Source organism: Massilia sp. Soil_C_3 (assembly GCF_057657035.1).
On the sequence record NZ_JBDGJG010000011.1, the window covers coordinates 68634 to 122382 of the forward strand.

At 68.2% G+C, this 53749-nt stretch carries 56 protein-coding genes, 1 tRNA gene and 1 pseudogene (1 of these 58 running past the window's edge); 35 read left to right on the forward strand and 23 right to left on the reverse strand.

Annotated elements, in window-relative coordinates; all coding sequences use genetic code 11:
• Positions 1-388 precede the first annotated feature (388 nt).
• Positions 389-1606 (forward strand): Na+/H+ antiporter NhaA, encoded by a 1218-nt coding sequence (gene nhaA / locus AC3A6F_RS21820; RefSeq protein ID WP_487684865.1) that lies wholly within the window; start codon positions 389-391, stop codon positions 1604-1606.
• Here the strand turns inward: nhaA and AC3A6F_RS21825 are convergent.
• The 4 genes from AC3A6F_RS21825 to AC3A6F_RS21840 are packed head-to-tail and all read right to left on the reverse strand — an operon-like array spanning position 1591 to position 4639.
• A complete protein-coding gene (locus AC3A6F_RS21825; RefSeq protein WP_487684868.1) occupies positions 1591-2145 on the reverse strand; it encodes an arsinothricin resistance N-acetyltransferase ArsN1 family B in 555 nt (184 codons plus the stop codon). The genes nhaA and AC3A6F_RS21825 overlap by 16 nt on opposite strands.
• 11 nt (positions 2146-2156) lie before the next feature.
• Positions 2157-2873 carry an arsenical resistance protein ArsH gene (gene arsH / locus AC3A6F_RS21830; protein ID WP_487684871.1) on the reverse strand — a complete coding sequence of 239 codons (717 nt, stop codon included), beginning with the start codon at positions 2871-2873 and terminating at the stop codon, positions 2157-2159.
• A gap of 18 nt (positions 2874-2891) precedes the next feature.
• Positions 2892-4172, reverse strand: a complete 1281-nt coding sequence (locus AC3A6F_RS21835) for an arsenic transporter (protein WP_487684874.1) — start codon at positions 4170-4172, stop codon at positions 2892-2894.
• Positions 4166-4639: an arsenate reductase ArsC gene (locus tag AC3A6F_RS21840; protein ID WP_487684877.1), complete on the reverse strand. Its 474-nt coding sequence runs from the start codon at positions 4637-4639 to the stop codon at positions 4166-4168. The genes AC3A6F_RS21835 and AC3A6F_RS21840 overlap by 7 nt, the downstream gene beginning before the upstream one ends.
• Positions 4640-4740: 101 nt before the next feature.
• On the opposite strand from AC3A6F_RS21840, the gene AC3A6F_RS21845 reads away from it, so the two are divergent.
• Both AC3A6F_RS21845 and AC3A6F_RS21850 read left to right on the forward strand, forming a co-directional pair.
• Complete coding sequence (locus tag AC3A6F_RS21845; protein WP_487684880.1) at positions 4741-5082, forward strand: ArsR/SmtB family transcription factor; 342 nt, start codon at positions 4741-4743, stop codon at positions 5080-5082.
• Positions 5083-5099: 17 nt separating this feature from the next.
• A pseudogene (locus AC3A6F_RS21850) lies at positions 5100-5508 on the forward strand (anion permease); the annotation flags it as partial.
• Here the strand turns inward: AC3A6F_RS21850 and AC3A6F_RS21855 are convergent.
• On the reverse strand, positions 5499-6080 hold the full coding sequence (locus AC3A6F_RS21855; RefSeq protein ID WP_487684883.1) for an isochorismatase family protein: 582 nt from the start codon (positions 6078-6080) through the stop codon (positions 5499-5501). The pseudogene AC3A6F_RS21850 and the gene AC3A6F_RS21855 overlap by 10 nt on opposite strands.
• Before the next feature lie 112 nt (positions 6081-6192).
• On the opposite strand from AC3A6F_RS21855, the gene AC3A6F_RS21860 reads away from it, so the two are divergent.
• The 4 genes from AC3A6F_RS21860 to AC3A6F_RS21875 are packed head-to-tail and all read left to right on the forward strand — an operon-like array spanning position 6193 to position 9401.
• Complete coding sequence (locus tag AC3A6F_RS21860; RefSeq protein WP_487684886.1) at positions 6193-7143, forward strand: phosphate acetyltransferase; 951 nt, start codon at positions 6193-6195, stop codon at positions 7141-7143.
• A 1-nt stretch (position 7144) separates the two neighbouring features.
• The gene (locus AC3A6F_RS21865) at positions 7145-8335 is read left to right on the forward strand and encodes an acetate/propionate family kinase (RefSeq protein ID WP_487684889.1); all 1191 of its coding nucleotides are present in this window, start codon (positions 7145-7147) and stop codon (positions 8333-8335) included.
• Positions 8332-9099, forward strand: coding sequence for an enoyl-ACP reductase FabI (fabI, locus tag AC3A6F_RS21870; protein WP_487684892.1), 768 nt, complete (start codon positions 8332-8334; stop codon positions 9097-9099). The genes AC3A6F_RS21865 and fabI overlap by 4 nt, the downstream gene beginning before the upstream one ends.
• Before the next feature lie 14 nt (positions 9100-9113).
• Positions 9114-9401, forward strand: coding sequence for an RNA-binding protein (locus tag AC3A6F_RS21875; RefSeq protein WP_487684895.1), 288 nt, complete (start codon positions 9114-9116; stop codon positions 9399-9401).
• On the opposite strand, the gene AC3A6F_RS21880 is transcribed toward AC3A6F_RS21875, so the two are convergent.
• The 4 genes from AC3A6F_RS21880 to AC3A6F_RS21895 are packed head-to-tail and all read right to left on the reverse strand — an operon-like array spanning position 9398 to position 12066.
• A complete protein-coding gene (locus AC3A6F_RS21880; RefSeq protein ID WP_487684899.1) occupies positions 9398-10258 on the reverse strand; it encodes an alpha/beta hydrolase family protein in 861 nt (286 codons plus the stop codon). The genes AC3A6F_RS21875 and AC3A6F_RS21880 overlap by 4 nt on opposite strands.
• A gap of 52 nt (positions 10259-10310) precedes the next feature.
• On the reverse strand, positions 10311-10529 hold the full coding sequence (locus AC3A6F_RS21885; RefSeq protein WP_487684902.1) for a hypothetical protein: 219 nt from the start codon (positions 10527-10529) through the stop codon (positions 10311-10313).
• Positions 10526-11095: a sigma-70 family RNA polymerase sigma factor gene (locus tag AC3A6F_RS21890; protein WP_487684905.1), complete on the reverse strand. Its 570-nt coding sequence runs from the start codon at positions 11093-11095 to the stop codon at positions 10526-10528. The genes AC3A6F_RS21885 and AC3A6F_RS21890 overlap by 4 nt, the downstream gene beginning before the upstream one ends.
• The gene (locus AC3A6F_RS21895; protein ID WP_487684908.1) at positions 11092-12066 is read right to left on the reverse strand and encodes a catalase family peroxidase; all 975 of its coding nucleotides are present in this window, start codon (positions 12064-12066) and stop codon (positions 11092-11094) included. Before AC3A6F_RS21895 ends, AC3A6F_RS21890 begins: the two co-directional genes overlap by 4 nt.
• Before the next feature lie 233 nt (positions 12067-12299).
• On the opposite strand from AC3A6F_RS21895, the gene AC3A6F_RS21900 reads away from it, so the two are divergent.
• The 4 genes from AC3A6F_RS21900 to AC3A6F_RS21915 all read left to right on the forward strand — a co-directional run bounded on the left by AC3A6F_RS21900 (position 12300) and on the right by AC3A6F_RS21915 (position 15900).
• Entirely contained in the window at positions 12300-13742 is a 1443-nt protein-coding gene (locus AC3A6F_RS21900; protein WP_487684911.1) for a catalase, read from the forward strand.
• Between the two features lie 255 nt (positions 13743-13997).
• Positions 13998-14540 (forward strand): carboxymuconolactone decarboxylase family protein, encoded by a 543-nt coding sequence (locus tag AC3A6F_RS21905; protein WP_487684914.1) that lies wholly within the window; start codon positions 13998-14000, stop codon positions 14538-14540.
• The gene (locus AC3A6F_RS21910; RefSeq protein WP_487684917.1) at positions 14537-15058 is read left to right on the forward strand and encodes a redoxin domain-containing protein; all 522 of its coding nucleotides are present in this window, start codon (positions 14537-14539) and stop codon (positions 15056-15058) included. The genes AC3A6F_RS21905 and AC3A6F_RS21910 overlap by 4 nt, the downstream gene beginning before the upstream one ends.
• 95 nt (positions 15059-15153) lie before the next feature.
• Positions 15154-15900, forward strand: a complete 747-nt coding sequence (locus AC3A6F_RS21915) for a hypothetical protein (RefSeq protein WP_487684920.1) — start codon at positions 15154-15156, stop codon at positions 15898-15900.
• Here AC3A6F_RS21915 and AC3A6F_RS21920 read toward each other — a convergent pair.
• Complete coding sequence (locus AC3A6F_RS21920) at positions 15890-16375, reverse strand: GNAT family N-acetyltransferase (protein ID WP_487684922.1); 486 nt, start codon at positions 16373-16375, stop codon at positions 15890-15892. The genes AC3A6F_RS21915 and AC3A6F_RS21920 overlap by 11 nt on opposite strands.
• Positions 16372-17061: a hypothetical protein gene (locus AC3A6F_RS21925; protein ID WP_487684925.1), complete on the reverse strand. Its 690-nt coding sequence runs from the start codon at positions 17059-17061 to the stop codon at positions 16372-16374. Before AC3A6F_RS21925 ends, AC3A6F_RS21920 begins: the two co-directional genes overlap by 4 nt.
• Positions 17062-17222: 161 nt before the next feature.
• Between AC3A6F_RS21925 and AC3A6F_RS21930 the strand changes: the two genes are divergently transcribed.
• The 6 genes from AC3A6F_RS21930 to AC3A6F_RS21955 all read left to right on the forward strand — a co-directional run bounded on the left by AC3A6F_RS21930 (position 17223) and on the right by AC3A6F_RS21955 (position 22901).
• On the forward strand, positions 17223-17774 hold the full coding sequence (locus tag AC3A6F_RS21930; RefSeq protein WP_487684928.1) for a GNAT family N-acetyltransferase: 552 nt from the start codon (positions 17223-17225) through the stop codon (positions 17772-17774).
• 104 nt (positions 17775-17878) lie between these two features.
• Positions 17879-19396: a RimK family ATP-grasp domain-containing protein gene (locus AC3A6F_RS21935; protein WP_487684931.1), complete on the forward strand. Its 1518-nt coding sequence runs from the start codon at positions 17879-17881 to the stop codon at positions 19394-19396.
• 45 nt (positions 19397-19441) lie between these two features.
• Positions 19442-20095 (forward strand): MarR family winged helix-turn-helix transcriptional regulator, encoded by a 654-nt coding sequence (locus AC3A6F_RS21940; RefSeq protein ID WP_487684934.1) that lies wholly within the window; start codon positions 19442-19444, stop codon positions 20093-20095.
• A gap of 11 nt (positions 20096-20106) precedes the next feature.
• Entirely contained in the window at positions 20107-20829 is a 723-nt protein-coding gene (locus tag AC3A6F_RS21945; RefSeq protein ID WP_487684937.1) for an MOSC domain-containing protein, read from the forward strand.
• An 88-nt stretch (positions 20830-20917) separates the two neighbouring features.
• Positions 20918-21007: transfer RNA gene (locus tag AC3A6F_RS21950), tRNA-Ser, on the forward strand.
• Between the two features lie 220 nt (positions 21008-21227).
• Entirely contained in the window at positions 21228-22901 is a 1674-nt protein-coding gene (locus AC3A6F_RS21955; RefSeq protein ID WP_487684940.1) for a M14 family metallopeptidase, read from the forward strand.
• Positions 22902-22928: 27 nt separating this feature from the next.
• Here AC3A6F_RS21955 and AC3A6F_RS21960 read toward each other — a convergent pair whose 3' ends face one another.
• Positions 22929-23684 (reverse strand): GntR family transcriptional regulator, encoded by a 756-nt coding sequence (locus tag AC3A6F_RS21960; RefSeq protein ID WP_487684943.1) that lies wholly within the window; start codon positions 23682-23684, stop codon positions 22929-22931.
• Positions 23685-23983: 299 nt separating this feature from the next.
• On the opposite strand from AC3A6F_RS21960, the gene AC3A6F_RS21965 reads away from it, so the two are divergent.
• From AC3A6F_RS21965 to AC3A6F_RS22010, 10 genes are read left to right on the forward strand one after another with little or no spacing between them, the layout of a single operon-like run.
• Positions 23984-26452 carry a TonB-dependent receptor gene (locus tag AC3A6F_RS21965; RefSeq protein WP_487684946.1) on the forward strand — a complete coding sequence of 823 codons (2469 nt, stop codon included), beginning with the start codon at positions 23984-23986 and terminating at the stop codon, positions 26450-26452.
• Between the two features lie 49 nt (positions 26453-26501).
• A complete protein-coding gene (locus AC3A6F_RS21970; RefSeq protein ID WP_487684949.1) occupies positions 26502-27554 on the forward strand; it encodes a BMP family lipoprotein in 1053 nt (350 codons plus the stop codon).
• Positions 27551-29053, forward strand: a complete 1503-nt coding sequence (locus AC3A6F_RS21975; RefSeq protein ID WP_487684953.1) for an ABC transporter ATP-binding protein — start codon at positions 27551-27553, stop codon at positions 29051-29053. The genes AC3A6F_RS21970 and AC3A6F_RS21975 overlap by 4 nt, the downstream gene beginning before the upstream one ends.
• Positions 29050-30135, forward strand: coding sequence for an ABC transporter permease (locus tag AC3A6F_RS21980; RefSeq protein ID WP_487684956.1), 1086 nt, complete (start codon positions 29050-29052; stop codon positions 30133-30135). Before AC3A6F_RS21975 ends, AC3A6F_RS21980 begins: the two co-directional genes overlap by 4 nt.
• On the forward strand, positions 30125-31066 hold the full coding sequence (locus AC3A6F_RS21985; RefSeq protein WP_487684959.1) for an ABC transporter permease: 942 nt from the start codon (positions 30125-30127) through the stop codon (positions 31064-31066). Before AC3A6F_RS21980 ends, AC3A6F_RS21985 begins: the two co-directional genes overlap by 11 nt.
• Positions 31063-32151: an ADP-ribosylglycohydrolase family protein gene (locus AC3A6F_RS21990; RefSeq protein ID WP_487684961.1), complete on the forward strand. Its 1089-nt coding sequence runs from the start codon at positions 31063-31065 to the stop codon at positions 32149-32151. Before AC3A6F_RS21985 ends, AC3A6F_RS21990 begins: the two co-directional genes overlap by 4 nt.
• A gap of 16 nt (positions 32152-32167) precedes the next feature.
• On the forward strand, positions 32168-33085 hold the full coding sequence (locus AC3A6F_RS21995; protein ID WP_487684964.1) for a PfkB family carbohydrate kinase: 918 nt from the start codon (positions 32168-32170) through the stop codon (positions 33083-33085).
• Positions 33082-33999: a nucleoside hydrolase gene (locus AC3A6F_RS22000; RefSeq protein WP_487684967.1), complete on the forward strand. Its 918-nt coding sequence runs from the start codon at positions 33082-33084 to the stop codon at positions 33997-33999. The genes AC3A6F_RS21995 and AC3A6F_RS22000 overlap by 4 nt, the downstream gene beginning before the upstream one ends.
• Positions 33996-35123 (forward strand): esterase-like activity of phytase family protein, encoded by a 1128-nt coding sequence (locus AC3A6F_RS22005; RefSeq protein WP_487684970.1) that lies wholly within the window; start codon positions 33996-33998, stop codon positions 35121-35123. The genes AC3A6F_RS22000 and AC3A6F_RS22005 overlap by 4 nt, the downstream gene beginning before the upstream one ends.
• 5 nt (positions 35124-35128) lie before the next feature.
• Positions 35129-36088 carry a carbohydrate kinase family protein gene (locus tag AC3A6F_RS22010; protein WP_487684973.1) on the forward strand — a complete coding sequence of 320 codons (960 nt, stop codon included), beginning with the start codon at positions 35129-35131 and terminating at the stop codon, positions 36086-36088.
• 12 nt (positions 36089-36100) lie between these two features.
• Here the strand turns inward: AC3A6F_RS22010 and AC3A6F_RS22015 are convergent, their stop codons facing one another.
• Positions 36101-36730, reverse strand: a complete 630-nt coding sequence (locus AC3A6F_RS22015; RefSeq protein WP_487684975.1) for a response regulator — start codon at positions 36728-36730, stop codon at positions 36101-36103.
• A gap of 227 nt (positions 36731-36957) precedes the next feature.
• Between AC3A6F_RS22015 and AC3A6F_RS22020 the strand changes: the two genes are divergently transcribed.
• Positions 36958-37398: a winged helix-turn-helix domain-containing protein gene (locus AC3A6F_RS22020; RefSeq protein ID WP_487684978.1), complete on the forward strand. Its 441-nt coding sequence runs from the start codon at positions 36958-36960 to the stop codon at positions 37396-37398.
• Positions 37399-37419: 21 nt separating this feature from the next.
• Here the strand turns inward: AC3A6F_RS22020 and AC3A6F_RS22025 are convergent, their stop codons facing one another.
• Both AC3A6F_RS22025 and AC3A6F_RS22030 read right to left on the reverse strand, forming a co-directional pair.
• Positions 37420-38916, reverse strand: coding sequence for a hypothetical protein (locus tag AC3A6F_RS22025; protein WP_487684981.1), 1497 nt, complete (start codon positions 38914-38916; stop codon positions 37420-37422).
• 200 nt (positions 38917-39116) lie between these two features.
• The gene (locus AC3A6F_RS22030; protein WP_487684984.1) at positions 39117-40052 is read right to left on the reverse strand and encodes a methyltransferase; all 936 of its coding nucleotides are present in this window, start codon (positions 40050-40052) and stop codon (positions 39117-39119) included.
• A 145-nt stretch (positions 40053-40197) separates the two neighbouring features.
• Between AC3A6F_RS22030 and AC3A6F_RS22035 the strand changes: the two genes are divergently transcribed.
• The 5 genes from AC3A6F_RS22035 to AC3A6F_RS22055 all read left to right on the forward strand — a co-directional run bounded on the left by AC3A6F_RS22035 (position 40198) and on the right by AC3A6F_RS22055 (position 45248).
• Positions 40198-40380, forward strand: a complete 183-nt coding sequence (locus tag AC3A6F_RS22035) for a hypothetical protein (RefSeq protein WP_147936749.1) — start codon at positions 40198-40200, stop codon at positions 40378-40380.
• Positions 40381-40391: 11 nt separating this feature from the next.
• A complete protein-coding gene (ypfJ, locus tag AC3A6F_RS22040; protein WP_487684987.1) occupies positions 40392-41273 on the forward strand; it encodes a KPN_02809 family neutral zinc metallopeptidase in 882 nt (293 codons plus the stop codon).
• Positions 41274-41450: 177 nt separating this feature from the next.
• Entirely contained in the window at positions 41451-42635 is a 1185-nt protein-coding gene (locus tag AC3A6F_RS22045) for a zinc-dependent alcohol dehydrogenase (RefSeq protein WP_487684990.1), read from the forward strand.
• 26 nt (positions 42636-42661) lie between these two features.
• Complete coding sequence (locus AC3A6F_RS22050; RefSeq protein WP_487684992.1) at positions 42662-43267, forward strand: hypothetical protein; 606 nt, start codon at positions 42662-42664, stop codon at positions 43265-43267.
• Positions 43268-43421: 154 nt separating this feature from the next.
• Entirely contained in the window at positions 43422-45248 is a 1827-nt protein-coding gene (locus AC3A6F_RS22055) for a M4 family metallopeptidase (protein WP_487684995.1), read from the forward strand.
• Here AC3A6F_RS22055 and AC3A6F_RS22060 read toward each other — a convergent pair.
• Positions 45217-45900 carry a M23 family metallopeptidase gene (locus AC3A6F_RS22060; RefSeq protein WP_487684998.1) on the reverse strand — a complete coding sequence of 228 codons (684 nt, stop codon included), beginning with the start codon at positions 45898-45900 and terminating at the stop codon, positions 45217-45219. The two genes, AC3A6F_RS22055 and AC3A6F_RS22060, sit on opposite strands and share 32 nt — an antisense overlap.
• 55 nt (positions 45901-45955) lie before the next feature.
• A complete protein-coding gene (locus AC3A6F_RS22065; RefSeq protein ID WP_487685001.1) occupies positions 45956-46975 on the reverse strand; it encodes a L,D-transpeptidase family protein in 1020 nt (339 codons plus the stop codon).
• A gap of 123 nt (positions 46976-47098) precedes the next feature.
• Between AC3A6F_RS22065 and AC3A6F_RS22070 the strand changes: the two genes are divergently transcribed.
• Positions 47099-47401 (forward strand): 2Fe-2S iron-sulfur cluster-binding protein, encoded by a 303-nt coding sequence (locus tag AC3A6F_RS22070; RefSeq protein WP_487685004.1) that lies wholly within the window; start codon positions 47099-47101, stop codon positions 47399-47401.
• A gap of 16 nt (positions 47402-47417) precedes the next feature.
• On the opposite strand, the gene AC3A6F_RS22075 is transcribed toward AC3A6F_RS22070, so the two are convergent.
• Positions 47418-48449, reverse strand: a complete 1032-nt coding sequence (locus AC3A6F_RS22075) for a GlxA family transcriptional regulator (protein ID WP_487685007.1) — start codon at positions 48447-48449, stop codon at positions 47418-47420.
• A gap of 138 nt (positions 48450-48587) precedes the next feature.
• Between AC3A6F_RS22075 and AC3A6F_RS22080 the strand changes: the two genes are divergently transcribed.
• Complete coding sequence (locus AC3A6F_RS22080) at positions 48588-49694, forward strand: S-(hydroxymethyl)glutathione dehydrogenase/class III alcohol dehydrogenase (RefSeq protein WP_487685010.1); 1107 nt, start codon at positions 48588-48590, stop codon at positions 49692-49694.
• On the opposite strand, the gene AC3A6F_RS22085 is transcribed toward AC3A6F_RS22080, so the two are convergent.
• The 5 genes from AC3A6F_RS22085 to AC3A6F_RS22105 form a co-directional block, all read right to left on the reverse strand.
• Positions 49688-50566 (reverse strand): extracellular catalytic domain type 1 short-chain-length polyhydroxyalkanoate depolymerase, encoded by an 879-nt coding sequence (locus tag AC3A6F_RS22085; protein ID WP_487685013.1) that lies wholly within the window; start codon positions 50564-50566, stop codon positions 49688-49690. The genes AC3A6F_RS22080 and AC3A6F_RS22085 overlap by 7 nt on opposite strands.
• A 75-nt stretch (positions 50567-50641) precedes the next feature.
• The gene (locus tag AC3A6F_RS22090) at positions 50642-51853 is read right to left on the reverse strand and encodes a sensor histidine kinase (protein ID WP_487685016.1); all 1212 of its coding nucleotides are present in this window, start codon (positions 51851-51853) and stop codon (positions 50642-50644) included.
• Positions 51846-52547 carry a response regulator transcription factor gene (locus tag AC3A6F_RS22095; protein WP_487685019.1) on the reverse strand — a complete coding sequence of 234 codons (702 nt, stop codon included), beginning with the start codon at positions 52545-52547 and terminating at the stop codon, positions 51846-51848. Before AC3A6F_RS22095 ends, AC3A6F_RS22090 begins: the two co-directional genes overlap by 8 nt.
• A 16-nt stretch (positions 52548-52563) precedes the next feature.
• Positions 52564-53571 (reverse strand): Kelch repeat-containing protein, encoded by a 1008-nt coding sequence (locus tag AC3A6F_RS22100; protein ID WP_487685022.1) that lies wholly within the window; start codon positions 53569-53571, stop codon positions 52564-52566.
• A gap of 17 nt (positions 53572-53588) precedes the next feature.
• Positions 53589-53749: the end of an alpha/beta hydrolase gene (locus tag AC3A6F_RS22105; protein ID WP_487685025.1), read on the reverse strand. Its footprint extends 736 nt past the window's final position; 161 of the gene's 897 nt are visible here — the last part of the coding sequence; the start codon falls outside the window, past its right edge; its stop codon occupies positions 53589-53591.

A 53749-nucleotide genomic window follows, 5' to 3' on the forward strand; every position in this document is an offset into this window, starting at 1 on the left:
CGGCCTGCAGAATGTAGGCGAATCCCACCCTCTCCGCCAAGTATCATGAAAGAAGCCACCGCAAGGTGGCTTTTTTCATTCCGGAACGTCACAGAGGAGTAGGGCGCCTGCGCGCCCTACGTGTGGGGATTCGAAGGGCATCGCGTACTCGCGATGCCGCGGCCTGCAGAATGTAGGCGAATCCCACCCTCTCCGCCAAGTATCATGAAAGAAGCCACCGCAAGGTGGCTTTTTTCATTTCAAGGTCGCTGGCGTGGTCTGCGTGGCGGTTGAAGCGCAACGCCCAATTCGGTACAATCCTGGCATGGCGTGTGCTGCGTGCGCCCGGGGCTATCCCCGAATACGGAGAACGACAAAAACTTCGTTTTCCGTACAAGGAGAAGCCCTCATGAGCGTCAACGCGTCCCATCTTTCCGCCTTCCAGCGCTTCCTCGCCAGCGAATCCGCCGGCGGCATCCTGCTGATGTTCGCCGCCATTGCCGCGCTGCTGGTCGCCAACAGCCCGCTTGCCGACAGTTACCACCACCTGCTGCACCTGCCCACCGGCCCCATACTGAGCGACAAGCTGGGCCCGATGACGCCGCACCTGTGGATCAACGACGGCCTGATGGCCCTGTTCTTCCTGCTGGTGGGCCTGGAGATCCGGCGCGAGCTGGTTGACGGGCGCCTGGCCACCTGGAAGGCGCGCCGCCTGCCGGCCCTGCCGGCCTTGATGGGCATGGCGGTGCCGGCCGTGATCTATACGGTGCTGACGCGCAGCGATCCGCTGCTGGCCAATGGCTGGGCGATCCCGTCGGCCACCGACATTGCCTTCGCCATGGGCGCGCTGGCCCTGCTCGGACGCCATGCGCCGCTGTCGCTCAAGCTGCTGCTGGTGGCAATCGCCATCCTCGACGATATGGGCGCGGTCGTCATCATCGCCATCTTCTATACGTCGAGCATCGACGGCGGCGCGCTGGCCGCGGCCGGCGCCATCGTCGCGGCCCTGGTCGTGTTGAACCGGCTGCGCGTGATGTCGCTGTGGCCTTACCTGATCGGCCTGGCCCTGCTGTGGTACGCGACCTTGCTGTCCGGCGTGCACGCCACCATCGCCGGCGTCGTCGGCGCCTTCCTGATTCCGTATATCCCATCCACCGGCGAGCAGGATGCGTCGGATTCGCCCGATTCGCCGCTGCACCGGCTCGAGCACGCGCTGGCGCCATGGGTGGGCTTCCTGATCGTGCCGCTGTTCGGCTTCGTGAACGCCGGCGTCTCGTTCGCGGGGCTGTCGCTGTCGAGCGTCCTGGCGCCGCTCCCGCTGGGCATCGCGGCGGGCCTGTTCGTTGGCAAGCAGCTGGGGGTGTTCGGCGGCGTCCTGATCGCGGTGAAGACCGGCCTGGCGGCCAAGCCGGCCGGCGCCAGCTGGCTGCAGATCTATGCGATGGCCATGCTGTGCGGGATCGGCTTCACCATGAGCCTGTTCATCAGCGGGCTGGCCTTCCCGGGACATCCCGAATTCGTCGAAGAGGCCAAGATCGGCATCCTGCTGGGGTCATTGGTGTCGGCGGCTGTCGCCTGCCTGATCCTGCGTTTCGCGCCGAAGACGGGCGATCAGGCCGCGGCCTGATCCGGCGCGGCTGATACGATGCCGGCTTGCAGCGGCAGTTGCCAGTAGCCGACGTCGATCCAGCGGTCGAACTTGAAGCCAACTTCGGCGAAGTGGGCGACCTTGCGAAAGCCCAGGCGCTCGTGCAGCGCGACGCTGCGCGCGTTGGGCTGGGCAATGCCGCCGATGACCGTATGCAGTCCGCGGATACGCAGTTCGTCGAGCAGGCGCGCGTAGATGCGCTGGCCGTGCCCGCGGCCCGCCAGTGCGACATCCAGATAGACGCTGCTTTCCACCGCATGCCGGTAGGCCGGCCGGGCGCGCCATTTGGTAGCGTAGGCATAGCCGGCCACCACGCCGTCGATTTCCAGCACCAGCCATGGCAAGCCGCCCTCCGTCACGTCCGCAATGCGCCCGGCCATGTCGGGCTCTAGCACCGGCGTTTCCTCGAACGAGATCGTCGTGGTGGCGACGTAGTGGTTGTAGATGGCGCAGATGCGCGCGGCGTCCAGGCTGGAGGCGGGGCGGATGTCGGTCATGGTTTCATGGTGGCAGCTCATGGAATTGCACCTTACAGCTGCGCGATCTGGCGGTCGATCGCCCGGTTCGCGCGCTCGCTGCGTTCGCTGTAGCGGTCCGTCAGGTAGGCGCTGCTGCCGCGCATCAGGAGCGTGATCTTGACCAGTTCTTCCATGACGTCGACCACGCGCTCGTAGTAGGCGGAGGGGCGCATGCGGTCGTCGTCGCCGAATTCCTTGTAGGCCATCGGCACCGACGACTGGTTCGGAATCGTGAACATGCGCATCCAGCGGCCCAGCAGGCGCAGGGCATTGACCACGTTGAACGACTGCGAGCCACCGCAGACCTGCATCACGGCCAGCGTCTTGCCCTGGCTTGGCCGCACCGAACCCTGTTCGAGCGGAATCCAGTCGATCTGGTTCTTGAATACCGACGTCACGGCGCCGTGGCGCTCCGGGCTGCACCATACCTGACCCTCGGACCAGATGCACAGCTCGCGCAACTCGGCCACCTTCGGATGGGTCTCGGGCACGCTGCCCACCATCGGCAGCCCGGTGGGATCGAAGATCTTCACTTCGGCGCCGAAGTGGCGCAGGATGCGCGCCGCTTCTTCGGTCAGCAGGCGGCTGAATGCGCGCTCGCGCAGCGAGCCATACAGCATCAGGATGCGCGGCGGATGGTCGATGCCGTCGGCGGGAGCGAGCCGCTCGGCGGCAGGCAGGTCGAGGCGCGCCGGATCGAGGTTGGGAAGGTCGGGAATCTGGTCCATGGTAGTGAGAGTCAGGGTTTAGCTTAGGCGCAGCGCGAGCGCGCACAGCGTGAGCAGGAGGATCGGCAAGGTCAACACCAGGCCGACGCGGAAATAGTAGCCCCACGAGATGCGGATGCCCTTGGCCGCCAGCACGTGCAGCCAGAGCAGGGTGGCGAGGCTGCCGATCGGTGTGATCTTCGGCCCCAGGTCGCTGCCGATCACGTTCGCATAGATCATCGCCTCGCGCACCGCGCCGGTCGTGGCGGTGGCGTCGATCGCCAGCGCGCCGACCAGCACCGTCGGCATATTGTTCATGATGGACGACAGGGCCGCGGCGATGAAGCCGGTGCCCAGCGCCGCGCCCCAGACGCCGTAGGCGGCGCAGCGCTCGAGCAGGGCGCTCAGGCCATCGGTCAGGCCCGCGTTGCGCAGGCCGTACACCACCAGGTACATCCCGAGCGAGAACACCACGACCTGCCACGGCGCGCCGCGCAGTACCTCGCGCGTCGGAATGCGGTGGCCGCGTGCGGCGACGGCGAGCAGGATGATGGCGCCGCCGGCCGCGACGGCGCTGATCGGCACGCCGGCATCGTCCAGCCAGAAGAAGCCGGCCAGCAGCAGCGCCAGCACCCACCAGCCGGCGATGAAGGTCGCGCGGTCGTGGATCGCATCGGCCGGCCGGCGCAGTTGGGCGAGATCGTAGTGGCGCGGGATATCCTTGCGAAAGAACAGGTAGAGAATGGCCAGGGTCGCCGCCACCGACACCAGGTTAACCGGCACCATGACGGCGGCGTAGCGCGCGAAGCCGATGCCGAAATAGTCGGCCGAGACGATGTTGACCAGGTTCGACACCACCAGCGGCAGGCTGGCGGTGTCGGCGACGAAGCCGGCCGCCATCACGAAGGCCAGCGTCGCGCGCGGCGGGAAGCGCAGCGCGGCCAGCATGGCGATCACGATCGGCGTCAGGATCAGCGCCGCGCCGTCGTTCGCGAACAGGGCCGCCACCACGGCGCCGAGCAGCACCAGCAGGACGAACAGGCGCCGCCCATCGCCCTTGCCCCAGCGCGCCACGTACAGCGCGGCCCACTCGAACGAGCCGGCGCGATCGAGCAGCAGGCTGATGACGATCACGGCGACGAAGGCGCCGGTGGCGTTCCAGACGATGTTCCAGACCACTGGGATGTCGGACGGCTGGACTACGCCGAGGAGCAGGGCGGCGACGGCGCCGCCAGCGGCGCTGTAACCGATGCCCAGGCCGCGCGGCTGCCAGATCACCAGCGCCAGCGTGGCGACGAAGATAAGCGAGGCGGTCAGCATGCGCCGATGCGGTCCAGCGCTGCCTTCAGCGCTGCACGGTCGCCCGCCAGTTCGGCCAGCGGCAACGCGAACAGCGCCCCGATGCGGGCCAGTACGATCGCGTAGGTCGCCTCGAAGGCTGCCGCGATTTGCGCAGGCGTTCCCTGAACCTCGCTCGGGTCGCTCAGCCCCCAGTGCGTGCGTACAACGTCGCCCAGGTAGGCCGGGCAGGTCTCTCCGGCGGCATTGCCGCATACCGTCACCACCACATCCGGCGTGAGCGGCAGGTCTTGCCAGGATTTGCTGGTATAGCCGTCGACCGCGATGCCGTGACGGCGCAGCAGGTCGAGCGCATCCGGGTTGAGGCGGCCGGTCGGCTTGCTGCCGGCGCTGATGGCCTTGAAGCCGTGCGGGGCGAAATGGTTAAACACGGCTTCGCTCAGGATCGAGCGGCAGGAGTTGCCGGTGCAGAGGAACAGGAAGTTCATGGGTAAAAAGGTATCGGGTTAATCTCAATATTTCAATAGATATTGAGATGATAGGGCGACTATAATCGAGGCACTGAAATTCTTCAACTGGAACATCGAGGATGGAAACCAAACAGGTACTGGCAGCGCTCGCCGCCCTGGCCCAGGAATCGCGGCTGGCGATCTTCCGCCTGCTGATCCAGGCTGGCCCAGCGGGACTGCCGGCCGGGAAGATCGGCGAGGAATTGGGCATCGCCTCGTCGGCACTGTCCTTCCACCTGAAGGAGCTGGTTCACGCCGGCCTGGTGACGGCGCGCCAGGAAGGGCGATTCGTCATCTACACGGCGCAGTTCGACACCATGAGCGAGCTGGTCGGTTTCCTCACCGAGAATTGCTGCGCCGGCGTACCCTGCGGGATCGATGCGGCAGGCGGGGCGTGCCCGCCGCCGGTTGCCAGGCGCTGAGCACCCTGGAAGTTCCTGACCATCTCAACCAACTCGGCGTCATCGCCTGGGCCTCGAATGGCATGCGCGACGCCATCGCCGGCAGTGGCATGGGTGGGGCGCGGCGGCGACCGTGCTGGTGCTGGCTTTCGTGTTCTCGCACTACCTGTTCGCCAGCACCACGGCCCACATCAGCGCCATGATGTTCGCCCTTCTTTCGGTGGGCGCCGCGCTGGTGCCGGGGCGAGTACCTGGTCCTGCTCATGCTGACGGCCGCCTCGGCAATCATGATGACGCTCGCCCACTACGCCACCGGCACCTCGCCTATCATATTCGGCAGCGGCTACGTGACGATGGTGGCGCATCGGCTTGATCATGTGCGTGTTCGAGCTGGCGGTGTTCGCGATCGTCGGCGCGGCGTGGTGGAAGGTCCTCGGCTACTGGTGAGCGGGTACTGGCGCCACGGGTTCGGACTTGACCAGCGCCAGCACCTCGCGAAAGCGCGGATGGCGGCAATCGTGCAGCCACTCGAACAGCACCATCTCGTGGCTCACGATCGTCGCGCCGGCATGCTGCAGGCGGCGCATGGCGGCGCCGTGGTCCGACGGGCGGCGCGAGCCGCTGGCGTTCTCCACCACATACACGTCGCGGCCAGCGCGCAGCAGGCCGAGCGCCGTTTGCAGCAGGCAGACGTGGGCTTCGCAGCCGGCGATCACCACTTGCCGGCGACCCGGGGCTTGCGCGTCGAGCGCCGCCAGCAGGCCATCTTCGCAGGCATCGAAATGCGTCTTTGCCACCGTCTGTACGCACAGCCGGGCCAGCGCGTCGGTATTCGGACCGAGCCGTTCGTGGTTCTGCACCGTCCCCAGCACCGGCACCTCGAGCAATGCGGCGGCGCGCGTCAGCACCAGCGCCTTGGCGATGACGTCGTCCGCGCCGTGGATCGCCGGCATCATCCGGGCCTGGTAGTCGACCAGCACCAGGCTGCTGGCCCGGGCATCGATAGCGTTTATCGTCATTCGGCCTCGAATTTCTTAAACCAGTTTAAGTTTTGTTGCGATGCAGCATAAAACCGTTGCTTTGCTACCATCTAATGCTACCATCTTGCGGTCACAGCACGAGGAGACAGGCATGGAACCGGTGAACACGACGCATCCCTATTATGACCGCCTGATCGCCGCCGCGCGCACAGAGGGGCCGGTCACGGTGGCGGTGGCGCATGCCTGCGATCGCTATGCGATCGAAGCGGCGCTCGACGCCGCCCGGATCGGCCTGATCGAGCCGCTGCTGGTCGGCCCGCAAGCGCGCATCCACGCCGCCGCCGACGCGGCCGGCCTCGACATCGGCGCGCTGGCGCTGTTCGACACGGAGCACAGCCACGCCTCGGCCGCGCGCGCGGTGCAGCTGGTGCGCGAAGGCAGGGCGTCGGTCCTGATGAAGGGCAGCCTGCACACCGACGAGTTGATGGGCGCCGTGGTGTCCGGCGCCACCGGCCTGCGCACGGCGCGGCGTCTCTCCCACTGCTTCGTGATGGACGTCCCGGGCCGCGGCGAACCGCTGATCATCACCGATGCCGCCATCAACATCATTCCCGACCTGGCGGCCAAGCGCGACATCGTGCAGAACGCGATCGACCTGGCCCGGGTGCTCGGCTTCGACGGCGTGCGGGTGGCGATCCTGGCGGCGGTGGAAACCGTGAGCGACAAGATGCCGTCGACGATCGACGCCGCAGCCCTGTGCAAGATGGCCGACCGCGGCCAGATCACGGACGCGGTGCTTGACGGCCCGCTGGCGATGGACAATGCGATCGACCTGCAGGCCGCCGCCATCAAGGGCCTGGTGTCGCCAGTGGCGGGCCGCGCCAACGTGCTGGTGGCGCCGGACCTCGAAGCCGGCAATATGCTGGCCAAGAGCCTGAGCTTCATGGCCGGCGCGGCGGCGGCCGGCATCGTGCTCGGCGCGCGCGTGCCGCTGATTTTGACCAGCCGCGCCGATACGGTCGCAGCGCGCCTGGCCTCGTGCGCGGTGGCGGTGCTGCTGGCGCGCCATCAACTGGCCAGCGCCAGGCTGGCGGGGCGCTGAGATGGGAGTCAGCGACTGCGTCGCCGTCATCAACGCCGGCTCGTCCAGCATCAAGTTCTCGGTGCACCGCCTGCCGGACCTGGCGCTGGCCTTCAAGGGCCGGATCGAGAACCTGTATCGCGGAGCGACGCGCTTCATTGCCCAGGACGCCGACGGCGCCACGGTCGGCGAGCAAAGCTGGCCGGACGCGCTCGACCACCATGCCGGCATGGCCTTCCTGATCGACTTCGCCGAGCGCGAACTCGATGGCTACCGCGTGCGCGCGGTGGGCCACCGCATCGTGCACGGCGGCGTCGACTACAGCGGCCCGCAACGCCTGGACGAGACCGTGCTCGAACGCCTGGAGCGGCTGGTGCCGCTCGCGCCGCTGCACCTGCCGCACAACCTGGCGCCAGTGCGCGCCCTGATGGCGCTGGCGCCCGGCATGATGCAGGTAGGCTGCTTCGACACCGCCTTTCATACGGCGCAGCCGGCGCTGGCCCAGGCCTTCGCGCTGCCGCCGGAGATTACCGATCTCGGGATCCGCCGCTACGGTTTCCATGGTCTTTCGTACGAATACATCGCGGCCACCTTGCCGCAGCATGACCCCGCGCTGGCCGGGGCGCGGGTGGTCGCCGCCCACCTCGGCAACGGCGCCAGCATGTGCGCCATGCGCGGCGGGCGCAGCGTGGCCAGCACCATGGGCTTCACCGCCGTCGACGGCCTGCCGATGGGCACGCGCTGCGGCGCCCTCGATCCGGGCGTGGTGATCTACCTGATCGAGGAACTGGGCATGAAGGTGTCGAGCGTGCAGCGCCTGATGTACCAGGAGTCGGGGCTGCTGGGCGTGTCCGGCCTGTCGTCCGACATGCGCACGCTGGAGGCGAGCAGCGATCCGCGCGCGCAACTGGCGATCGATCTACTGGTCTACCGGATTGGCCGCGAGCTCGGTTCGCTGGCGGCCTCGCTGGGCGGCCTGGACGCGCTGGTGTTCTCGGGCGGGATCGGCGAGAACAGCGCGCGCCTGCGCGCCGCCGTCTGCCGCGACGCCGCCTGGCTCGGGGCCGAACTCGATGAAGGCCTGAACGCCGCGCCGCCGCCCGGCGTCGCCCGCATCAGCGCGCCCGGCAGCCGGGTCTCCGTGTGGCTGGTGCCGGCCAACGAAGAACTCATGATCGCCCGTCATACCCTCGATTTGCTGGAGGTAGCATGAACCATCATCCCATCCTGGAAGGCAAGCGCGCGCTGGTGGTCGGCGTCGCCAACGAGCACTCGATCGCCTGGGGCTGCGCCAAAGTCTTCCATGCGCTGGGCGCCGAACTGGTGCTCACTTACCTGAACGACAAGGCGCGCCCGCACGTCGAACCGCTGGCCGCGCACATCGGCGCGCGCTTGCTGCCGCTGGACGTGCGAGAACCGGGACAACTGGAAGCGTTGTTCGCCGACCTCACGCAACTTGGCCGGCTCGACATCCTCGTGCATTCGATCGCCTTCGCGCCCAAGGCCGACCTGCAGGGCGGCCTGCTCGACTGCTCGCTGGATGGCTTCCTGCAGGCGATGGACGTGTCGTGTCACTCCTTCGTGCGCATGGCGAAGCTGGCCGCGCCCTTGATGACGCAGGGCGGCAGCATGTTCGCGATGAGCTACCACGGCGCCGACAAGGTGGTGCCGAACTATAACGTGATGGGACCGGTGAAGGCGGCGCTCGAATCGAGCTGCCGCTACCTGGCCCATGAACTCGGACCGCGCGACATCCGCGTGCACGCCATCTCGCCGGGGCCGCTCAAGACGCGCGCCGCCTCGGGCCTGAAGGACTTCGACCTGCTGCTGAGCGATGCGGTGGCGCGTTCGCCGTTGGGAGAACTGGTCGACATCGACGACGTCGGCCAGGTGTGCGCCTATCTCGCCTCGGACTTCGCGCGCCGCCTGACCGGCAGCACCGTCTATGTGGACGGTGGCCTGAACATCATCGCCTGAACCCTGGAGCAACCATGAAAGTCATCCTGTCCGGCCTGCACGGCGACGCCTGCGAGACCGCCATCGTCGAAAGCTTCGCGCCTTACTTCCACATTCGCCACGTCGAAATGATCCGCGAAGGCTCGCCCGACAGCCCATGGGCCGTGCTGCACATCGCCGATTCCTACGAGCGTGCCTGGGAAGCGTGCAATACGCTGCGCGGCGTCTTCCACCGCGGAAAACGCCTGCACATGTACATTCCGCTGCACCAGAGAGACATCTACCACGAGTTCGAGCCGCACCAGCGGGTGGACATCCGCTAGTCTTTCAGCTGTGGGGTGCGTTCGGCCACGAGCGCGTCGAACCAGTCGAGCGCCGCATCCCACAAGGCTTGGGCCTGCGGCCTGAAGTAACCCATGTGGCCGAGCCGCAGGTCGGCCACGTTCACCGTCTTCACGGGCGCAGCGCCATAGCCGGCCATGAAGGCGTCGCGCGAGGCCGGCGGCGCCCAGCGGTCGTCGAGCGCATTGTAGGCGACGATCGGCGTGGTCACGCGGGCAAAGCCCAGCGCGGTCTCGCGCATCGACGGATCGTCGAAGAAGTAGCGCGGGAAGCGGCACCAGCCCTTCCACTGCCGGTAGACGCCGCGCGGCACGTCGGCGCCCATGCCGATCCGGCTCCAGGCCAGGTAGCCGTGGCGCCAAACCAGCCAGGGGCCGGCGATGCGCCACAGGAAGTGCACCTTGAGCCGCTCCAGCGGCGGCATCCAGCCATGCCAGCCTGCACCGGTGCCGAAGGCGGCCAGGCCGGCGATCCGCTCGTGGTTTGGCAGCAGGCCGAGCGCCTGGCCGCCGAAGGAGTGCCCGGCCAGCAGCAGCGGCGTGGCGCCGTGCGGCACCGAATCGATGATCGCCGCCAGGTCGAGCCGGGCCCAGTCCAGGAAATCGCCGGGAAAGCCCGCCAGCGACGGCGGGGCCGAGCGGCCAATGCCGCGGTAGTCGAAGGTGGTGACTGCATAGCCGCGCGCCGCCGCATGTTCGGCGAAGCGCCGGTAAAAGCCCTGCGGCACGGCGGTGGCGCCGGCCACGACCAGGTGCCCGCGCAGTTCGCCCTGGGGCTCGAAGCGGTGCGCTTCGAGCAGGTACCCATCGCTAGCGCGGACGGTAATCGGGGTGGCCATTCTGTTTTCCTTTGGATTAAGGGTCCGAATCATAGTTCAATCCCGGACCCTGTCAAGCCCGCGTCTCGGGCGCGGTGTCGCGCGCGAGCAGGGTGTCCAGCTGCGCGAACAGCTGGGCGAACTGGCGCGACGCCACCTGGCAGGCGGCGCATCCGGCCAGGTGCGTTACCAGCGGACGCGCTTCATGCGGTGTGAGCGGCTGGTCGCGCGCATTGGAAACGAGCCAGGTGGTGTCGCGGCAGGTGATCGGGGTGGTGGTGGTGTCGGTCATTCGGGTTCTCCCCAGCTGCGCACCGTGCATTCGCGCAGGCGCATGCGCGCGCGGTACAGCACCACACGCAGGTTGGCATTGGTGAGCATGCAGTGCTCTTCGATTTCCTTCAGTTCCATGCCCAGGTATTCGCGCATCAGGAACAGGCGCGCCGTGTCCTCGGGCAGGCGGCGCATGCACAGCTCGACGATGTCGAGCAGCTGGCGCTGGGCGGCGAGGGTGGCGCCGCACATGGTCTCGACGAAGGTGTCGGGATGCCAGGCGCCGTCGGGCGTGAACAGCCCGTCGAATTCGGCCTCGCCATCCGGGACGAGCACGGGCGCGTCCGGCCCCGGCCTTCGGCTGCGAATCAGATCCACGATCTTGTGGCGCAGGATCCCGGTCAGCCAGCTGCGCAGCGTGGCGCGGCCGGCGTAGCCGTTCCAGCCGCGCGCCGCGCCGACCAGGGTGTCCTGCACGGCGTCTTCGGCATCGGCCTGGCTGCCCAACTGCAGGCGCGCGAGGCGCAGCAGGAAAGGGCGCTCGCCGGCCAGGGCCTGCCACGGGTCGCGCGCCCCGTCCATCATTGCTTGAGGCGGCGCGACAGCGAGACCGCGTAGGCGGCGCCGCGCGCGTGCAGGATCGGATCGTCGCTGGCCGAGATCCCGGTGGGCAGCGCCAGCGGCATATAAACCACGCCGTTGCAGGCATCCTGCGGCGCTTGACCCTTGACCAGCAGGCGGCCCAGCTCGACTTTGCCGGCGCCCTGCCACACGGTGCTCGGATCGAGCAGAGAATCGCCGGCAGCCGGCAATTGGGCATACAGCGTGAAGCCGACGGGGCCTGCACCCAGCCGCTTGGCCAATTCGTCCTGCAGGAACAGGTCGGGCAGGGTCTTTTCTTCGTCGGCGCTCAAGAACTGCACGGGCGCGAACGGTTCGGCGATGATGCGCGCATGCTGCGTCTTCTTGCCGCGGCCGCTGAACACGAAGGCGTTGTTCGAGAAGTAGGGCGTGCTGGCATACGAGCCTGGCGCCGGATGCGCGGCCAGCAGGGCCGGCTGGCGCGTGCCGTCCGGATGGGCGGCGTTGTGGGCGGCGACCTTTGCCGGATCGGGCTTGCCGGTGGCCGGATCCGGCACGCGCGCCTGCAGGAAGCTGACGAAGGACTCCGGCGTGGCGGCGAAGAAGGCCGGCTCCGAGATCAACAGCAGGTCCCAGGTCTCGCCGCCGCTGGCCAGGCGCATCGACAGGCCGCGCACGCTGCGGCTCTTGTCCGACGCCTTCGGATTGCCGCCGCCGACCGAGAAGCGCACATTGGCCGGCACGTTTTTCTGCCCGAACAGTGGACCGTCGGCGAAGTCGCGCGCGCTCTTCGCGGGCTGGAATTGCCCGACCGCGCAGAAGCCCTTGGCGTGCGAGGCGCGCATGCCGGGGTGCGATCCGAAGGTGCCGTTGAGGGCGTCGACCAGGCCGGCGGGGCTGGTGTCCTGGGCTTGTGCGAGAGGGGCGCCGGCGGCGCCGATGGCCAGCACGGCTGCGGCGAGTGTGTTGTTCATGATGGACTCCTGTTTGAATAGTGGGTAGCGATAAGTCGGCGCATCCGCCGTTTCGTTACAGCGCCGCGTCGTTTTTTTCGCAGGCCTGTGCCTCTACGCCGGCTGATCGATATTCCCAATCACGTCCAGAGGAATTTCCAATTTCTCATTTTAACTTAGGTGTCCTAACATTCGTCTCGGCTTACCGCAACATGAACAAGACGCAAACCCCACTACTACTGAAGGAGACCGCGATGAACAAGCTGACCACCGCCGCAGGCGCACCCGTCGTCGACAACCAGAACACCTTGAGCGCCGGGCCGCGCGGCCCTCTGTTGCTGCAGGACGTCTGGTTCCTCGAAAAACTGGCCCATTTCGACCGCGAAGTGATCCCCGAGCGCCGCATGCACGCCAAGGGCGCCGGCGCCTATGGCAGCTTCACCGTGACCCACGACATCACGGGTTATACCAAGGCGCGGCTGTTCTCGGAAATCGGCAAGAAGACAGAGCTCTTCATGCGCTTTTCGACGGTAGCGGGCGAGCGCGGCGCGGCCGACGCCGAACGCGACATCCGCGGCTTCGCCATGAAGTTCTATACGGAGCAGGGCAACTGGGACCTGGTCGGCAACAACACGCCGATCTTCTTCCTGCGCGACCCGCTCAAGTTCCCCGACCTGAACCACGCGGTAAAACGCGACCCGCGCACCGGCATGCGCAGCGCCGACAACAACTGGGATTTCTGGACCAGCCTGCCCGAGGCCCTGCACCAGGTCACCATCATCATGAGCGAGCGCGGCATCCCCAAGAGCTACCGCCACATGCACGGCTTCGGCAGCCACGCCTTCAGCTTCATCAACGCCGACAACGAGCGCTTCTGGGTCAAGTTCACCTTCAAGACGCAGCAGGGCATCGCCAACCTGGACGATGCGCACGCCGCGGCCTTGATCGGCCGCGACCGCGAAAGCCACCTGCGCGACCTGTATGACAGCATCGAGGCCGGCGACTTCCCGCGCTGGACCATGTACGTGCAAATCATGCCGGAGAAAGAGGCGGCCACGTATCGCTACAACCCGTTCGACCTGACCAAGGTATGGCTGCACGAAGACTATCCTTTGACCGAGGTCGGCGTGCTGGAACTGAACCGCAACCCCGAGAACCACTTCGCGGAAGTGGAGCAGGCCGCATTCAGCCCGGCCCACGTGGTGCCCGGCATCGGCTTCTCGCCCGACAAGATGCTGCAGGGCCGCCTGTTCTCATATGGCGACGCCCAGCGCTACCGGCTGGGCGTGAACCACCACCAGATCCCGGTGAACGCGCCGCGCTGCCCGGTGCACAGCTATCACCGCGACGGCGCCATGCGGGTCGACGGCAATCGTGGCGGCACGCCGGCGTATGAGCCGAACCGCCATGGACAATGGCAGGAGCAGCCGGATTTTCGCGAGCCGCCGCTGTCGCTCGAAGGCGCGGCCGATCACTGGAACCACCGCGTCGACGACGACTATTATTCGCAGCCGGCGCTGCTGTTCAGGAAAATGTCGCCGGCCCAGCAAGACCTGCTGTTCGAGAACACTGCGCGCGCCATCGCGGGCGCCTCGGACGAGGTCAAGGCGCGCCATATCGCCAACTGCACCCTGTGCGACCCGGCCTATGGCGAAGGCGTGGCCCTGGCCATCGCACGCCACGATGAAGGTATCTGAAGATATTTAATTAGGAGTCCTTGACATTATCCCGACAGCTGCTATCCTGTGTTCTCGGGCAGTCAGGCAGCCGACACCGCAGCATTCAGGCAGTAGAGAAGCAAGACGTCCCCGCGCATGCCGCCGCATGCCGGGCGTCGCGAGGGTCGGCAGCATGACTGCCTCTTTTTACAGGATTAATAGTTAGGACTCCTCTATATAATGGGTGATGTGGCCGCACCCTTCGACCCGGCCACTCGACTGAAAGGAAACATCATGTCCCGTATCGAACTCGTCAACCCGACCACCGCCCAAGGAACCAGCGGCGAACTGCTGCAACAGATCAAGGGCGCCTTCGGCGTCGTGCCGAATATGTTCCGCGGCGTGGCCAACTCGCCGGCAGCGCTGACCAGCATGTGGGGCTCGTTCGGCGCCCTCGGCGGCGGCACCATCGGCGCCCGCCTGGGCGAGCAGATCGCCGTCGCGATCGCCGACCGTAACGACTGCCATTACTGCCTCGCGGCCCACACGGCACTCGGCCAGAAAGCCGGCGCCACGCTTGAGGAGATGGCGCAAGCCCAGGCCGGCCAGTCGAGCGACCCGCAGACCGCCGCCGCCCTGCGCTTCGCGCTGGCCGTGGTCGAGAAGCGCGGCCACGTCGAGGCGACCGAGGTGCAGGCCCTGCGCAACGCCGGTTTCGACGACGGTGCGATCGTCGAGATCATGGCCCACGTGGCGCTGAACCTGTTCACCAACTACGTGAACGTGGCCTTCGACGTGCCGGTCGACTTCCCTGGCGTGAAGCTGCGCGCAAAATGAACGCGCCTCTTTACCACGCCGCCGCGCCCGAGTTCGAGGTCAGCGGCTGGCTGAACGCCACGCAGGCGCCGACCCTGGCGTCCCTGCGCGGCAGGGTGGTGGCGGTGTACGCCTTCCAGATGCTGTGCCCGGGCTGCGTCTCGCACGGCATCCCGCAGGCTAAGGGCATCCGCCAGCTGTTCGGACAGGACGAGGTCGCAGTGCTGGGCCTGCACACGGTGTTCGAACACCATGAGGCCATGAACGAGGGTGCCCTGAAGGCCTTCGTCCATGAGTACCGCATCGGCTTCCCGGTCGGCATCGACCGCGCCAGCGAGACCGGCCCGGTACCGCGCACGATGGAGCGCTATGGCTTGCGCGGCACGCCGACCTTGCTGCTGTTCGACCGCCAGGGCGTGCTGCGTCACAGCTTGTTCGGCCGGGCCGAGGATATGCAGGTCGGCGCGCTGATCGGCCGGCTGCTGGCCGAACCCGTCGAGGCCACCGGCTGCGACGGCGACGCCTGCAGCGTGCGTTAGCAACAGCGCTGGCCCGGCGCGTCCCTGGGAGCGGGGCGCCGCCGGCCACCATCGAACGATTCGATTCACTCGCAAAACAAGAAAGAGAACCTGATATGAAACTGATCCAGACCACCATCGCCGCGGCCCTGTCGCTGACCATGCTCGGCGCCCATGCCCACCAGGGTGCACACAAGGGTGGCATCAAGAGTGCGCCCGCCAAGGCGGTGAAAGCGCCGTTCGACATCCACCACACCAAGATCGCGACCGAAGGCAATATCGCGACCTTCCACGTGTCGGTGTCGGGCAAGGCCGGCGCCTCCAAGCCAGCCAAGACCGGCAAGCTGGCCGGCAGCAAGGTGTTTTCGTACGTGTGGCCGACCACGATGGATCCGTCGACCGTGGGCTTCGAGCGCGGCGCCGGCATCCTGGCCTTCGCCGTCACCTCACACCCGGATTTCGACGACACTCCGCTGTACGACGAAAACGGCGACGGCAAGCTCGATAACGACGGCGACCTGTGGCACTCGCACTGGGTGGTGCTGACCAAGGACGCCGCCTGCGGCAAGGACGCGCTCAAGATCGTCGACATCCCGGAAGGCGCCAAGCCGAAGCTGCCCAAGACCTGGCCGGGCCTCCCGATCCTGATCGACAGCCCGGCCTACAGCCCGGTCTTCAAGGGCGACACGCTCGAAGTGAAGGTGCCGTTCGACGACATCACGGTGCTCGACAACGCCGGCTTCGACGGCGTGACCGCGGCGCTGCGCATCAACGAGAGCGTGCACAATCCGCTGGTCTGCGTGGCCGACGTGTTCAAGGTCGCCTCCGGTAACCTGAGCCTGCCGGGCATGGTCAACCAGTAAGGCCGTTGGCATGGATGCGCGGCGCCAGCGGTTTTTGCAGGCGCAGCGCATCCATGCCGTCGTGGTAATAGGCGGCCTGGCGGCCGAATTCGCGGTAGCCGCGGCCGCGAAACAGCGCCAGCGAGGCCGCATTGTCGGCGCGGATCTCGAGCCGCAGGCAGGTGTAGCCGTGTGCGCGCGCCTGCCGTTCGGCGGCATCGACCAGCCTCGCGCCGACGCCCCGGCCCAGGTGCTCGGGGTGGGTCGCGATCGAATACAAGCGCGCGATCGTCGAGTTGGCGCGAAACAGCAGCAGGACGTAGCCGCGCAAGAAGGTGTCGTTGCGGGCGTCGACCAGCAGGGCGCCGTGCGCGCTGGCGAGCAGGTAGCGAAAGCGCCGCCGGTCGAGCCGGTTGCCGGGAAAGCAGGCGTCCTCGATGCCGACCAGCGCCGCGACATCGTCCAGGGTGGCGCGCCGGATAGGGTTGGCCTTCATCCCCATAATGCATGGGCCGCGCCGAGCTGCGCCACCGGCAATGTCGACAGCTTCGGCAAGGTGGCGTACACCTCGTCGTACAGCGCGTGCATCTCGCCGGCGGACTCGGGGTCGCAGGTCTCGGCGTCGCTCACGCAGCGTCCGGGACCATAGTCATGCGCGGCCGGCTGGTGCAGGACGACGTTGGCCAGGCTGGCGTCGTGCACACGCGCCACGTGTGCCAGCACGGCCGCGCGTTCTTCCATGCGGGGACCGTCGGCGCCGCACACCGCGACGAACAGCACCCGCATGCCGGGATTGAAGGCGCGCGCCGCGTTCAGTCGCGCCAGCAGCCGGTACTGGCAATCGAGGTCGATCTCGGCGCCGCGCACCGGCACCACCACCAGCCGCGCCGAGGCCAGCACGCAACGGCACTCCTCGGTGTCGCGCGCGCCGGCGTCGACCAGGATGTCGTTGAACAGCGGGCGCAGGGCGGCCAGCCGCGTCTTGACCGCGCGGCTGCCCACCTGGCGCGTGTCGATCCAGGGACGCACCGCCGCTGCGCCGCGCTCGGCGCCCCAGCCATCGTCGCGTGAGGTATGCATCAGGCACACCCGGCGCCCGCTGCGCGCGCGCAGCACCGCGAGATTGCGCGCGATGACGCTGCGGTCGGGATTGCCGTGCTGGTTGACGATGGCGATGATCATGATGGCCTCCAGTGCAGGTTCGATGACCATAAGCGTAGCGAGACGGCCGTAAAAACCGGGAAAAAGACAGGGGGGCGGATATCAATGCCGTGTAAACGTGCGCTGACGCCATCGGCCGTGTCGGGATAAGGTGCCGGTCCCCGATCACTCCAGGAGCTGTCATGTCCGACCTTCTTTTCAATGTGCTTTCCACCGAGCGCCTGCGCCTGCGGGCACTGCGCCCTGGCGATGCGCCTGAGCTGCTGGCGCTGTATGCCGATGCCGAAGTGATGCGCCACTGGATCCACCCGCCCTGGACCGCGCTGGCCCAGGCGCAGGCGGCGATCGACGAGGCGCAGCGCGACCTGGCCAACGGGTGCGCGCTCCACCTCGCGATCGAGGCGCGGCCAGAGGGCCATCTGGCCGGCAGCTGCGCGCTGTACGATATCGCCCCCGACCACCGGCGCGCCGCGCTCGGCTACCTGCTGGCCGCGCCGTACTGGGGGAAGGGCATGGCGCGCGAGGCGTTGCAGGCCCTGCTGGGACATGGCATCGGCACGCTGGGACTGGAGCGCATCGAGGCCGAGGTGACGCCGCATAACTTCGCGTCGCAGTCGCTGCTGGCCCGCCTCGGTTTTCGCCGCGAAGGACGCCTGCATGCGCGCTGGCGCGTCGGCGGCGCGACCCGCGACGTCGATCTGTGGGCGCTCTTGCGCCAGGACTGGACAGCGTGAAGCAGGGCGTTTACACCTGCTTGCCAAGAGGGTGGCAGTTCTTTATACGGTCTTTATGGCCGCGCCGGTAGAGTGGCGACCAACCCAACTCCGGCATCGCCACCATGACCACGCTTTCCACGATTTCTTCCGATCCTGAGCCGCGAACGCGCCGCCTGCTCGTCGTCGACCACGCCCGCGACTGGCGCGCGCCCGACACCGATTGCACCGTGATCGAGGCCGACGACTTCCTGGCGGCGTGCGAATCCGACCAGGGCGCCCTGGTGATCAACCTGTGCGGCAGCTACAAATACCTGTCGGTCGGCTACTACTGCTCGCTGATGGCGCAGGCCAGGGGGCAGCAGGTGCTGCCGTCCGTGAAGACCATCAACGACCTGTCGCGCAAGGCGATCTATACGCTCGACACGGGTGAACTCGACCGCGCGCTGAACGAGGCGCTCGGCGGCGCCGGCGGCGTGCCGATGCCGGTCGCGTTCTCGCTCGATATTCGTTTCGGCACGACCGACTACACGCCGCTGGCCGCCCTGGCGCGCAGCATCTTCGACACCTTTCCGGCGCCGCTGCTGCGGGTCGACTTCGCACGCGGCGACGCATGGCACATCGTCGCGATCCGGATGCAGGGCGCCGGCAGCCTGGGCGACACGGAACGCAGCGCCTGCGTCGCACTGGCGGGGGCCTGGGAGGGTTTGCCGCAACGCGCGCCGGTCGTACGCCGCTACCGCTATCGGATCGCCATGCTGCATGACGCGCACGAGGAGCTGGCGCCGAGCAATCCGGGCGCACTGGCGCGCTTTGCCGCCGTGGGCCGCGAACTGGGCGTCGAGGTCGCGCCGGTTTCACGCCAGGATTTCTCGCGCCTGGCCGAATTCGACGCCTTGTTCATCCGCGAGACCACCGCCATCAACCACCACACCTATCTGTTCGCGAAGAAGGCCGAAAGCGAGGGACTGGCGGTGATCGACGATCCATCCTCGATCCTGCGCTGCACCAACAAGGTCTATCTGGCCGACCTGCTGCGCCGGCACGGCATCCCCACGCCGCTGACCTTGACCCTGCAAAAGGCCGATGCCGGCGCGCTGGCTACCATCGAGGCCAGGATCGCCTATCCGATGGTGCTCAAAATCCCGGACGGCGCCTTTTCGCGCGGCGTCGTGAAGGTGGCGAATGCGGATGAATTCCGGCGCGTGGCGCAGGAACTGCTGCGGCAGTCGGCGCTGATCCTGGTGCAGGAATACCTGTACACCGATTTCGACTGGCGCATCGGGGTGCTGAACCGGCAAGCCATCTTCGCCAGCAAATACTTCATGTCGAAAGGCCACTGGCAGGTCGCCAAGCGCGACGCCAGCGGCAAGGCTGAATTCGGCATGGCGGCCGCCGTGCCGCTGGGCGAGGCGCCGCCCGAGTTGCTGGACTACGCGTTGCGGGCGGCCAACCTGATCGGCGACGGCCTGTATGGCGTGGACATGAAGATGACGCCGCGCGGGCCGGTGGTGATCGAGGTGAACGACAATCCGAACATCGATGCCGGCGCCGAGGACAGCGTGCTGGGCGACGAACTGTACCGGATCGTGCTGCGCGACTTCGTGCGGCGCCTGGATCTGCTGCACGGGGTGAATCTCTAATTAGGACTCCTTGACAAACCCGCGTGCTTTGCTATCCTGAAGCACATGGACATCCAACCCGAAACCCCCTGGGACAGCACGCCCGACGTCTCCGCCCGCATCGTCACCGCCATCGGCCGCATCGCGACCGTGCTGCGTGCCGGCATGTGGGAAGTCTCGACCAGCGAAGGCCTCAATCCGGCCCAGGCCGAGATACTGCATCTGCTGCAGCACCGCACGCGCGGCGTGCGCCTGTCGTGGCTGGCCAAGCAGTTGTCGATCTCGGCGGCCAGCGCCAGCGATTCGGTCGCCGCGCTGGTGGGCAAGGGCCTGGTGCGCAAGGCGCGCGCCGAGGACGATGGCCGCGCCACCGCGCTGCACCTCACGCCCGACGGCGAGCGGGTGGCCGAGCGCCTGGGCCACGCGCTGTCGTTCGCCGACAATGCTGCGTCGCGGCTGGCGTCAAGCCAGCAGGTGCAGATGCTCACCGGCCTGTTCAAGCTGATCGCCGAACTGCAGAAGACCGACCGCTTTCCCGAACTGCGCGCCTGCCTGTCGTGCCGCCACTTCGAGGCCAATAAATACCCGGGCGCCGAGGTGCCGCACCACTGCGCGCTGGTGGGCGCGCCGCTGCCGATTTCCTTCCTGCGCATCGATTGCGCGGAGCACGAGCCGACCGATCCTGTCATCCAGCAGCGCAACTGGGCCATCTTCGCCTGACGAGGAAAACCATGAGTTCATTTCAAGCGAGCCCGATCGACGCGCTGCTGACCGGCCATGCGCGTCCAATCAATGCGGCCGGCACACCCGAGGTCTTGAGCGGCATCGGCAAGCAGGCGCGCCAGGGCGCCTTGTGGCTGGGATTGAACGGCCTCGAAGGCGACGAGCAGGGAGATCGCGTCTACCACGGCGGTCCCGAGAAAGCGCTGCACCATTACGCCGCCGAGCATTACCCGCACTGGCGCGACTGGTATCCGGACAGCCCGGTGCCGTATGCCGCCGGCGCCTTTGGCGAGAACGTATCCACGACCGGCATGAGCGAACGCGAGGTGCACGTGGGTGACGTGTTCCGCGTCGGTGAAACGCTGGTGCAGGTGTCGCAGGGGCGGCAGCCGTGCTTTCGCGTGAACCTGCGTTTCGGGCGGCGCGATGCGGCGCTGGCGCTGCAGGCCAGCGGCTACACGGGCTGGTATTATCGCGTGCTGCGCGAAGGCTGGCTGGCGGCGGGCGATGCGTTCGAACTGGTCGACCGGCCATGTCCCGACTGGCCGCTGGCGCGCGCGATCGCGGCCATGTTCCCGGACGATGTCCAGGCGCCTGGCTTGCGCGACGAGTGGCTGGCTGCGTCGACGCTGGAGCCCCTGGTGCCGCGCTGGCGCACGACCTTCGAGCGGCGCCTGGCGAGCGGGCAGGTCGAGGACTGGAGTTTGCGGCTGAACGGTCCGCCGGCGTAAAAATTTACCTGGCACGTGTGCCTTGCAGTTTACATTAGGCGTCCGCTATAATGCGGCCTCGCTTACGCGACCACGCAACACCGATTCAGGAGAGGTGGCAGAGTGGTCGAATGTACCTGACTCGAAATCAGGCGTACGGGCGACCGTACCGTGGGTTCGAATCCCACCCTCTCCGCCAAGCAGCATGAAAAAAGCCACCGCAAGGTGGCTTTTTTCATTTCGGGACTTCACTGCAGATTGTTCGATATTGATCTATCATTATCAATAGCGGCGGCATCTTGCCGTCATCGCTCACCCTGCATGAAGGTACCGTTTTGCTCAAGAATTTCCGACGTCCAGCCATCTCGCTTCTTTTCCTCTTCACCTGTACAGCCGCATTTGCCGCAGCGCCCCTCGACGTGCTTCCCGCCGCGCCAGCCTGGAACGGCAAGAGCGAGCGCCTGATCGTGCCTGCCGGCAACCGCTGGGCCACGGTGGCCGAGAAATCGGATTTCCGCGAGTCGCCGTCATATGCCGACACCATGACCTACCTGCGCGCGCTGGACGCCGCATCCGACCTGATATCCCTGCATGGTTTCGGCAAGAGCTACCAAGGCCGCGAGCTGTTCTACGTGCACGCCAAAAAACCTGGCACGGGCAAGCCGGTGGTGATGGTGCAGGCAGGCATCCACGCCGGCGAGATCGACGGCAAGGATGCGGGCCTGATGCTGCTGCGCGATATCGCCGTGCGCGGACGCGACGACTTGCTGGACAAGGTCGACCTGGTCTTCATCCCGATCCTGAACGTGGATGCCCACGAAAACGCGAGTGCGCTCGGCCGGCCGCACCAGCGCGGCCCGCACACGAAGGGCAGCCGCACCAGCGCCCAGGGACTGGATCTGAACCGCGATTACGCGCGCCTGCAGTCGCCCGAGATCGCCGCCGTCGTCAAGCTGCTGCAGCAATTCGATCCCGCCCTCTACGTCGACCTGCACGTCAGCGACGGCATCGACTACCAGTACGACGTCACGTATGCCTTCCCCGGCTGGGGCACCTATGCGCGCTCGCGCGCGACGGCCGATTGGCTGATGACCACCTACACGGGCGACGTCGATGCCGCGCTGGCCAGCCAGGGCCACGTGCCGGCCGTCTACCCGAGCTGGGTCGACGAGAACACGCCCGAGCGGGGCCTGCGCATCAGCGCCGAAGGTCCGCGCTACTCGACCGGCTACGGCGACTTCGTCGGCATCCCGACGGTGCTGGTCGAGAACCACACCATGAAGCCGTACAAGCGCCGCGTGCTCGGCACCTACGTCTTCCTCGAGCAATCCCTGAAGACGGTCGGGCGCGAAGGCGCGCGCATCGCCGGGGCCAAGGCGCAGGACCGCGCGGCGCGACCGGATAGGCTGATGGTGCGCTGGGAGCGCGAAGTGGCGCCGCTCGCGACCCGGCAGTTCAAGGGTATCCGCTACGACTCCTATGCGTCGCCGGCATCGGGCGCCAGGGAGCTGCGCTGGACCGGCGAGCCGGCGACGATCGCCATGCCGGTGTTCGGCGTCCGGTCGATGAAAGAGGTCAGCCTGCCGCGCGCCTGGTGGATCGGAGCGCACGACCAGGACCTGATCGCGGCGTTGCGCACGCACGGCATCCGCATGGAAGTGCTGGACGCGCCGCGCTCCATCACGCTCGAAGCGGTGCAGATGGTGTCGGGCAGGGAGCGCGCCGGGATGCGCCGCACGATCAGGGAAGTGAGCTTGCCGGCGGGGTCGGTGCGGATCCCTGCGGACCAGCCTTTCCACCTGCTGGCCGCCGCCTTGCTGGAACCGGAAAGCGACGATTCCTTCCTGGCCCACGGCCGCTACGACGCGGCGCTGCCGCTGGAATCGCGGATGGCGCGCCACCTGCTGGCGCCATTGGCCGACCGCATGATGGAAGCCAGCCCGGAACTTCGCGTGCAGTTCCAGGCCGCGCTGGCCCAGGATGCCGCATTGGCGGCCGATCCGCAGGCGCGCCTGCGCTGGTGGCTGGCGCGCTCGCCGTACCTGGATCGCGCGCAGTGGACCTATCCGGTGTTCGCCGAGCCGCGCCGATAGCGGCTCACCTGCCTGGGCTTCGATGCGTCAGCCCAGGCTCCATTTGTTGATCCGCGTCTTGTAGCGATAGCTCGGCACGTAGCGCATCTCGCAGTACTCGATCGGCTGGCGCCGGTCCGACAGGGTGATGCGTTCGCAGGCCAGCAGCGGACTGCCCTCCACCACGCCGAGCAGGGCGCTTTCTTCCGTCTGCGCCGTCACCGCGCTCAGGCTCTCCAGGCATTCCGACGGGCGCACGCCCAGGTCTTCGACCAGCAGGCGATAAAGCGAACCCTTGGCCTCGAGTTGCTGGCGGCGCAGGAAGGCCCCTTCCGGCAGGTTGAGGAAGGAATCCTGGAGGCCGACCGCCGTCCCGTTCAGCAGGCGCAGGCGGCGCAGGCGCACCAGCGGGGCGCCAGCCTCGATCTGCAGCAGGCTTGCCAGCGCCATGTCCGCCGTCACCGGCTCCAGCGCCAGGATGCGCTGCCCGGGAATGCCGCCGCGCTTGAGGGCGTCGTCGCTGAAGCTGTCGAGGAAGCGCGACATCTGGCGCACCGCTTCGGGCGCGGCGAAGGTGCCGCGGCCATGGTCGCTGTACACCACGCCTTGCTCCTCGAGCAGGCGGATTGCCTTGCGCACCGTGTCGCGGCTCATATTGAACGTGGCCGCCAGTTCGCGTTCGGCCGGCAGCGGCGCATTGGCCGGGTAGCGGCCGCTCTCCAGCTCCTGCTGCAGGGTGGCCGCCAGCTGCCGGTACAGCGGCGCGTCGCCGGCGCCGCGCTTGTCGTCGATTGCTTGTCCCATTGTTCTACCTTTTTCGAACCCGGCATCGTACCACGCGCCACCCTCGGGCGCCCGGCGACGCCTTTGCTTTATTCAATTATAGGTACGTACCAATTGTGACGTGCTGATGACGAGCGACCCCGATCCGGCACTATTTTTTCCTCCTGTTGCGTCATGCGATTTATTTGCCCATTTCACAAAAACCTTGTTGAGTAGTGGTACGTACCAGTGTATTCTTTCTCGAAAATAAAGATAAGCGGGACCAGGAGAGCATTGCGCGGCGCAGCCGCTTCGGTCATCCAAAAACAAGGGGAATAATCGTGTACAAGCATGTGGGCTTATCGGCAGCGGTATCACTCGCGCTGCTGCAGTGGAATAGCGCGATGGCGCAGGAGGCGCAGGCGGAGACGACGGCCCAGTCGCCGGTGACGCTGGTCGAAGTCACCGGCAAGCTGCTGGGCAAGGGCGAGACGCGCGCCAACAGCGTGATCGACGTCGAAACCATCCAGGCCCAGCCGGCTGGCCTGGATCCGCTCAAGCTGCTGGCCCGGGTACCCGGCCTGCAGGTGGGTTCGAGCGACGCGCTCACCGGTTCGTTCTCGATGCGCCTCGGCATGCGCGGCCTGAACAAGGAGCAGATCGGCATCTCGGTGGACGGCGTCCCGAACGGTTCCACGCTGTCGAACGGCGGCACCATGCCCACGCGCCTGCTGGACAGCGCCAACCTGGTGCGCATCGACGCCAGCCAGACCGCGGGCGATCTCGGCACCCCGTCCGACCAGGCGCTGGGCGGCTATATCAATTTCCAGACGCGCGATCCGGGCAAGGAAGCCGGCGCCGAGATCGAACTCACTGGCGGCAACTACGGCTACAAGCGCGGCTACGCGCGCATCGAGACCGGCAAGTCGGCGGCCGGCACCAGCGCCTATCTCAGCCTGTCGCAGTCGAGCGTGAATACCTGGCCGGGCGAGGAATCCGGCGCCAACCACCGCCGCAACGCCAGCGTGCGCGTGATGCAGGACCTGGGCGGCGGCTCCAGCCTGCGCGCCACCGTCAGCTCCAACGATTTCCATGACAACGACTACGACGCCGTGGCCCTGCGCTCGGTGGTCGGCACCGGCTACAAGGCGGTGTTCGAGATCGACCCCGACACCGACGGCCTGCTCGACCGCTGGACCGGCAATCCGGCCATCGACCAGAACAACCGCAGCACGCGCGGCATCAACAGCAAGGACATCCTGGCGCACGTCGACTGGACCCAGCGCTTCGGCGGCAACGGCAAGTTGGTCCTCAAGCCCTATATCCACACCCAGGAGGGCAATGGCTGGTTCTACGTGCCGTACCGCGCGCTGCCGGCCAACGGCAAGGTGTTCAGCGCCGTCGCGCCCGGTGGCCGTCCGACCGCCACCGTCCAGGAATGCTATGCCAACCAGTACCGGCGCGACGCCGGCGGCGCCCTGATCCCGGTCGCGGCCGGCACCCTGCCGGCGGGCGTGACGGCCGCCTCGCTGCGCGCGGCCGGCTGCCCGGCGGCCGCCAACTATGCGATGAACCCGCAGGACGCCTGGGGCGAGCGCGAAGCCACCACCCGCCGCAGCGACAACAGCATCAACCGCCGTGGCGCGCTGGGCGAAGTGTCGTACACCATCGCCGACGGCCACCGCCTGCGCCTGGGCGGCTGGTACGAGCACACCCGCCGCAAGAAGATCCGCAACTGGTTCGGCGCCAGCGACCCGACCGTCGGCTCGGCCTACGACGAGGGCGACCTGTATTCGATCACCCAGGACCGCCACTACACCCAGAACACGGCGATGGCCTACATCCAGGACAAGATGACGCTGCTGGACGGCCGCCTCGAACTCGACGTCGGCGCCACTTACCAGCGCTTCCGCGCCTCGTACAATTCAGCGGTCGAATTCGCCGGCGAGCGTTCGCTGGAGGTGTCCTCGGGCCTGCTGCCGAAGCTGGCGGCCCTGTACCGCATCAGCGACGAGCTGGAAGTGTTTGCCAGCGGCTCGAAGAATTTCAGCGCGATCCCCGATTCGGTATTCGAAGGCTCGGCGGCGATCGATGCGAAAAAAGGCATCGAGCCGGAGACATCGGTCAACAAGGACATCGGCCTGCGCTGGCAGAAGGACGGCGCCGGCTTCGCCATCACCGTCTACGATATCGACTTCCGCGACCGCATCTCGACCCAGAACGGCAATCCGAACGGCGACATCTTCGAGCGCGACGCCACCACCAGCTTCATCAACCAGGGCGGGATCAGCTCGCGCGGCGTGGAACTGAGCGGGCGCCTGGCCGGCACGCGCTACGAGCTATACGCGAACTATGCCCACAACCGGGCCAAATACGCCGACGACACCCCGTTCGAAGGCATCCGCGCCGGCGACCCGGTGCTGGGCGCCGCCAAACATACGGCGTTCGTCGAGGCGGTCTGGAAACCGGCGGGCGCCTGGCGCCTGGCGGCCAACGCCAAGTACACGGGCGAGGCGGCCGGCACCTACGGCGACGTGCGCAACACCCTCAACAACGGCGGCCCGGTCTTCTATCCGCGCGAGTACATGCCGGCCTATACGCTGGTGGGGCTGTCGGCGCGTTATTCGCCGCAGCTCGGCCTGGCCTGGCTGCGCAATGCCGAACTGTCGTTCAACGTCGACAACCTGTTCGACAAGCGCTACCTGGGCGGCCTGGGTTCGGAGCTGACCACCTCCAATCCCCTGACCTCGGGCCGCTACTTCCTGGGCAGCCCGCGCGCGATGTACCTGACCCTGCGCGGTCGCTTCTGAGCCCGGCCCGATGACAGGACTGCGCGCAGTTTGCAGGCGGCTGGCGGCCATGGCGGCGAGGGCGCTGCTGCTGCTCGCCTGCCTGGCCGGCCTGAACGCGCTCGCGCATCGCCTCGGCCAGCCGGCCGCCGGCGATGCGCGTCTGCGCGTGGCCCTGTTCGTCAACGGCACGCTGGGCGACAAGTCGTTCTTCGACGCCGCCGCGCGCGGCGTGCGCCAGGCCGCGGCCAGCCTGCCGCTGCGCGCGCGGGTAGTGGAGGGCGGCGTCGACCCGACCCGCTGGCAGGCCGCGCTGGCCGACCTGGCCGACAGCGGAGAGCACGACGTGATCGTGGCCGGCACCTTCACCATGGCGCCGGCGATCGAAGACCTGGCGCGGCGCTATCCGGCGCTGCGCTTCATCCTGTTCGACGCCAGCGTCGACCATGCGCGCTGCGCCTGTCCGAACGTGTATTCGATGCGCTTTCGCCAGAACGAGGGCGCTTATCTCGCCGGCTTTCTGGCGGCCGGCCTGGTCCGCGACCAGCCCGGCGCCGGTCTGGGCGTGGTCGGCGGGATGCAGTTGCCGGTGATCGAGGATTTCATCGTCGGTTTCACGGCGGGCGCCCGCGCGGCGGCTCCCGGCATCGCCGTGCAGGTGCAGTATGCGAACGCGTTTTCCGATCCGGCCGCCGGCAAGGAGATCGCCCGCCTGCAGTACGCGCGCGGCGCCGGCATCGTGTTCCACGCGGCCGGGGCCACCGGCCAGGGCGTGAACGAGGCGGCCGAGGAAGCAGGGCGCTACGCGATCGGCGTCGACCTCGACCAGGCCGCGCTGTACCGCGAGCGGCAGCCGGCGCGCGCGGCCGCCATCGTCACCTCGGTGATGAAGGAAGTCGACGTCGGCCTGGTGCGCGCGCTGGGGCTGGCGCTGGACGGCAGGCTGCCGTATGGCAGCCTGGAGTCGCTCGGACTGGCCGAGGGCGGTGTGCGCCTGGCGCCGGGGTCGAAGGTCATGGATGCGCTGCCGCCGGCGCTGGCGGCGCAGCTCGAACGGCAGCGCGCCGCCATCGTCGCCGGCCGCTTGCGCGTGCCCAGCGCCTTTACTGGCGATGCGCCATGAGCGGCCCGGCGGCGCGGCTGGAATTGCGCGGGATCGGCAAGCGCTATGCGAACGGCGTGCTGGCCAACGATGCGATCGACCTGCGCGTCGCGCGCGGCGAGATCCACGCGCTGATCGGCGAGAATGGCGCCGGCAAGTCGACCCTGGTCAAGATGTTGTACGGGCTGGAGCAGCCGACGGCGGGCACGCTCCTGCTCGACGGCCGCGCGGCGCGCCTGGATGCGCCGGCCGACGCCATCGCGGCCGGCATCGGCCTGGTGCCGCAGCACGTGCAGCTGGTGCCGTCGTTCTCGGTGGCGCGCAATGTGGTGCTGGGCGCGGAGCCGAGCCGCTGGGGATGGCTGCGCCACGGCGCGGCGGCGCGCGCGGTCGAGGCGCTGGCGCAGCGCTATGGCCTGGCGGCCGATCCAATGGCGCTGGCCTCGACCCTGTCGCTGGGTGGACAGCAGCGCGTCGAAATCCTCAAGGCCCTGTACCGCGGCGCCGACCTGCTGTTGCTGGACGAACCGGGCGCGGTGCTCAGTCCCCATGAAGCGGCCTCGCTCTACGGTGCGCTGCGCGCGCTGGCCGACGCCGGCATGAGCGTCCTGCTGATCACCCACAAGATCGCCGACGTGCTGGAAGTGGCCGACCGCTATACCGTGCTGCGCGGCGGACGGGTGGTGGGCGGCGGCCGTTCGCAGGATGCCAGCGCCGCCGGCCTGGCCGCGCAGATCGTCGGCCGTCCGCTGCCGCCGGCGGCGCGTCCGGCGCCGGCAGTGCGCGGCGCGGTGCTGTTGCGGGTACGCGGTCTGGCGCACGCCAGCGGCAGCGCCGAATGTCTGGACGGCGTCGATCTCGACGTCGCGGCCGGCGAGATCCTTGGCATCGCCGGAGTCGAGGGCAATGGCCAGGGCCTGCTGGCGCGCACGCTGGCGGCGCTGCATGGGGCCGCGCTGGTGCCGGAAGACCGCCTGCGAGATGGCGTGGCGCCGACCCTGAGCATCGCCGAGAACGCGATCGCCTCGACCTATCGCAGGGCGCCGTTGTCGCGCCATGGCTGGCTGCGGCGCGCTGCGATCGATGCCGCGGCGCGCGCCATGATCGCCGATTACCGGGTTGCGGCGGCGGGACCGGGGCAGCCGATCGGCGCGCTCTCGGGCGGCAATATGCAGAAGATCGTGCTGGCGCGCGCGCTGGCGACGCAGCCGCGCGTGCTGGTGGCCTGCCAGCCGACCCGCGGCGTCGACATCGGCGCCGCGCGCTTCCTGCGCGAACGCTTGCTGGCCCTGCGCGACGGCGGCGCGGCAATCGTGCTGGTGTCGGCCGACCTCGACGAGATCCTCGAACTGTCGGACCGCATCGCGGTGATGTTCCGTGGCCGCATCGTCGGCCATTTCCGCGGCCATGAGCAGGATCCGCCGTCGCTGGGCGCTTACATGACCGGCGCCCAGCGCCAGCCGGATGCCGCCGCCTGCATGGACTCCCCATTCGCCCCATTCGCCCCGGAGGCCGCATGAAACGGATTGCCGACTTCCTCCTGCCGTCGCAATCGCGTCGCACTGTCGGGGCGGTATGCGTCGCGCTGCTGGCCGGCCTGCTGCTGATCGCCTGCGTCAGCGACGAGCCGCTGCGCGCCTGGCTGATCCTGCTTACCGGCGCCTTGCCGGAATTGCGCCAGGCGCCCGACGGCGGCTGGCACTGGCACCGGCTGGTGCGCTTCGGCACGGTGCTGGAAGACACGGTCAACCTGACGCTGCTCGGCCTGGCGGTCGCGATCCCGTTCCGGGCGCGCCAGTTCGCGCTGGGCGCCGACGGCCAGCTATTCCTTGGTGCGCTGGCCGCGAGCGTCGCCGCGCTGTGCTGGCCTGGGCCGGCCTGGCTGGCGCTGCCGCTGGCCTGCGGCGCGGCGATGCTGGCCGGCGGCGCCTGGGGCGGCGTCACCGGTGTGCTCAAATGGCGCTGCGGCGCCAACGAGATGGTGGTCAGCCTGATGCTCAACCTGGTCGCGATCGAGTTCTACCGGCTGGCGATCACGCGCTGGCTGCGCGATCCCGGCGCCGGCTTTCCGGCCACGCCTTTCCTCCCGCCCGAGGCGGCATTGACGCCGTTGATCGCGCATACCGGCGTGAGCTGGATGCTGCTGGCGGCACCACTGGTGGTGGCGGCCGTGGCGCTGCTGCTGGGCCGCACGACCCTGGGCTACGAGATCCGCGTCACCGGCGCCGCCCCGGCCTTCGCCCTGCAGGCGGGATTACCCGTGGGGCGCGCGACGGTGCTATCGATGGCGCTCGGCGGCATGCTGGCCGGGCTGGCGGGCTTTCATATCGGCCACGCCGTGCTCAAGCGCTTGCCGGTCGACCTGGCGCCGGGCCTGGGCTTCGAGGGTTTGCTGGTGGCCCTGTTGGCGCGCCACCAGCCGCGCGCGATCCTGGGCGCTGCCTTCTTCTATGCCTGGTTGCGCGCCGGCGGCCAGGCCATGGAGCGCGGCACCGACGTCTCGCGCGAGATCGCGCTGGTGCTGCAGGCGCTGGTGATCGTGCTAGTGATGGCCGAACGCTGGCCGTGGCGGCCAGGCCGCGGGAGGCGCCATGACACCTGAACTCGCCGTACTGGCGCTGCTCGCGCTACTGCGCGCGGCCACCCCGATCCTGTACGCGGCATTGGGCGGCCTGCTGTCCGAACTGGGCGGCAAGATCAACGTCGCGCTGGAAGGGCTGATGCTGGTGGCCGCCTTTACTGGCGTGATCGCCGCTATCCACCCGCCGCCCGGCCTGCCGCCGATGCTGCTGCCGTGGTGGGGCCTGCTGGCCGGCCTGCTGGCGGCGCTGCTGCTGGCGGCGGTGCTGGCGGTGCTGCACCTGGAATGCGGGGCCGACCTGATCGTTGCCGGCATCGCCCTCAACCTGCTGGCGGCCGGCCTCACCGTGTTCCTGCTGGCCGAACTGGTGGGCGACAAGGGCTCGACCGCGGCATTTGCCACCCCTGCATTGCCGTCGCTGCGCATTCCCGGCCTGGCCGGCTGGCCGCTGCTCGACCTGCTGCTCAATGGCGAGGGCGGGCGCGGCCACCACGTGCTGATGCTGGGCGCGCCGCTGCTGGCCGGCGCCGCCTGGCTGTTCCTGTGCCATACGCGCCTGGGCGCCTGGCTGCGCGCGGCCGGTGAAAACCCGGCTGCGGCCCACGCCGCCGGCATTCCGGTGCGCCGCATGCACTACATGGCGCTGCTGGGCAGCGGTCTGCTGGCGGGCGTGGGCGGCGTCTACCTGAGCATGGGCTACCTGACCCTGTTCCAGGCCGATATGAGCGCCGGGCGCGGCTTCCTGGCGCTGGCCGCCGTGTTCGTCGGCCAGCGCAGCCTGGCCGGCACCTGCGGCGCCGCCTTGCTGTTCGGTGCGGCCGGCGTCGTCGCCACCCGCCTCGGCGCGCTCGAGGTGGCGCCGCAACTGCTGGCGATGCTGCCACCGGCGCTCACGATCGCCGCGCTGGCCTTGCCGGGATGGTGCCGGCGCCGCAAGCAACCACTTTCATGAAAGAGAACCCACGCGTGACACCCGAACGACTGCAAGACCGGATCTTCGCCTCGCTGGCGCTGGCCGGCATGGGCGACGCCCTCGGCGCGCCGACCGAGCAATGGACCATCTCCGAGATCTTCGCCGCCCATGGCGGCCTGGTCGCGCGCTTCGTGGATCCGCCGCCCGACACCTTCGCCGGCGCCAATGGCGGCCTGCGCGCCGAGGTCACCGACGACGCCAGCCAGATGTACTACCTGGCCCAGGCCCTGCTGCGTGCCGGCGGCGCCCTCGACGAAGCGGGCTGGATCGCCTGCCTGCTCGACTGGGCCGCGCACAGTCCCAAGGCCGGTTTCATGGGTCCCAGCACCGCCGGCATCGTGCAAGCCCTGCGCGAAGGCCGCGACACCGGGGCGGTGGGCACGATCGGTGGTTCGCGCCGCAAGATGACGACCGTCGGCACCACCAACGGCGCCGCGATGCGGGTGGCGCCGGCCGGCCTGCTGCATCCGGGCGATCCGCTGGCGGCCTGCGGCCAGGCGCTGGCCACCTGCCTGCCGTCGCACGACACCGAGGTCGCCGTCTCGGCCGCCTGCGCGATCGCGGCCGCCACCGCAGCGGCGGTCGATGGCGCCGTGCTGTCCGAGGTGATCGAGGCCGCGCTGGCCGGTGGCGCCCATGGCGAAACGCTGGCGCGCCGGCACGCGCGGCTGGCGGCCGGCCCAAATTTCCTGGCGCGCACCCGCATGGCGCTCGACATCGCGCGGGTGGCCCGCGCCAGGGGCGACGACCGTGGGTTCCTGGAGCGGCTCGAGGGCGAGGTCGGCAACTCGGTGCTGGCCGCCGAATCGGTGCCGAGCGCGCTGGCGATCCTGGCCTATGCCGACGCCGATCCGCTGCGCACCATCGCGCTGGCGGCATCCTGCGGCAACGACACCGACTCGATCGCCACCATGGCGGGCGCGATCGCGGGCGCCATGCATGGACGCGCCGCCCTGCCGCAGGATATGCTGGCGGAGTTTTGCGCAGTCAACGCCGCCTATGGGCTGGAGGCGCTATCCGCCGGCCTGGCCGGCCTGGCCTGGCGCAATCGCCGATTGACTTGAGGGAGCAGGGAAAACCATGGTGATCGTATTCGGATCCGTCAACCTGGACCTGAGCGTGCGGGTGGAACATGCGCCGGCCGCCGGAGAAACGGTGCTGGGCGGGGCGTTGTTGATGGGCGGCGGCGGCAAGGGCGCCAACCAGGCGCACGCGGCGCGCCGTCATGGCGCGCAGGTGGCGCTGTTCGGCGCGGTGGGCGACGATGAACTGGCGGCGACGGCGACGGCGCTGGCCGGGCTGGCGCAGGCGGGCGTCGGCCTGGAGGGCGTGCGGCGCGCGCCGGGCCAGGCCACCGGCAGCGCGCTGATCACGATCGACGCCTACGGCGAGAACCGCATCGTGGTCGCGCCGGGCGCCAACGGCGCGGCCTGCGCGGACGACGTGCGCGACGCCGACCTGGCGCAGGCGCGTGTGCTGTTGCTGCAGCTCGAGGTGCCGGTCGAGGACTCGCTGCGCCTGGCGCGCCGAGCGCGCGCCCTGGGCTGCCGGGTGATGCTCAATGCCGCGCCGATGCCGGCCGGCCTGCGGCCCGACCTGGCGGCGGTCGACATCGTGATCGCCAACCGCATCGAGTTGAACGGCCTGGCCGACGCTTTCGGGGTGGCTCCAGGCGCGCCCGCCACGCGCGCGCCGGCGCTGGCCCGCGCCGCCGGCTGCGAGGTGCTGCTCACACTCGGCGCGCACGGGGCGCTGCTGGCGGCGCCGGACGGTAACGTGCGCACGCTGAACGGCCACGCGGTCGAGGTGATCGACACCACCGGCGCCGGCGACACCTTCGCCGGCGTGTTCGCGGCCGCCTGCGCCGAAGGGCAGCCGGTGATGCAGGCCCTGGCGGCGGCCAATGCCGCCGCCGCGCTGTGCTGCGGCGCGCGCGGCGTGCAGGCGGCGCAGCCGGATCGCGCCGCGATCGCGGCCTTCCTGGAGGGCGCCGCATGAGCAGGCACGTCATCATCGACTGCGATCCGGGGATCGACGACGCCCTGGCCCTGCTGCTGGCGGCCGGCCTGCCCGGGATCGAACTGCTGGCGGTGACGGCGGTGGCCGGCAACCGCCCGGTCGACGTCACCGCACGCAATGCGCGTCGCGTGCTCGACCTGGCCGGCCAGGCCGCGGTACCGGTGTATGCCGGCGCCGCGCGGCCGTTCGGCTATGCCGGAGCGCGCTGCAACCTGGTGCACGGCGCCGACGGCCTGGGCGGCGTCGAGCTGCCTGCACGTGGGTCGGTGGCGCCGGGACATGCCGCGACGCACCTGGCGCAGCTGCTGGCCGAGGCGCCGGCGCGCAGCATCGACCTGGTCGCCATCGGCCCGCTCACCAACCTCGCACTGTGCGAAATGCTGGCGCCGGGCAGCCTGGCGCGGGCGCGCCGGGTGCTGGTCATGGGCGGCGCGCTGCGGGTGCCGGGCAATATCACGCCGGCCGCCGAGTTCAACTTTCATGCCGATCCGACAGCCGCGCGCATGGTCCTGGACGCCGGCGCCGAGCTGCTGCTGTTCCCGCTCGACGTCACTGGCCAGGCCGTGATGCATCCGGACTGGATCGCCGGCTTCGCCCGGGCCACCAATGCCTGCGGCCAGGCGGCGGGCGAAATGCTCGCCGCCTATGCCTTGCTCGATCCGCTGCTGCATGACGCCTGCCCGGTGGCCTGGCTGGCGCGGCCCGAACTGTTCGGCGCCGAGGATTGCCACGTGCAGGTCGACTGGCGCGACGGCCCCAGCGCCGGCCACGCCCAGGCCTGGTTCGAAGAGCGTGGGGACGCCCCCGGCCCGGCCAATGCGCGCGTCATGACCTCGGTCGACAACGACGCCTTGCTGGCGCTGGTGGCGCAGGCGATCGGGAGGCTGCCATGAGCCGGCGCTACCTCATTGCCGTACTGGCCCTGCTGGCCGGCTGCGCGGGCGTGCCGTCCGCTGTCACGCTCATTACGGTCAGCGACTTGCGCCTGGTCGGCATGCAACAGCTGGCGCCCGACCTGCGCGTCGACGCGACGCTGGTCGGCGGTATCTCGGGCATCGATTACGACGCCGCCAGCGGCGAGTGGCTGCTGGCCAGCGACGACCGCGGCGCGCACGGGCCGGCGCGCATCTACGCCGCCCGCATCGACCTGGACGGCGGCGCGGTGGGGCCGGTCGAGGTCACGCGCACCGTGGTGCTGCGCCAGGCCGACGGCGAACCGTATCCGGCCTGGGGCCAGCCTGGCGTCTCCGCCGACGTCGAAGCCCTGCGCATCGACCCGCGCGGCGGCGGCATCTGGTATGCCAGCGAAGGGGACCGCGCGGCCGGAGTACCGTCCTTCGTGCGCCGCGCCGGCTTCGATGGCCGCCATGCGGGCGAGCTGCCTTATCTGGCGGCGCTGCAGATCCGGCCCGACTGCGCGTGCGGTGGCCGCAGCAACCTCGGGATGGAGGGGATGAGCTTTTCGCATGACGGCGCCAGGCTGTGGCTGGCGATGGAGGCGCCGCCAATCCAGGACGGTCCGGCGCCGGCGCCGGGCCAGGGCGCGCTGAGCCGCATCAGCCTGGTGGAACGCGATGGCCGGATCGTGGCCCAGTATGCCTATCCGCTGGACCCGGCGCCGGCCCCGGCCTTCGAGGGAGGCTTCGTCGATAACGGCATCTCCGAGATCCTCGCCCTCGGTCCGCGGCGCCTGCTGGCGATCGAGCGCGCCGGACGGCAGCTCGCCGGCAAGCGCTTCGAGTTCGCGGTGCGGCTGTACGAGGTCGACCTGGCGCAGGCAGAGGCGCTCGACCCTGACGCGCCTCTGGCCGGCCTTGCGCGCCAGCCAAGGGCGGCCGTGAAGCGCTTGCTGTTCGACAGCGCCAGCCTGCCTGCGGGCTGGGCCGCCAACTACGAGGCGATGGCCTGGGGCCCGGCGCTGGCGGGCGGGCGCCGCTCGCTGGTGCTCGCCTCGGACAACAACTTCGACGGGGGGCCGACCCGCTTCCTGGTGTTCGACGCGGGGCCGGCGCGATGACCGGCATGCGAGATACCGCCCTGGCGCGGGTGCTGGACGGCGCGGGGCTCGACCTGGGCCGCCCGTTCCGCCTGCTCGCCTATGGCGACCCGAACGTCGATCTGGTGTTCGCCGTGCAGCGCGCGCCGGCAGCCGACGAAAAAGCGCTCGGGCGCCGGCTCGGCCGCTTCGCCGGGGGGACGGTCGCCAATGCCGGCTGCGCCGCCGCCACCCTGGGCTGCAGCACGCAAGCCTTCGGCCGGGTCGGCGACGACGCCGATGGCCGCTTCCTGCTGGACGCCTATGCGCGGCACCGGGTCGCGACCGGCCACGTTCGCACGGTGGCGGGGGCGCCGTCGGCCTGCGCCATGATCATGCTCGAGCCAAACGGCGAGAAGGCGCTGGTCTATGCGCCGCTGCCCGGCGCGCCCTTCGATGCGCCGGCCCTGGGACAGGCGCTGGCGGCGAGCACGCTGCTGTATGCGATGCCCTACGATCCCGGGGAGTTCGCCGGCGTACTGGCCCTGGCGCGGGCGGCCGGCACGGTGGTGGCCATCGACGTCGAAGCCGCGATGGCGCCGCGCGCCGGCGACATCGAGCGCCTGCTGGGGCAAGCCGCCGTGGTGTTCATGAATGCGGCGACCTACCGCCGCCTGTTCGGCCGCGAGCCGGAGCCCGGCTATCTGCGCAGCCTGCTGGCGCATGGTCCGGCGCTGATGGTGATCACCTGCGGCGCCGCCGGCGCACTGGCGGCGACCCGCGACGAGGCGGCGTCCCAGCCGGCCTTCCGGGTGGACGCGGTCGACAGCACCGGCGCCGGCGACTGCTTCAACGGCGCCTTCCTGGCCGCGCTGTTCGAGGGCCGGCAGCTGGCGGACTGCCTGCGCTTCGCCTGCGCGGCGGCCAGTTTCGCGGTGGCGCGACTGGGCGCACGCGAGGGGATTCCCTCGCGTGCGCAGGTCGATGCGCTGACGGCGCTGGACTGAAACGGCGCGGCCTCAGTCGAGCATCCCGCGCCGCAGTGCGATCACCACCGCGTGCGTGCGGTCGCTGGCCTGCAGCTTTTGCAGCACATTGCTCAGGTAACCCTTGACCGTCTCTTCGGCGATGCCGAGCTCGCGCGCCACTTCGCGGTTGCCAAGGCCCTGGGCGACCAGGGCCAGCACGTCGCGTTCGCGCGCGGTCAGTTGTTCCGGCCTGGCCTGGGTGAGGCGCTGGGCCAGGTCCGGCGCCAGCACCCGGCGTCCGGCGTGGGCCGCGCGCACCAGATCGGCCACGCCCGTGCCCAGCGAACTTTTGAGCACATAGCCCGAGGCGCCGGCTTCGAGCGCGCGCTGCACCTGGCCGTCGCCGGCATAGGTGGTGACAGCGATGATGCAGGCTTGCGGGTCCCTGGCGCGGATCGCGCGGATCGCCTCGATGCCGCCGCAGCGCGGCATCGCCAGGTCCATCAGGGTCACGTCCGGCAGCAGGTCGAAATAGCGTTCCTGGGCCTTGAAGCCGTCGTCGGCCTCGGCCACGATCGCGATGTCCGGTTCGTCCTCGAGCACGCCGGCGATCCCGCGCCGCATCAGCGGATGGTCGTCGACCAGCAGCACCCGGATGGGCGGCGTCGGCGCGCCGCTCATCGCGGCATGCCCGGCGTGAAGATGGCGGTAGTTCTTGCCATGAAATCCCTGAAAGATGGTTATTGATGGTGATTCGCGCGACGTTCACCCCCGATCGGGCCTGCTGAAGGATGGATGTGACCGCTATCCTCCCATTATGACGCCTCCCGGTTACAAATCAATACAAGTCGCCGGGCGGCCCAGGGCGCCATGCCGGCGTCGTCGGGGAGAGTGCGAAGGAGCGGAACATGAGCATGAACATGAAAGGCAGGGCGGGATACGAAACGCTGGCGTTCCTGGATTTCGAGCTGGTGCCGGCGGCGCGGCGCCTGCGGCGCGGCGGGCAGGCGGTCGCGATCGGAGGCCGGGCCTTCGACCTGCTGGTGCTGCTGGCCACCCACGCCGGCGAGGTGCTGAGCAAGCGCGCGCTGATGCAGGCCGTGTGGCCGAACACGGTGGTGGAAGACGTCAACCTGCGGGCGCAGGTCGTCAATCTGCGCAAGGTCCTCGGCGGTGGCGGCGACTGTCCCTGGCTGGTCAACGTCGCCGGCCAGGGCTACTGCTTCACCGCGCCGGTGCTGCGGCCCTTGACGCTGTACGGCGCCGACGATGGCTGGCAGGAGGAGGCGCGGGAGGTGAGGGAGGCGCGCGCGCCGGGCTGCGCCGAGGTGGCGGCGCTCAGCGCTTGACCGCGTACAGCCATACCGCCGCTATTCGCCCGCCGCCGCGCACACCGGGGACCCGTTGATATAGCGCCAGCCCTGGCCCATCACCACCACGTCGCGCTCGTCGAGCTTGCGTCCCGGCCCGCACAGGGTCTCATGCGCTGTTGGATTGCGCACGTTGTACAAGGTCTTGAGCGGCTGTTCGGCGTTCGGATAGGCGATCACGCCGTTCACGTTGAACGAGCCGTCCTGGTGGTTGGTGCGTTCGTAGAAGATCTCCGGATCCGGGTTGTACCACGATGGCGCCGTCTCGAGCACCCACTGGCCCAGCGGGCTGAAGTCGGTGTAGCCGTAGCGTTTGGCGTGCCACATGGCGCCGAACTGCAGCACCAGCACCGCCGTGATCAGGGCCAGCGGCCAACGCCGCTGCAGGGCCAGCCAGGCCAGCGCCAGGTACAGCAGCGGCGAGGCGCCCCACACCACGTAGCGCATCGGGCCCGAGGCGCCGGAATTCCAGTTGACGGTGGACAGCGCCGGAATCGCCAGCGCCAGCATCAGGCCGAAGGTCGCGGCCAGGTGCCACAGCGGGCGCTGCGCACGCCGCTGCCACAGCAGCCACGCCAGCAGCAGGGCGACGGTCGGGAAGGCGATGATGGCGCCCTGGTTCGGGTCGAAGAAGAACGAGCCCAGGCGGCCTGGAGTGACCAGCGCCGGGTCGGTCGAGAACTTGGCGATCAGGCTCGGTTCGTGGAACTCCCACAGGCTGAACAGCATCGGCACCACCGACAGCCCGATCTGCAGCGCGCAGGCGACGGCATTGCGCCAGTTGACGACACGGTGCAGCGCGCTTTGCCACGCCAGGTCTTCCGAGACGATCAGCCAGCCCATGCGGATGAAGGGTGCGAACAGGCCGAAGGACACCAGCGGCGGATTTTGCGTCGCAGCCAGGCCGACCAGGATCGCGCCCGCGATCGGGCGTCCGATGGTGAACAGGATCAGGCCCGCCAGGAGCGAGCCCATGGTGAACACTTCCGGGCTGGTCCAGTTGAGGTAGGGCAGCGCGCCGCACAGCACGAACAGCATGATGCCGACCCAGGCGCGCAGGGCCGAGCCGAGCAGCAGGTAGCAGGCCGCGGCCAGCGCCAGCACCGGCAGGTAGTTCATCACCTGGTAGGCCTTCCACGGATTGACGCCGATGCCGTCGAGGATGACGAACGGGATCGCCGTCAGCATCGAATAGCCGACGAAGTGGATCGACATGTAGTGGCCACGCTCGGACAGCAGCAGGCCGGGGATCGGGACTTGCTCGCCGGCGCTGATCCTGTCGCGGATCGTGCCGAGCACGGCGCGGAACTCGACCTCGTTCTGCGGCGTGAGTTCGATCATGCGCTCGACGTCGCTGGCCACGATGTAGGGCGTGCCGTGTTCGGCGACGGCGACCGTGGTCAGGCCGTATTCGAGGAAGTCGCCATAGCGCTTGACTTCGGTGGTGCTGAACACCACCACCAGGACCAGGAACACCGACAGGAGAAAACGCAGCAAGGCTTGCTTGCGGGGAGGCGTGGCGTGCATGAATGGCGGGCGCGCGATATCCGCGCTGTATTTGCAGTAGTTGCCAGATTGTAATGCTTTGTCATGGCGAGTACCAGCATTCGCCCGCCATTCCGGGCTGTTTCGATGTCGATTATTCGCCTGGCATAAATCGGATACGAACTGGTCACAAGCCAGCCGTCAATCCAGCCTCAGCGCTTGACCGCGTGCAGCCACACTGCTGCGATCCGCTCCACGTCCTCATAGCCCGGTTCGCCCAGCTGGCCGCCGAAGATGTCGGGATCGAGCTCTTGATAGGTCCAGGTGTCGCATTGCGCCGACAGGGTCGGGCGCAGGCTTTCCAGGAAGTGGTCGCCCGGGCCGGACAGGGCCACGCCGGTGTAGAGCATCAGGCTGCCGCCGCGGCGCAGGCGGCCCAGGCTTTGCTCGACGATGCGGCGCGATAGTTCGGCGCCGCGTTCGCCGCCGCCATGGCGGTAGCGGCGCTCGTCGGGATCGACCACGAAGGGCGGGTTCGACACCACCAGGTCGAAGTCGCCCTGCAGGCCGTCGAACAGGTCGCTTTGGGCGAGCGCGAAGTTAGCCGCCCCGTTCAGGCGGCCGTTGACCATCGCCAGCTCGAGCGCCTTCGGGTTGATGTCGGCGCCGATCACCTCGGCGTGCGGGAATGCGCGCGCGATCGTGAGCGCGCCGGCGCCCCCGCCGCAGCCGATGTCCACCGCGCGCACCGGCCCGGCGCCGACGAAGGCGAAGCCGCGCCGCATGGCGGTCACGAAGCGGTAGGTGTCGGGGCCGAAGAACACGCTGTCGTCGTCGCGCGTCGGCCAGGCCGAGTGGAACAGCAGCATGTCGTCGAGGGTCGATACCCGGACCAGTGAACGCAATCCATCCTCTTTCTCTTCCAGCATGCCGGCATCGACCATCAGCGCGAGCACGCTCGCCGGCAGCAGATCACGGTCGAACGGCCGGCTCCAGCCGAACACGCCGCGCAGGTCGTGCGCGCGCTCGTTGCCGGGCCGGCTGTTGATGCGGCGGTGGGTCGAGGGCGTGACGGTCATGAAGCGGTAACCGGCCTGGCGCAGGGCTTTGCCGAGGGCGAGGAGGGCGTTGGCGTTGGATGAGTTCATGGCGCCAGCCTGGCACAGGCGCGGCGTTCGCTCCGTGCGCGCACGCACGCAGGATGTATGCGTGCGCGGGCCGGATTTGGTGCATTATGTGATCAACCGGAAGGCGATGGAAATCGACCGGAAAATTAAAAGTGGGAGAGAAATCATGACGAGCCTGGAACTGGACGACGTGCCGCGCAGCCGCATGGCGCGCGAGATCGCACGCGAGCGCCGCGAGCGCGCGCTGCATGACGAGCTGCGCGCCGGATTGGGCGCGCTGGACGACCTGCGCGGAAAGGACGCGCGCGAGCGCGCCGACACCTGCAACTTGCGCCGCGGCGGCAACTAAAAGGAGCATCGATGCGTTGGGAAGGCGACCGTGAAAGCGACAATGTAGAAGACCGGCGTGGCGATGGCGGCGGGGGCGGTGGAGGCTTCGGCTTCGGTGGCCGCTCGATCGGCATCGGCACCATCGTTGTCGCCCTTGTCGCTTCGTATTTCCTTGGCGTCTCGCCTGCCACCATCCTCGGCCTGCTGTCGGGCGGCGCGCCGCCACAGCAGCAGGCACAGGTCGAGCAGCCGCGCGCCGAGCGCGCCGACGACCGCGAAACCCGCTTCGTGCGCACCACCCTCGCCTATACCGAGGATGCCTGGGCCCAGCTGTTCAGCGAGCAGGGCGCGCAGTACACGCCGGCCCGGCTGGTGTTGTTCGACGGCCGCACGAACACCGCCTGCGGCGTCGGCCAGAGCGCGACCGGCCCGTTCTACTGCCCAGCCGACAGCAAGGTCTATATCGACCTGGGCTTTTTCCGCACCATGCAGCAGCGCTTCAACGTCGAGGGCGAGTTCGCCCAGGCCTACGTCATCGCGCACGAGGTCGGGCACCACGTGCAGAACCTGCTGGGCATCTCCAATAAAGTGCACGCAGCGCAGCAGCGCGCCAGCGAGACCCAGGGCAATGCCTTGTCGGTGCGCCTGGAACTGCAGGCCGATTGCTTCGCCGGCGTGTGGGCCAATCGCACGAACCAGCGCGCCAAAATCCTGGAGCAGGGCGACATCGAGACGGCCCTCAATGCGGCCAGCGCCATCGGCGACGATGCCTTGCAAAAGCAGGCGCGCGGCGTGGTCGTGCCAGATTCGTTTACCCACGGCAGCTCGGCCCAGCGGGTACGCTGGTTCCAGCGTGGGCTGGAAAGCGGACAGGTCGAAGCTTGCAATACATTCGATGAAAAAAAGCTATAAACAGCATCAATTAATTGCCTAGCACACATAATTACTTGATTTTATTAGATAAAATCGCTGGAAAGGTGCGTTCGTTTCCGTGCGCCTATCGCAATTCGTGACGGTTTGACATAAGTTTGTGTCACATCAGCTCGTCCTCGCACGAGCCGTCACCAACCGAATTGTGAAGGAGCCTCCATGCTGGCAATGAATTACCGTGGGCCATACCGGGTCCGCGCCGAGCACAAGCCCGATCCCGTCATCGAGCACCCCGGCGACGCCATCGTGCGCGTCACCCGGGCCTGCATTTGCGGATCCGACCTGCACCTGTACCACGGCCTGGTGCCCGACACCCGGGTCGGCCACACCTTCGGCCACGAGTTCATCGGCGTCGTGGAAGAGGTCGGGTCGGGCGTGCACAAGCTGAAAGTCGGCGACAAGGTGCTGGTGCCGTTCAATGTGTTTTGCGGCTCCTGCTTCTTTTGCCAACACGAGTTGTATGGCAATTGCCACAACACGAATGCGCAAGCGACGGCGGTCGGCGCCATCTACGGCTACTCGCACACGGCGGGCGGCTACGATGGCGGCCAGGCCGAATACGTGCGTGTGCCGATGGCCGACGTCGGCCCGATGGTCATTCCCGACGACATCCACGACGACGATGCGGTCCTGCTGACCGATGCGCTGCCCACCGGCTACCAGGCGGCCGAGATGGGCGACATCCAGGAAGGCGACACGGTGGTTGTGTTCGGCGCCGGCCCGGTCGGCATCTTCGCCGCCAAGTCGGCCTGGCTGATGGGGGCGGGGCGGGTGATCGTGGTCGACCACGTCGAGTACCGCCTCGAATTCGTCAAGCGCTACGCCCAGTGCGAGGTCGTCAACTTCAAGGACGTGAAGGACATGGCGCTGCACATCAAGAAGATGACCGACTGGATGGGCGCCGACGTCTGCATCGATGCGGTGGGCTGTGAAGCGGCCGGCAACACCATGCAGACCATCACCGGCGTCTACACCATGATGCAGGCCGGTGCGGCGACCGTGCTGCACTGGTGCATCAACTCGGTGCGCAAGGGCGGCAACGTCTCGATCGTTGGCGTGTACGGCCCGACCTTCAACGCGGTTCCGATCGGCAATGCGCTGAACAAAGGCTTGACCCTGCGCATGAACCAGGCCAGCGTGCGGCGCCATCTGCCGCGCCTGATCGAGCACATCCGTGCAGGCCGGATCGATCCGAAGCAGATCATCACCCACCGCATCCCGCTGGAAGAGGTGTCGGATGCATATCACATCTTCTCGAGCAAGCTGGACAACTGCATCAAGCCGATCCTGATCCCGCCGCGCGCCAACGAGGTGAAGGCGGTCAAGGCCAGCGTCCAGCAGTGAACACACGATCGAGCACAGGAGAAAATATGGAAACACGCAACGATATCGTCACCGCCAACGACCAGCACGACGGCCACCATGCGCCGGGCGAGCATGACGGCGAAGGCCATGTGGGCCACGTGCACGGCGCCATTGCGCCGCGCCGCCCGACCCGCGACCAGCTGCAGCACATCCAGGGCTGGGGCGCCGACCTCGATCGCAAGAACCGTCCCGGCGTGCCGATGGAGCGCACACCGCCGCGCTTCATCAACGTCCCCGACGGCGACCCGGTGCCGCAGGAACAGCACGTCGAAGTACTGGTCTCGACCGAGCGTCCGGGCCGCACGCCGCTATTCGGGACGGTGCAGCCGCCGTCGGGCCTGTCCGGCGCGATCCGGCGCCTGGCTTTCAAGAGCACCGAAAACGACGTGCGCCACTGGCTGCTGTTGCTGCTGGCCGACCGCGTCAACGTGGTCGAAGGCATCGGCGACGACCTGGCCAAGGGCAAGGTGCCGAACATCCTGGCTGAAATGGGCATCAAGTCCGAGTTCAAGCACAATCCGGCGGGTCTGGCCAAGAAAGTGGCGATCGGCGCGGCCGTGATCGGCGCCGCCTGCTACCTGATGAAACGGCGCGACCGCCGCTATCGCTGATTGCCCGCTGAGTTGTCCGCCGTACTACCTTGATGACCGTGTTGCCGAATTGTGGCAACACGGTCATTGTTCTTGAGCAAACCCACCTTTACAAGCTCGTCCATCATGGTCGATGACCGGCGCCCCCCGGCCCGGCATACCGGATGGAGACGAGATGATCCCGCAACCGCTTCTCAAGGCAGCCCTGCTGGCGGCTGCCGTCCTGTTCGCGCCCGTGTTTGCGCCCACTGCGCTGGCTGCGCCGATGATGGGGCCGCCGCTCAAGCTGGACGGCAAGGCCCAGGCCCAGGTCGTCAGCCAGCTGGCGGCGCGCCGCCCGGCGGTCGGCCTCGACGCCGACCACGGCTACAAGGTGATGGCCCAACACCCGGGCGTGCAGGGCACCCACGTGGTACGCGTCGCCCACCTGTACAAGGGTCTCAGGATTTTTGGCTCGGAATCCGTGGTGGTGCTCGACGCGCGGCGCCAGATCGTGTCCGAAAGCGCCTCGCCGCGCCGCCTGCACCTGGGGCGCGGCGCCGCCAACCGCATGCGAGGCGCCACCGCCGGTTTCAATGTAAAACCCACCATCAACCGCAAGGCCGCGATCGCCGCCGCGCTGCGCGACATGCCGGACGGCGTCGTCAACGTGGTGGCGCCGACCGCCGAACTGCTGATCTACGCGATGATGCGCGACGAACGCGCGCCCGGCGCCGAGGGCAAGCTCGAGTCCGAACTGAACGCGGTCGACTTGGTCGAGACGGTGGAGCGCTATGAGCTGGCCTGGCTGGTCCGCCTAAGGATGCGCAGCGGCGCGCAGCCTCTGTATTACGACGTCGTCGTCAACGCGCGTGACGGCGAGATCATCGACCGCTGGAACATGCTGCAGACGGTGGAAGGCATCGGCAAGAGCCAGTACAACGGCGATGTCCCCTTGAGCACCACCTTCGCCAACAACGTCTACCAGATGCTCGACCCCGAGCGCGGCAAGGGCGGATCGTTCGGCGCGATGGCGATCACCAACGCCAATCACGGCACGGCGAGCGGCCGGGTGTACAGCAACACCGTCAACACCTGGGGCGACGGCAAGCAGTTCGTCGAGGGCGGCAGCACCACGGGAGCGAACGGCCAGACCGCCGCCGTCAACGCCATGTGGGGCCTGAAGAACACCTATGACATGCACAAGAATGTGCTGGGCTGGCTGGCGCTGGACGGCCAGGACACGGCCACCCACATCGCGGTGCACGTCAACCGCGGCTATGACAATGCCTATTACAGCGATACCTGCCGCTGCATGTTCATCGGCGATGGCACGTTTTTCACCAACCTGGGTTCGATCGACGTGGTCGGCCACGAGATGGGCCACGGCATCACGGCCGCCTCGTCGAACCTGGTGTACTCGGGCGAGCCGGGCGGCCTGAACGAATCGAGTTCGGACATCGCGGGCGAGGTGGTCGAAGCCTATGCGCGCGGCGGCGGCACCGGCGACGTAATCCCCGAGACCGGCAACGACTGGATGCTGGGCAGCGAGATCAGCCGCACCGGCACGCCGCTGCGCTGGATGATCAAGCCGAGCAAGGATGGCAATAGCATTGATGCCTGGAGCACGGGCCTGCGCCGGCTGGACGTCCATTACAGCAGCGGCCCGAACAACCGCATGTTCTACTTCCTGGCGAAAGGCTCGAGCGCGGAGAGTGGCAACGATGCCTGGAGCCGCTACCTGGTCAAGCAGCCGCTGGCGATGACGGGCATCGGCATCGACAAGGCCTTCCGCATCTGGTTCCGCGCCAACACGACCAAGTTCACGTCCAGCACCAATTACGCCGATGCGCGCACCAAGATGATCGAGGCGGCCGGCGACCTGTATGGCGCCGGCGGACGCGAGGCGATCGCGGTGCAGCGCGCCTATGCCGCGATCAATGTGGGGCTGGACGTCGACGAGCCGGTGCCCGCGCCGTCGAGTGCCTCGGCTACTGGTCGGACATTAGTGGAAACGGATTGAGCGGGGTGCCTTTCCACCACTGCTTCTCGGCCGTCAGCGCGACGACGGCAAAGTGCAGGTGCGGCGCGGCCGGGTCGGCATTACCGGTCGCGCCGACGTAGCCAACGATGTCGCCGCGCTTGACGTCCATGCCTTCCTTGATATTGTCGGCATAGCGGTCGAGGTGGGCGTAGTAATAGGCATACTGCTCGCTCGGATCGAACTGGTAGACCGTCAGGCCGCCCGGTTTGCTCTGAAACAGCTTGACCACCTTGCCGTCGGCCGCGGCGAGCACCGGCGTGCCGGTCGGCGCCATGATGTCGAGCGCCTCGTGCTGGCGCTGTTCGCCGCGTGGCTGATAAAAGGTGTCGGTCAGCTGATCCGACTTGATGCCCTGGACCGGCACCAGCAGCTTGCCGGGTACGGTGGCAGGAGCCATGGGCGCGGCGCCTTCCGCGACTTCAGGCCGCAGCGGCAGGTCGGCCTCGAGCAGGTTCGGCTCGACCACCGGCGCGGGCGGCAGCTGGCCCTCGATCTGCGCCGCCGGCACGCCGGCCGGGTTCGAGGCCGGCGGCGCGGTGGCGACGACCTCCGGCGCCGGCGAGTCCGATCCGTCGCTCAGCAACACGAACAGCACCCCGGCGCCCAGTAGCGCGCCAACGATCAAGGTCATCAGCCATTTCATCGCGTTCTCCGTCCGGCGCCTCTCGCCGGGGTTGATCTAAAGATTATTTGACGAGTTCGACTTCGGTGCCTTCGCCGACCGCCGCGCCCACTTCGGCAGCGCTCCAGTTGGTCAGGCGGATGCAGCCATGCGATTCGGTCTTGCCCACATGGCCGGGCACCGGGGTGCCGTGGATGCCGTAGTGCGGCTTGGACAGGTCGATCCACATCACGCCGACCGGGTTGTTCGGCCCCGGCTTGATTTGCGTCTTGCTGTCGCCTGGCTTGGCGTCCCAGAACAGTTTCGGGTTGTAGTTGTAGACCGGGTTGGCGTGCACGCCGTTGATCTTCCAATTGCCGATCGGCAGCGGGTCGCGCTTGCTGCCGGTCGAGACCGGATACTGGGCCAGCAACTGGCCGCCGGCGTCAAACAACTGCAGGGTCTTGGTCGAATCGCGCACCACGACCCTGGCGGCCTGCGCCAGTGGCTGCTTGCCGCTCACGTGCGGCACCACGATCTTTTCGCCGGCCTGCGACAGCGACTTGCCGGGATTGAGACGTTGCAGCAGGGCCGGGCTGGCGTGGAATTTCTCGCCCAAGCCTTCGAGCGCCGTGGCGTAGCCAAGCGCGGGCAGCTTGGCCTTGCCCATCATCGTGTCCGGGATCGGCTGGAAGGGGCCGGCCACGTCTTCCGCGGCGATCGTGTATTCGGCCAGGGTCGGGCTGGGGTCGGTGTTCAGTGCGTTCCAGGTGGCTTCGTCGAGCTTGCCCGTGACCGGCAGATTGCGCTGGGCCTGGAAGGTGTTCAGGGCCTGGCGCAGGTTGGAGCCATAGGCGCCGTCGATCTCGCCTGGCGACAGGTATTGGCGCTCGAGCAGCACCTGGGCCCGCAACAGGCGTTCGAATTCGGCCTGCTCGGCGATGGCGGGATCCTGCACCGCGCCAGGCGCGGCTTGCATGGGTGTTCCCGCTGTAGTTTGCTGCTGCTGGACAGGAGCTAGCTGGCCGGCTGGCTGTTGCGCGAAGGCAGAAGGGAAAACGCCTCCAAGGGCGACGATCAGGGTCAGTGCGGTGGCTTTTTTCATATGGTCTCCTGCAATATGCTTCTGGAAACCTTAGCGTAATGACATGAATCAACCGGGTCTGTGCGTGAACGAACCCTTCAAACTTGTCCGCTTTGTTCCAGCCGGCGCTACAATCGACGGACCATGCCGACCATCAGCCATACCGTCACCCTGGTTCCCCTTGGCGCCAGTTTTTCTGCGCAGGAAGATACGACCCTGCTGCAGGCCCTTGAGGCGGCAGGGCTCGATGCGCCCAGTTCTTGCCGCAACGGCACTTGCCGCACCTGCATCTGCCGCCTGCGCGACGGCACGGTGGCCTATACCGTCGAGTGGCCCGGCCTGTCGTTCGACGAGAAACGTGAAAAGTATATTTTGCCTTGTGTGGCGCTGGCGCGCAGCGATTTGGTAGTCGATTTGCCGCTGGCGCGGCGGCTGCGGTTCGACTGAGGTGCTCAGGTAGCGCTCAGTTGGCGCTCTCGAGCCCGGTCGTGGCAAACCGTTCGCGGTACAGCTTCGGCGTGATGCCCAGCTTCTTCATGAACACCCGCCGCATATGCGCCTCGTCGCTGAAGCAAGCGCGCGCCGCCACCGTCTTCAATGGCAAGCCGAGGTCGGCCAGCAGGTGGGTGGCCCGCTCGAAGCGGCTGGCCTCGATGAATTCCTGGGCGCTCAAGCCCACCTCTTGCTGAAACACCCGGGCAAAGTGGCGCTCGCTCATCATCGCCCTGGCGGCCAGTTGCGCCGTCGTGAAGCGCTCGTGCAGATTGTCCAGTATCCAGTTTTGCAATTCGCGGATGTTCGGGCGCGCCGTGCGTTCGCTCTTGAGGTAGGAGCTGAACTGCGACTGGCCGCCGGGCCGCTTCAGGTAGACCACCATTTCGGTGGCCACCTCGAGCGCCAGGTCGCGGCCGAAGTCTTCCTCGACCAGGGCCAGCGCCAGGTCCATGCCGGCAGTGACGCCGGCCGAGGTCCATAGCTTGCCGTCGCGGATGAAGATCGCGTCGGCCTCGACCGCGATGGCGGGGTGAAAGGCCTGCAGGCGCTCTGCGACGCTCCAGTGCGTGGTGGCGCGCTTGCCGTCGAGCACCCCGGCGGCGGCGAGAAAAAAGGCGCCCGAGCAGAGCGACGCCAGACGTTCGATGCGAGGGCAGGCGGCCGCTATCCAGTCGACGATCGCGGCGCCGTCCGCCAGCGCGGCATCGATGTGGCGGGCGCCGACCACGATCGCGCTGTCGGGCAGCGTCAGCGTGTTCAAGACCTTGGTCGCCTCGAGCGACATCAGGGTATCCGACGCTACCGGGCCGAGACGGCTCGACGCAATGCGCACGTCGTAGCCGGGCTGGTGCCCGCGCCGGGCGAGGTGCAGGTTGGCGTACTCGAACACCGACATCGGCCCGATCGCCTCCATCGCCTTGAAGCCGGGGTAGACCACGATGTCGACGGTCCGGGTGCGCTCCGTGCGGGCGTCGATGGCGGGTGGGGGCGTGCTGGTCATGCGCCATTGTCGCCGCCGCAGGCGGCAAAATCCAGTCTTCATGCGGCAAAATCCTGCCATTCTCGCGCCCAAGCATGCAAACCGCTCGCCGGGGAGCGCATACTGCGCGCTATTCAAACAATGCAAGCAAGGATCACCATGAAAACCAAAGCAGCCGTCGCATGGCAGGCGGGCCAGCCGCTGACGATCGAAGAAGTGGACCTGCAAGGCCCGCGCGAAGGCGAGGTGCTGGTCGAACTGAAGGCCACCGGCATCTGCCACACCGATTACTACACGCTGTCGGGCGCCGATCCGGAAGGCCTGTTCCCGGCCATCCTGGGTCACGAGGGCGCCGGCGTCGTGGTCGACGTCGGCCCGGGCGTGACCACCCTGAAAAAGGACGACCACGTCATCCCGCTGTACACGCCGGAGTGCCGCCAGTGCAAATTCTGCCTGTCGCAGAAGACCAATCTGTGCCAGGCGATCCGCTCGACCCAGGGGCGCGGCCTGATGCCCGACGCGACCTCGCGCTTCTCGCTGGACGGCAAGCCGCTGTTCCACTACATGGGGACATCGACCTTCTCGAACTACATCGTGGTGCCCGAGATCGCGCTGGCGAAGATCCGCAGCGATGCGCCGTTCGACAAGGTCTGCTACATCGGCTGCGGCGTCACCACCGGCGTCGGCGCGGTGCTGTTCTCGGCCAAGGTGGAAGCCGGGGCCAATGTGGTCGTGTTCGGGCTTGGCGGCATCGGCCTGAACGTGATCCAGGCCGCGAAGATGGTCGGCGCCGACAAGATCATCGGCGTCGACATCAATCCGGCCCGCGAAGCCATGGCCCGCAAGTTCGGCATGACCGATTTCATCAATCCGAACGAGGTGGCGAACGTGGTGGATCACATCGTGCAGCTGACCGACGGCGGCGCCGACTACAGTTTCGAATGCGTCGGCAACACCACGCTGATGCGCCAGGCGCTGGAGTGCACCCATAAAGGCTGGGGCCAGTCCTTCATCATCGGCGTGGCCGCCGCCGGCCAGGAAATCGCGACCCGTCCGTTCCAGCTGGTGACCGGGCGCGAGTGGAAAGGCTCGGCCTTCGGCGGCGCGCGTGGCCGCACCGACGTGCCGAAGATCGTCGACTGGTACATGGAGGGCAAGTTGAATATCGACGACCTGATCACCCACCGCCTGCCGCTCGAGCGCATCAACGAAGGTTTCGACCTGATGAAGAGCGGCGAATCGATCCGCTCGGTGGTGCTTTACTGACGGCGGTGCCGGCTGAAGAACTGCCACATCGTCTCGTTGGCATCGATGTCGCGGGTCGTTGAGCCGATCGGCAGGCCGACGTTGAACGGGTCGGCGCCGGGCCAGGTATGGCCGCCTTCGGCGATCGTCGCCAGCGCCACGCTTTGCTGGCCGTTGCCGGCCTCGATCCAGGTGACGGTTGTGCCGTCGCCGGGATCGGCGTCGATCGTGCGCTCCGTCTGCGCGTCGGTGGCGATCCCATTCTGCTTGAGCCAATAGCGATAGCTATCCTGCGCCGACAGGTAGCCGCCCGGCTTGCCGTTGTAGGCCACCACCTTGTCGGCCGTGCCGTGCATGAGCAGCACGCCGACCCTGGAGTTTCTGGCGTGGTGTTGTATCACCGGCTCCGGCATCGGCGCGCCGACTGCGGCCACGGCGGCGAACAGCTGCGGTAGTTCGGCGGCGAGGCGTAGCGCGAAGAAGCCGCCGCGCGACAGGCCCGTAGCGTACACGCGTCTCGCGTCGACCCGGTAGTCCTGCTTCAGTTTGGCGAGCAGCGTTTCGGTGAAGCCGATGTCGTTCGTGCCTTCGCGGTAGGACTGGCCGAAGCCGACGTTCCAGTCCTGCTTGACGCCCAGCGGATAGACGACGATGAAGCCGTGGCGGTCGGCCGCGCGGTTCATCTGCGTGTACAGCATCTGCTCGGCCATGCTCATGCCGCTGCCGTGGAAGTTGAACACGAGCGGGTAGGGCTTGTGCGGCGCGGCTGCGTACGAGGCCGGCGTGTAGACGAGGTAGCGCCGTTTTTCTTCCTTGTGCTGCAGGGACTGGACCTGCGCCAGGGCGGGAAGGGCACTGCAGGCGAGAAGAAGAACACTGAACAGGATTTTCATTGTGCGTACGCGGTGAGTGGAGGAGTACACAGGGTAGAAAACTGCCGGTGAAACCGTGGTGAAATCCCCCGGCTTTTACACGGGGCGCAGCGGAACGATGTCGACCCGGTAGGCCGCGCCGCCCGCATGGAAGTCGAGTGTCCAGTCCATGGCTGCGGCGATCCGCCCCAGCAGGTTCTGGCCGTGCAGGAAGCCCTGCACCTGGCCGGTCCGGTCCGCGTCGACCGTATTGGCGATGCCCAGTACCCCATCCGCAAACGTCAGCCGCAGTCGCGTTTCCGGTCCGCCGTGGAACAGGGCGTTGCCCAGGCAGTTGTTCAGCAATAGCAGCGCCAGGTGGCGGTTGCCGACCACTTCCAATCGGTCCGGCAGGTCCAGCACCAGACAATCGTCGGCCAGGTCCTGGCCATCCACCAGGCGCAGCAGGCTCTCTTCGATGCAGGCGCGCAGGTCGAACGGCGCATGCGCCACTTGCTCTGCGCGCGCGAGCGCGAACAGCACCTCGATGGTGGCGCTCATTTGCGCAATCTCCGCCTGCAATTGCGCCACGTCCGGATGGGGGGCGGCCCGCGCCAGCGTGTTCTTCATCACCGTCAGCGGCGTGCGCAATTCGTGGCTGACGTCGCGCGTAAACGCGTGTTCGCGCGCAAGCGCCGCATGCAGTTCCTCGAAGGTGGCGCCCAGCCGCTCGGCCAGGTAGCCGATCTCGTCGCGGCGCTCGCGTGCGCCGAGTGCGACCTGCGCACCGGGCCTGACCTGCCTGACCTCGTGCGCCAGGGTCTGCAAGGGCGACACCAGGCGCCTGGCCAGCAGCCACGCCAGCAGCAGCGCCAGGCCGATCAGGCCAAGGGCGACGAAGATCAGCACGCCGCCGACGTCCTGGATGAGTTTCGAGACCACCAGCAGCGGCGCGAAGTCGGCCAGAAGCCAGACGCGCTGCGCGCCCGGCCCCGCGCCAAGGTCGAGCGCGCGCAGGTGATAGTGCTGGCCCGTCTGCGTGAAGATCTCGGCGCGACTGGCGCCAGCCATCGCGTGCGGACGCGCCGCCGGTGGCAGCGTCTCGATGCGGGTGTGGACGCGAATCAGGTCGTCGGCCGGCGGTTTGATTTCGCCATGGCGGTCGAAATGGGCGCTGACCGCGGCGGCTTCGCGCTGCAGCAGGCGCTCGACCAGCATGTCTTCGGTCACGTAGGCGATGACCAGGGCCAGGCCCGTATAGCAGATGCAGATCAGGACCGCGAACCCGGCCAGCGCGGCGAACAGGCCGTGCCGGATCGACCTAAACATCGGCCGCATCGTCCGGCACCAGCCGGTAGCCGAGCTGCGGGATCGTCACGATCATCTTCCCGCCGCCGGCCAGTTCGAGCTGCTTGCGCAGGGCGTAGACATGCGATTTCAGGGCGTCGCTGTCGGGCGGATCGGCGCCCCACAGCGCGTGCATCAGCGCCGAGCGCGAGACCGCGTGCGGATGGGCGTTGCACAGCGCGGACAGGATGGTGACGCCGGACTGGGTCAGCGCCAGCGGCGCGCCCCGGTACAGGCAGCGCTTCTCGCGCACCAGCACGGTCAGCGGGCCGACCTGCAAGGCCTGCTCGAGGTGCAGCTGCGAACGGCGCGCCAGCGCTTCGCAGCGCAGCGCCAGTTCGCGCAGGTCGAACGGCTTGGTCAGATAGTCGTCGGTGCCATCCCGAAAGCCGCGCGCCTTGTCTTCGAAGGCATCGCGCGCGGTCAGCATCAGCACCGGCACATTGCGCGGCGCGCGCGCCTTGATCGCGCGGCATACTTCCAGGCCGTCGAGGTCGGGCAGGTTCAGGTCGAGCAAGACCACGTCGTAGGGCTCGCGCGTGGCCAGGTCGATGGCCAGCGCGCCGGTGGCGGCGTGGTCGGGATGCCACCCCAACCCGTCCAGGAAGTCGACTACCTGGCGCGCGATGGTCGGATGGTCTTCCACGACCAGGACGCTCAGGGGGCGCTGCGCCATGCGTGGGCCTTGTCTTTCAGCGGGACGGCAGCGCGAGCGCTTCATGTGCGGCGCTGGCCGCGACCCCGACCTTCTCGCCGCCGCCCATCAGGAAGATGCGGTTGCCGACCACCGCCGCGCCGTGCCCATGGCGCGGCGTCGGCATGGCCGGCAGGGCCGACCAGCGATCGGTGGCCGGGTCGTAGACCCAGGATTCGGCGAACACCTTGGCTTGCGGGACGAACTGCTCGCCGCCGAACACATACAGTTTTCCATCGTGGGCACCCGCCGCCAGGCCGCCCTGGGCCAGCGGCATCGGCGCCCGGGTCTCCCAGCGATCAAGGGCAGGGTCATACACCTCCAGCGTCGCCACATTGACCGGCCGCGACCTGCCGTCGGCCTGCGCGACCATCTGGCGCCCGCCCACGACATAGATCTTGTCGCCGATCACGGCGCCGGCCGCGCTATTGCGCGCGCTGGGGGCGTCCGCGATGCGGGACCAGCGGCCCGTGCGGACGTCCAGGGCCTCGGCCCGATTGGTGTCGGCGTGTTCGCTGATGTGCTTTGCTGCAGGGCTGGTCGGAATGCGGCCGCCGATGAAGTAGATGTTTTCGCCAACGGTGGCCACCACGCCTTCGGCCCGGGCTTGCGGCAGGGCGGGGCCGTTCGACCAGCGGTCGGCTTTCGGATCGTAGATGAAGACCGAGGCGTGGGCGCGCCACTCCGGAATCGCGCCGGAGAAGCCGCCGATGCCGTAGATCTTGCCGCCGGATGCGGCCAGGGCGATGTGGTGGCGGGATTCGGGCAGCGGCGCCAGCCTGGTCCAGCGATCCGCTCCTGCGTCATAGGCTTCGAAGAGATCGGTAAAGCCCGGCGCCGCACTCAGGATGCCGCCGGCCACGTAGATCTTGTCGTCCAGGACGGTCGGATAGATTTCCTGGCGCGCCAGCGAGGCGTCGGCCACGCGCGCCCAGGATTGCGCCAGGACGGCGCCGGAAGTGGCGAGCAAGCTCACCGCCAGCAGTGCCGGCACGATCGGTTTCAAGATAGGGACTCCCTGGCTTATCGTTGGATGGCGAGCGCCTGTTCGATCACCCGCAGCACGTGTGGCCAGGCGTGGGAGGTCGCGGCGACTTCGTCGTAGTGGCTGGCCTCCGGCAGGATCACGACCTCGGCCACGTCGCCGGCCGCTTTTGCCCGCGCCGCGTAGTCGTGGGCCACGC

Bases quoted from the DNA above. Each gene is read 5' to 3' on its own strand.
- AC3A6F_RS22010 (WP_487684973.1), top strand. From the start codon at position 35,129: ATGCGAGATACCGCCCTGGCGCGGGTGCTGGACGGCGCGGGGCTCGAC.
- AC3A6F_RS22050 (WP_487684992.1), top strand. From the start codon at position 42,662: ATGGAAACACGCAACGATATCGTCACCGCCAACGACCAGCACGACGGC.
- AC3A6F_RS21835 (WP_487684874.1), bottom strand. From the start codon at position 4,172: ATGCTGACCGCCTCGCTTATCTTCGTCGCCACGCTGGCGCTGGTGATC.
- AC3A6F_RS22090 (WP_487685016.1), bottom strand. From the start codon at position 51,853: ATGTTTAGGTCGATCCGGCACGGCCTGTTCGCCGCGCTGGCCGGGTTC.
- AC3A6F_RS21905 (WP_487684914.1), top strand. From the start codon at position 13,998: ATGTCCCGTATCGAACTCGTCAACCCGACCACCGCCCAAGGAACCAGC.
- AC3A6F_RS21925 (WP_487684925.1), bottom strand. From the start codon at position 17,061: ATGATCATCGCCATCGTCAACCAGCACGGCAATCCCGACCGCAGCGTC.
- AC3A6F_RS22000 (WP_487684967.1), top strand. From the start codon at position 33,082: ATGAGCAGGCACGTCATCATCGACTGCGATCCGGGGATCGACGACGCC.
- AC3A6F_RS22080 (WP_487685010.1), top strand. From the start codon at position 48,588: ATGAAAACCAAAGCAGCCGTCGCATGGCAGGCGGGCCAGCCGCTGACG.
- fabI (WP_487684892.1), top strand. From the start codon at position 8,332: ATGAACCATCATCCCATCCTGGAAGGCAAGCGCGCGCTGGTGGTCGGC.
- AC3A6F_RS21895 (WP_487684908.1), bottom strand. From the start codon at position 12,066: ATGAACAACACACTCGCCGCAGCCGTGCTGGCCATCGGCGCCGCCGGC.
- AC3A6F_RS21945 (WP_487684937.1), top strand. From the start codon at position 20,107: ATGAGTTCATTTCAAGCGAGCCCGATCGACGCGCTGCTGACCGGCCAT.
- AC3A6F_RS22085 (WP_487685013.1), bottom strand. From the start codon at position 50,566: ATGAAAATCCTGTTCAGTGTTCTTCTTCTCGCCTGCAGTGCCCTTCCC.
- AC3A6F_RS21885 (WP_487684902.1), bottom strand. From the start codon at position 10,529: ATGACCGACACCACCACCACCCCGATCACCTGCCGCGACACCACCTGG.
- AC3A6F_RS22015 (WP_487684975.1), bottom strand. From the start codon at position 36,730: ATGAGCGGCGCGCCGACGCCGCCCATCCGGGTGCTGCTGGTCGACGAC.
- AC3A6F_RS21825 (WP_487684868.1), bottom strand. From the start codon at position 2,145: ATGAGCTGCCACCATGAAACCATGACCGACATCCGCCCCGCCTCCAGC.
- AC3A6F_RS21855 (WP_487684883.1), bottom strand. From the start codon at position 6,080: ATGACGATAAACGCTATCGATGCCCGGGCCAGCAGCCTGGTGCTGGTC.
- AC3A6F_RS21865 (WP_487684889.1), top strand. From the start codon at position 7,145: ATGGGAGTCAGCGACTGCGTCGCCGTCATCAACGCCGGCTCGTCCAGC.
- AC3A6F_RS21860 (WP_487684886.1), top strand. From the start codon at position 6,193: ATGGAACCGGTGAACACGACGCATCCCTATTATGACCGCCTGATCGCC.
- nhaA (WP_487684865.1), top strand. From the start codon at position 389: ATGAGCGTCAACGCGTCCCATCTTTCCGCCTTCCAGCGCTTCCTCGCC.
- AC3A6F_RS21840 (WP_487684877.1), bottom strand. From the start codon at position 4,639: ATGAACTTCCTGTTCCTCTGCACCGGCAACTCCTGCCGCTCGATCCTG.
- AC3A6F_RS21915 (WP_487684920.1), top strand. From the start codon at position 15,154: ATGAAACTGATCCAGACCACCATCGCCGCGGCCCTGTCGCTGACCATG.
- AC3A6F_RS21960 (WP_487684943.1), bottom strand. From the start codon at position 23,684: ATGGGACAAGCAATCGACGACAAGCGCGGCGCCGGCGACGCGCCGCTG.
- AC3A6F_RS22035 (WP_147936749.1), top strand. From the start codon at position 40,198: ATGACGAGCCTGGAACTGGACGACGTGCCGCGCAGCCGCATGGCGCGC.
- arsH (WP_487684871.1), bottom strand. From the start codon at position 2,873: ATGGACCAGATTCCCGACCTTCCCAACCTCGATCCGGCGCGCCTCGAC.
- AC3A6F_RS21890 (WP_487684905.1), bottom strand. From the start codon at position 11,095: ATGATGGACGGGGCGCGCGACCCGTGGCAGGCCCTGGCCGGCGAGCGC.
- AC3A6F_RS22070 (WP_487685004.1), top strand. From the start codon at position 47,099: ATGCCGACCATCAGCCATACCGTCACCCTGGTTCCCCTTGGCGCCAGT.
- AC3A6F_RS22065 (WP_487685001.1), bottom strand. From the start codon at position 46,975: ATGAAAAAAGCCACCGCACTGACCCTGATCGTCGCCCTTGGAGGCGTT.
- AC3A6F_RS21940 (WP_487684934.1), top strand. From the start codon at position 19,442: ATGGACATCCAACCCGAAACCCCCTGGGACAGCACGCCCGACGTCTCC.
- AC3A6F_RS21995 (WP_487684964.1), top strand. From the start codon at position 32,168: ATGGTGATCGTATTCGGATCCGTCAACCTGGACCTGAGCGTGCGGGTG.
- AC3A6F_RS21930 (WP_487684928.1), top strand. From the start codon at position 17,223: ATGTCCGACCTTCTTTTCAATGTGCTTTCCACCGAGCGCCTGCGCCTG.
- AC3A6F_RS22045 (WP_487684990.1), top strand. From the start codon at position 41,451: ATGCTGGCAATGAATTACCGTGGGCCATACCGGGTCCGCGCCGAGCAC.
- AC3A6F_RS21935 (WP_487684931.1), top strand. From the start codon at position 17,879: ATGACCACGCTTTCCACGATTTCTTCCGATCCTGAGCCGCGAACGCGC.
- AC3A6F_RS22005 (WP_487684970.1), top strand. From the start codon at position 33,996: ATGAGCCGGCGCTACCTCATTGCCGTACTGGCCCTGCTGGCCGGCTGC.
- AC3A6F_RS22095 (WP_487685019.1), bottom strand. From the start codon at position 52,547: ATGGCGCAGCGCCCCCTGAGCGTCCTGGTCGTGGAAGACCATCCGACC.
- AC3A6F_RS21990 (WP_487684961.1), top strand. From the start codon at position 31,063: ATGAAAGAGAACCCACGCGTGACACCCGAACGACTGCAAGACCGGATC.
- AC3A6F_RS21975 (WP_487684953.1), top strand. From the start codon at position 27,551: ATGAGCGGCCCGGCGGCGCGGCTGGAATTGCGCGGGATCGGCAAGCGC.
- AC3A6F_RS21875 (WP_487684895.1), top strand. From the start codon at position 9,114: ATGAAAGTCATCCTGTCCGGCCTGCACGGCGACGCCTGCGAGACCGCC.
- AC3A6F_RS21845 (WP_487684880.1), top strand. From the start codon at position 4,741: ATGGAAACCAAACAGGTACTGGCAGCGCTCGCCGCCCTGGCCCAGGAA.
- AC3A6F_RS21900 (WP_487684911.1), top strand. From the start codon at position 12,300: ATGAACAAGCTGACCACCGCCGCAGGCGCACCCGTCGTCGACAACCAG.
- ypfJ (WP_487684987.1), top strand. From the start codon at position 40,392: ATGCGTTGGGAAGGCGACCGTGAAAGCGACAATGTAGAAGACCGGCGT.
- AC3A6F_RS21880 (WP_487684899.1), bottom strand. From the start codon at position 10,258: ATGGCCACCCCGATTACCGTCCGCGCTAGCGATGGGTACCTGCTCGAA.
- AC3A6F_RS22020 (WP_487684978.1), top strand. From the start codon at position 36,958: ATGAGCATGAACATGAAAGGCAGGGCGGGATACGAAACGCTGGCGTTC.
- AC3A6F_RS21980 (WP_487684956.1), top strand. From the start codon at position 29,050: ATGAAACGGATTGCCGACTTCCTCCTGCCGTCGCAATCGCGTCGCACT.
- AC3A6F_RS22075 (WP_487685007.1), bottom strand. From the start codon at position 48,449: ATGACCAGCACGCCCCCACCCGCCATCGACGCCCGCACGGAGCGCACC.
- AC3A6F_RS21970 (WP_487684949.1), top strand. From the start codon at position 26,502: ATGGCGGCGAGGGCGCTGCTGCTGCTCGCCTGCCTGGCCGGCCTGAAC.
- AC3A6F_RS22060 (WP_487684998.1), bottom strand. From the start codon at position 45,900: ATGACCTTGATCGTTGGCGCGCTACTGGGCGCCGGGGTGCTGTTCGTG.
- AC3A6F_RS22030 (WP_487684984.1), bottom strand. From the start codon at position 40,052: ATGAACTCATCCAACGCCAACGCCCTCCTCGCCCTCGGCAAAGCCCTG.
- AC3A6F_RS21920 (WP_487684922.1), bottom strand. From the start codon at position 16,375: ATGAAGGCCAACCCTATCCGGCGCGCCACCCTGGACGATGTCGCGGCG.
- AC3A6F_RS22055 (WP_487684995.1), top strand. From the start codon at position 43,422: ATGATCCCGCAACCGCTTCTCAAGGCAGCCCTGCTGGCGGCTGCCGTC.
- AC3A6F_RS21910 (WP_487684917.1), top strand. From the start codon at position 14,537: ATGAACGCGCCTCTTTACCACGCCGCCGCGCCCGAGTTCGAGGTCAGC.
- AC3A6F_RS21985 (WP_487684959.1), top strand. From the start codon at position 30,125: ATGACACCTGAACTCGCCGTACTGGCGCTGCTCGCGCTACTGCGCGCG.